This window comes from Paenibacillus plantiphilus (assembly GCF_927798095.1).
Classification (GTDB): domain Bacteria; phylum Bacillota; class Bacilli; order Paenibacillales; family Paenibacillaceae; genus Paenibacillus_Z; species Paenibacillus_Z plantiphilus.
The window spans coordinates 209,626-267,296 of the sequence record NZ_CAKMMF010000003.1; the positions used below are offsets into that span (position 1 = coordinate 209,626).

Genomic DNA, 57,671 nt, shown 5'->3' on the forward strand with positions numbered 1-57,671 from the left:
TCACCGCGCAGGTGAAGCGTCAACTGCTCCACATACTGCGCACTATCGGGCTCGGTCAAATAATGGAAGAGCAATCCTTCCTGCATATGGGATAGACCGATAATATCTTCCACATTCGTCTTGTCTATTTTTTTCGGATCGGTTTTATCCATCTTGTCCATGCTCCTTTGACTGATACCACTTGAGAATTGCAGTTCTCAATCGCTTGGGATACGATTACTCAACTGTAGCAGCAGTCTCTGCGTATTTCGCTCCGGGCACAATTTGGCCGAAGTCCAATTTAATGATTTTATCCGCAAGCGAGAAGTACATGTCATCATGAGTAATTGCAATGATGCATTTGCCGCGCGCCTTCAATTCAGGCAATAGATCGTGATAGAAAAATTTGCGGAATTCCGGGTCCTGATCGGCAGCCCACTCATCGAATAAGCAGATCGGACGATCCTCCAGATAGCTAATGAGCATCGCCAGACGCTTGCGCTGTCCTGTCGATAACTCCGAGCTGTTCACGCTGCCATCCGAGAAGTTGATTTTCCCCTCTAGCTTCAACAGCTTCAGATAGTGGTCAATCTCTTCCTTCTTCTCCTCATAACGAGTTCCGTAGAGACGATCGAACAGATAGAAATCACTGAACACGGTCGTAAAATATTCGCCCAGCTCTCGCGAATCAATCGGCTCGTTATTGAGCAGAACTGCTCCTTTGTCCGGTTTATACAATCCTGAAAGCAGCTTGGCCATCGTCGACTTCCCGCTGCCATTGCCGCCTGTAATATAAACGATCTCGCCGCTTTGGAAGGTGTAGTTGAAAGGGCCTACTGAGAACAAGTTTCCGTTGTTGTTCTTGTACTCATATTCGACGTCTCGAAGCTCCAGCTTCAAGTCCTTCTGCTTGTTCACATCCACCGCCACATCTTTATCTTGAATGGCGATCTCCGAAAGCGAATTGTTCATCTCCTGAATCCGTTTCCAGCTAATCCGAACGCTCATAAACTCAGGGATTGCAGCGAAGATCAAGTTCAATGGACCCGCCATATAAATAAAGACGAAGATGTAGTCCCGCACGAAGGAGAAATTATCCTCAAACATGAGCGGGAACAAGAAAGCGACAGCTCCCATTACGAATACAAAGATGAGCTCCCCTGCAACGAATACACCTGCAAAGCTGACGTCCCCTTGCGTTCGCTTGTCCCGATACTGCTTCATACTATCTTCCATATCGGCCTGAAATTGATCCCGTTTTTTGCGGCTGATAGACAGCTCCTTGAAGCCTGCTACCAGATCATTAATATATTTGAAGAACACATTCTGAATGTCGCGCGTCTGTTCCCAGAGCTTGTTTGCAATCTGCCCGACATAAAAGTAGAGTGCTGCTGCAACTATGATGACCAAGAAGGAGACCAGGAAACCATAGAAGCTCATAATGCCCAAGTATATGAAGCAGAAGGTTAACGTGATCGTCGCAGTTAAGCCCGATACGATCAGATTGACGATACGGCTGATCATCTCAATATCATTGTTGAGACAGGCTTGAATTTTCTCTGCCCGTGTCTTCTCAATGTCCTGATAGCTCGTGGATAAGATCTTGCCAATTAACTCGGAACGTTTCTTATAGATAATCCCGTTCGTCAATCGAATCAGCCGAGGCCGCAGAATACGCTGTCCTACTACATACAGCACGATTCCCATCAGAAAATATACAAGCAGCATATTGACACTGTTGTCAATCCGATTGAATCCAATCTTCTCCGTTCGACTAACGGCATTATTGAGTGTAAATACGACCAGTGCATTGCCGAAACCGCTCAGTACGCTTAACAATGCCAGTGAAAAGTATGATGGCTTGTCCGGTTTCGGAAACAAATGGCTCAGTACAAAATAAATAAAGGCAAGCGCGCCTGCTGCTGAGACGGAATACACCGCGATCAGAATCGTCTCAGGTGCGTAAACATCGGCCATGCTCCACATATTTCCGAACAGAAAGAGGTCCGGGATAAAATAGATGCACAGATAGAAGCCAGCCATAACAGGCAGCGTAAGCAGCAGTGTAACAAACCGTTTGACCGTTGGAGCTGCAAATGTCCTTGTTCTGCGAAAAATTTGTACAATGACCAAACATGTCGCATACAGCAAAGCCGCAATCAAAGGTGCAAACGTAATCGTCACAATTGAGCTTAGCTTATCCCAACGCTGATAGGTGTCTGCGAAAGGAACGACTTCATCACGCTCAATCAGATAGTTCATAATTTCTCCCGCTATCTTCTGCGAGATATACGAGCTGGTATTGGACATAACAGCAACACCAAGCTTTTCTGCAGGACGAACAACCATGTTTGAGAAGAAACCGGGGTTGGTGCCATCGTGAAACAGCTGCCCCCCGCCAAGCTGCAGGGAATTCCAACCCATTCCGTAGGAAGAGCCGTCAATGAACGGTGGAACTGAACGGTTGGCCTCCTGCGTTTCCTTCGCCAAGCGCATATAGTTTTCATCCACATTCGCCGTACCCAGTTGGACTTTAAGCCATTGTCCCAATTCCGTGCTGTTCGTGATGACATACGCAGCGGCCTCATTACCGCCGAAATAAGGAGCGTCATAAGGCTGCGGAGAACCGAACATCCACTTGTGCCCGACTGCAATTTGATCTGCTGGCGCTTGGCCTCGGCCCATGTAGGTATGATTCATATTAAGCGGCTGAAACACCTCTTGTTTCATATAATCCGCAAACGGCTGCCCAGTGACTTCCTGTATTATAAGCGCAAGCACGTCATAGTTGATCGTTGAATAAATGAACCGATCACCTGGCGGATATTTAATTTCCTGGTCAATTAAGTTGCGGACCGTTTCCTCCAGCGCATGTTCACCTTGTATAGCGGGGATCTCGCCAATCGTTCTTGTCGGGATCTCGCTAGTGTGGTTGAGCAGCTGGCGAAGAGTAACGACGGCTTCCTCACCTTTGTAAATCAGTTTGAACCAAGGCAAATAACGATTTACGGGCGCATCGAGCTCAATCAACCCTTTATCCCGCAAGTGCAGCACTCCCAGAGCGGTAAAGGCTTTGCTTGTTGACCCAATCTCGAACAGCGTTTCCGTTGTGATCGGCTTCTCGGCATCTATATCCGCATATCCAAAGCCTTGATTAAAAATAATTTTGTCATCCTTGACAACAACTACCGCTACTCCCGAAGCCCCGGTGCTGTCCAAATTATCTGTGGCGATCTCTTCAATCACCTTCAATGTCTCCGCAGCTGTTGTATCTACTTCAGCATGCGCTTGCGGAACCAGAACCCCTCCAAGGAAGAGAATGGTTGCAATTATTAGTAGGAATAAACGATAAGCTTTCGTAAAGCTCACACCTTTCATTTTTTAATTCAAGAGCATATCCAAATCGGATAGCGATAAGCCCGCCGTTTCGAAATCCGACGGTGTAAATTGCGGCTCAGTTTCGTTCAAGCAATGACGGATCAGCTCTTGAAGTGATGCTGTCAGGACGTTGACGAATGCAGTGACTGCAGCTTGCTGGAATTGCTCCTGACTGTAAGTGACCGAGAAGGTCAGCTCGCCATCGACAACAGCAGCTACGATATCCAGCAGGACATTCAAGCGATTGTCAGGTCCGATATCGCGACCTGTATCCTCATTGACCAGTTGGAACCAATGATTGTCGAAGCCGTTGTCCAGTCTGCCCAAATAGTTGAAGCGAATCGCTGCTGTATCCATGACCGGCAGGCTGCCGTGGATATAGCGATGAATGCCGTATCCGATACCTTTGTTCGGGATCGCTCTCATTTGCTCCTTCACGGATTTGATCAGCGCCCCGTTATCACCATGCGGAAGCTGCAGACGGAAGGGAAATATGCTCGTGAACCAGCCGACGGTGCGGTTAATGTCAATGCCGTCTATCAGCTCTTCTCTGCCATGTCCCTCAAGCTCCAAATAAACCTCCTCCTGCTTCGTCCTGCTTCTAACCGCCATTGCCAGCGCAGTGACGAGCAGTTCGTTCGCCTCGGTCCGATAGCTGGCATTCGCTCCGGTCAGCAGGGAGGCTGTTTCCTCTGCGCTTAAGGTGGCGCGGACTGTTCTGCAGCTGCTCATCCGGTTATCTCCAGCGGGATTGTCCGCCAGCTGAGATGCCATGCTCCAGTTGAAGCCCTTACTTGTGTTCTCCCAATAATCAAGCTCAGCGCGTCCTGATAGAACTTTTGCTGGATCATTGTGAAGCCCATCAGCCCAGACCTGATAGGAATGCGTTTTGAGTGGAAGCTTTGCCGTCGACCCCAGCTTGATTCCATCCAGCAGCAGTGCAAGATCCTCCAGCATGATCTGCCACGAAACAGCGTCCACCATGAGATGATGTGCCGTCAGCAGCAGCAGCTGATCTCCTGCATAATTTGCCGTGAACAAGCAGGCATGAAGCGGCAAGCCGTTCTCGATATCCAGCGACGATTTGATCGCTTCTCCGCGTTCAACAAGCTGCTGCCTCCATTGCTCGCCCTCATAGGCTGACAAATCTACCGTTTCTACGGGGACGGGTGCATTTAAATGCTCCGCATTATAATAAAGCCGACCGGATGAGCGGTTTAGATTCAAACGCAGCGAATCGTGATGGTTCACGAGCGCCTCCAAAGCGTTCCCGAGCTCATGTGGCGCAATGGCTTGCTTCAATGCAAGCAGTATGGATTGATTCCAATGCTGTTCCATCTCATTTCGCTGAGCGAAGAACCATTCCGTAATCGGTGTCGGCAGCACCTCGCCCGCAGCGGCATGCTGATCGGCCTGCAATCGGTCATTGTCGGTTTGAACCGCTGCGGCAAGCTCCTCCAGAACAGGGATGGACAGGATGTCCTTCACCCTGACTTTAAGACCCAATCCGCTAAGCTTCGCCGCTACTTGTATCGCTTTGATCGAGTCCCCGCCAAGCTGATAGAAATTGTGATGCCGTCCGATCCGCTCTATGCGCAATACCTCGCGCAGCGTTTCGAACACATGCCTCTCTGTCTCATTCTCATAATTGATCTCTATCTCGCCAGCCGTACCGGCTTCAAGCGGAATATCGGGCAGCGCTGCCCGATTCACCTTGCCGTTAGGCGTCAATGGAATCTCTTCAATTCTTATAAAATACGACGGGACCATATACCCCGGCATTGTCTGAAGCATATCTCTGCGCAGCTCATTCTCATCAATGTCCTCGTCGGCCAAATAATAGGCGCAGAGATAGACATCGCCCTGGGGTCTCGCCCGATCGATAACGACCGCCTCTCTTATGGCGTCTCGTTTCGTCAGATGGCTCTCGATCTCGCCTAGTTCAATCCGATAGCCTCTGATCTTCACTTGTGTATCGATCCTGCCGAAATAATCGATGATCCCGTCCGCCCGATAACGGACCAGATCACCTGTTCTGTACATTCGCTTCCCTGACAGGAACGGATTGTCCACGAAACGCTCCGCTGTCAAAGCTGCTCGATTGAGGTAGCCCCTTGCCACCCCATCTCCTGAAATAAACAGCTCGCCAACCGTTTCAGCCGGCAACAGCTGATGACCCTCATCGAGCACATACAGCTGCACATTGTCGGCCGGACGACCGATAGGGACGGATGCCCCCAGATCCAGCTCGATGTCGAAACGGTGAATCATACAGCCGACAACCGTTTCTGTCGGGCCATATTCATTGTACATATCGATCTGTCCGCCAAAGCTTGCATGAATCTCTCTGGCGAGACTGGTCTTGAAGTCCTCGCCGCCAACGATAAACCGGCGCACCGAGCTGCCCGTCAGATCGAGATCCTTGATGAGCGATAAATGGGATGGCGTCAGCTTGATAATCTGAGTCGCATTCTCGCGCAGGATCCGGTACAGCACGAATTCCGACCCGTCATCGGAGTAGATGTGGATCGGATTGCCGTTAATAAGCGGCGTAAATATCGAGGTCACTGTCAGATCGAATGAGATCGAAGAATACAGTGCGAATGCTTCCGTATCCTCGCGAATATACATTTGCTTCGCCCACCAAATATAGTTGACAAGGCCCTGATGCTCGATCATGACCCCTTTCGGATTTCCAGTCGAGCCCGATGTGTAGATGATATACGCTAGATCCTTCGGTCCACTGACCGGCTCAGGATTTCCCCAATCCCCTTCATATATGGCATGGCTGCGAAGATCGATGGCATCGCCGTCGTATGATCGCAATGCATCGATATCTACATTCCTCAGAAGCACGCTTGCCCCGGAATCATTCAGCAAGTAATGAATGCGCTCCTCCGGATAATCCGGATCAATCGGGACGTACGCCCCTCCAGCCTTGAGCACGGCAAGAATCCCGATCACAACCTCCTGCGAGTGCGTAGCCATAATAGCGACCATGCTATCGCGAACAATTCCCCTATCCCTCAGCACATGGGCCAGCGCGTTCGCCTTCCGGTTCAACTCTCCATAGGACATCGACTGGTCGTTCCAACGCAGTGCAGGACGATCAGGATTACGGGCTGCTTGCTCCTCGAAGAGCTGCTGGACCGACTGTTCATGCGGATACCCAGCACTTGTGTCGTTCCATTCCGACAGCAGCTTCGCCTTCTCTTCGCCATCGACGATTTCCAGCTCGCCGATTCGCTGCCCCGGATTCGTCAAAATTTGTTGCAGCAGAATCCGCATGCGATTCCACATAAGCGTAATCTCAGCCTCCGAATAGAGGCTTTCCTTGTAATCGAATTCGATGTTCAAGGAACCGTCCGCAAGCCAGTCCTTAATGACAATCTGCAACGAATAAAGCTGATTGCCGCTGTAAAGCTCAGTCGTTTCAACGGCGTCGCCGTTAACCTCTGTAGGCATTCTGGTGTTATAGTAGTTGACGCTCAAATCAAACAGATTGTCATGCCCCAACTGCTTCAATCCGATATCCTTCATCAGCAGCTCGTAGGGATACTTCTGATGGAAATAGCATTTCATCAGATCTTCATTGACGGTCTCCATCCAATCGAGAATGGCGGCTTCATCGTTCACAATCGTGCGGAAAGGCATTGTAGAGGTGAACATTCCGAACATCTCTTTCTCTTTCCTGCCCGATCGGTTAAGAACCGGCGTTCCAAGCACGATATCGCTGCGCTGCGTTATTTTGCGGGTATATAACGCTGACAGCATGACGAAAAAGGTGTTTAACGAACAGCTCTGCGCTTTGACCAACTGTCGAATTGCAGAGCTGGTTTGCGGATCGATAAGAAAGTTCGCTCTCTTGCCTGCCGTTTCAAGCGAGCTGCGGACCGCGAATTGCTCCGGCAACTGCTTAAACTTGTCGTTCCAGAACGATTGGTTTTTCACAAAACGGCTTGAGCTCAAGTAGGCTTGCTCGGACGCGATATAGTCCAAATACGATTCCTTCCCGCTGCTGGCGATCTCCTCACCTTTTGCAAGCGAAGCATACATCTCCCAAATTCTGTTTATCATCGTGCAAATGGACCAGCCATCTGAAATTAAATGATGGTAGATGAATAAGAAGCCCGCATGATCCTTATCCGTTCGAATGATTGCGTAATTGAATAAATACTCATGCTCAAGCTCGAATGTTTTGTGCAAACGTTTGTACAGCCAGCTGTCATAAGCCGCTTGCGGGTCCCCCTCAATGCTGAAATCTATCCGGTCGATTTGAAAGGGCTCATAAGGGTGAATATATTGCTGTACGACCTGCTCTCTCTCTATAAAGCGCAATCTGGTACAATCATTCTGCCTGACAAATGTCCCAATAGCCTGCTCCAGCGCATTAATATCGATATCTCCCTGCTTCAGCGATTGTGCTGACAGGTGATGCAATGATGTATCTGGATAAATCTTCTCAACAAGCCACACTCTCTGCTGAGGGTGAGTTAATTGATAAGCCTCAATGGCCGTCTGATTTCCGAACATGATCGTCTCCCTCCAATAATGAAAACGTTTGCGCAATGACATTATGAGAAGGGATGTGCTGTGCTGGCGTAGAGCTCCTCAACAATTCTGTCTACCAGATCACCGATGGAATCAAAGCCATTCAGCCACAGCTCATTGTCTCTGAAATAAATGTCGTACCGATGCTCAATTTCTACGATCAATTGAATGAAAATTTTTGAGGTCATGCCAAAATCAAGCATTCTATCCGTCAAAGTCAGAAGATGCTTTAATTCAGGCTTTCTTGTCAGATCTGAAATTTTTTCACTAACAAAATTCGTCACGTTAGTCTGCGTAACGACTAAATTCATAACTTCCCTCCTTCCTGTCCGATTCGCAATCTATCAATTCTTTAAGTAGTCCCCCCAAATAACCGCAGTTGATAATGCAGTTTGTACTATCAATAATAAGTTTATATAAAATATAAAAACAATGTCTTATTACTCATTTTTTATTTAGATATTAAGTTGTTCACGTATTTTCATTGCATCAAGCAACCGATTAAGCTGTTCAGACTCATCTTGCCTGATCTTCTCCAGATTCTGGATGATCGATTGAAGAAATGATTTATTTTTGGAATAGTAGTACTTAATAAGTGTGTCTCTTGTCAGACGGCTTTCCTTTTCAATGCGAATAAACGAATCTTGCAGCTCCGTTAAATCCCCCCTTAAATAACCTTTCTCGGCCATATACTTCACTCTGAGCGCCATGCAATTTTTATGCTCCCATAATAAATGAAGCAATCGGATGTCGATATATTCATCATCCTTTATCAAATGCTCATGATAAGCCGCCAGAACAGGATACGTATTCATCCCAAAAACCAAATCTCGCTCCGGCTCTGCCAAACCAGCAAATTTGCGGGCCGTATTGCGCGATAGCAAATAATCCTCAATGCCTTCCGCAACAAGCGCAGGGTTAAATGAATACGCCCCTTCCTTGTTAAATTCATAGAGATAGATTTGATGACAATCGTTCTCAATATGATCCAAGCTTGCGTAAGCCGTTTCAAAATCGGCAAAAGATACCGTTGATTTGTCAAACACATTTTCATTCGTATACCCGATAATGGAGAAGCTCTTTTGCTCCGTGTCGAAGCCATGGATCAGCACATCATGTGTCATATGGTAGTTTTGATAGGCGCTGCGGCTAGGCACGTAGTATTCATCGAGATTCAAATAGAGATAGACTCCTTTAGACAGGCAGTTTATCGCAAAATCTGTCAGTGAGGTTCGAAGCAGGGGAAATATCGACCGGTCCAATCGGTTCACCTTTAACCAAGGGTTGAGTGAATAATCAAATTCGTAAAATTTAAAAGGGACTGGCGCAGTCAAAAAATTCTCATGAATGCAGGTTTGAATGTAATTCGTAAATACCCATCCCCAGCTCCTGTCGTCTGTTGTAATAATAGAGAGCGGGTAAGCCGAGAATTGATAGCATTTATTAATCGGTATTTGTATCGGAAGATCTTTTTTCATCATTTCATGCTCCTTTATAAAAGATTGACCCCAATACCAAGTAATTCAATTGTATTTATACTTCCTTCCATGTCGCAATACCTGTTTTCTAATATTATTACGAAATATTAAGTTTATTTTACATTCTTGACTACGCCACTGTAAGAATATACGATGGGTCTCAAAGAATAGAATAGGAATGATAGCGGGGGATATAAAAAATGTTCAATGCGCATCTGACTGATTTTTTGCCGGTTCGATTGGTCCATCGTTGCCATCCAGAACAGCATGAATGGTTGACGGAAAGCTACGAGCTGCTTCTGTGGAATGGAAATGCCCATTCCAGCTCGTTTGCGATTTCGGGGGCGCATTTTTCATCCTCCCTCCCTAGCATTATGCTCGTCCATCCGCAACAGCGCATTGTCTACAGCGGCAGCTTGAACGCAGTCCGAGTATTGACGTTCAACTCCATATTTCTGGATGCGTTTTTTGCTGAGCATCGTACAACCAGTGCTGTCATTATGCCGCTGCTCTCCTCTATTGCAAAATATGCGGATACGATATGGGATACGCCGCTTTCCGGACAGGACATTGCTGAAGAAATGCGGATGTCTCGACATTTGTATACACTGCTTACAGAATTATTTATCAATTGGGATGAGAATGCCCATGTGAACGATTCCAGCCCGTCGGACCTGAAGTACCACAGCGGTCGAATGATCGTATATGCGACGCGTTATATCAAAAAGAACATCAGCAATGCTGATCTATCACTCGAAGAGATCGCGCATGTAATCGGCTATCATCCCAACTATTTCTGTCAGGAGTTCAAACGGATTATGAATATATCTCCATTCAAATTCGTAGCCCGCGTACGCATTGATATCGCGCTGCACCTTCTTCGCACAACAGATGAATCGATGCAATCGATTTGCAAAAAGACAGGCATCAAAAAGCCGGCCAGCCTAAGTGCAATTATCAAAAAGCAAGTCGGAATGCCGCCTCTCCAATATCGCAGAACCTACAAGCTAAGACAACTTTTCCCCGAATAATTGATTGCAAGGATTTCTGCCCTGGATGCTTACTCCGTGCAGAGGACCGAAATTATAGAAGACAATGGCAAGCGCTTGAAGACAAACCACCCTTATATGCGGTATGCTTACACTCTGTTATCGTGTAGAATTGAATAATGTGCACATAATAAAAATGGTAAATTAAATTAGGAGTTGTAGCGATGTCGCAAAATGAAATTATTTTAACCCGTGAGGGATTGGCTAAGTTAGAGGCGGAACTGGAAGACCTGAAGATCGTCAAGCGCAGAGAAATCGCAGATCGAATCAAATTGGCGCTCAGCTACGGCGATTTGAAGGAAAATAGCGAATATCATTCCGCCAAGAATGATCAGGCTTTTATGGAGACCAGAATACTGATCGTAGAGAAGATGCTTCGCAAAGCTAAAGTTGCTGAAACGGATGACATCGATATGAGCAAGGTGTTCGTCGGCTCTGTCGTCAAGCTGCATGATCTGGAATTCGCTGAGACTATCGAGTATATGCTCGTTGGACCGTCTGAAGCAGATGTTTTCGACAACAAAATATCTTACGAAAGTCCTCTCGGCAGCTCGCTTGTAGGCAAATCAGTTGGTGATATCATTAGCGTTGCCGCACCTGATGGCGTAATTAAGTATGAATTGCTTGAAATTAAAGCCCAGCCATAAGGATGGACGAGATGGACCTGCACGTCAACGGCAGGCCCGCACCTAACATCTGCGATTATCTTCCCTATCATAGTTAATTGGCGGTGCGTCTAGCGATGGAATTATCGAAACGTAAAGCTGCAGAAGCAGACTTGCAGCATCTCGCTCTGATGAATCAAAATTTGATCCGGGATGAAGGCAGCCGCAATCCAATGTCAATCGAGCAGCTTCAGGACAGAATGGCTGAATGGATGGCCGGTGAATGGGAGATCGAGATCGTACAAACGGCTGATGCAATTATCGGATATGCTGTTTATCAGACTAGAACAGATGACCTGCATCCTCATGAATCCTATATTCATCTAAGACAGTTTTATATTGGGAGAGAGTATCGCAGCAATGGTTATGGTGCCAAGGCATTACACCTCCTTCTCAACCACTCTTTTCCTCTCGGGGCCAAAGTGACGATTGATGTGTTGGCATCGAACCCTCGCGGCTATCAATTCTGGAGCAAGGTTGGATTCGAGCCCGATTATACACATATGAAGCTAACCACATAAATGTGGTCGAGATCGACCGTCGTCATGATGTGATACACCATGCGCTAGTAGCTGCACGAAGTCAGTCCCAAAAGATGCCTCCGAAACCACTATAAAAAGTGGGGCTGGAAGCATCTTTTTTCATCCGAAAGGGTATACCCGAGTGATGCATTCCCATAAAATGCACGAAAGAACCTCCATACCACTATAAAAGTGGAGCTGAAGGTTCTTCCGTTATTTATACTTTGTCAGCTCTTCTTGTCAGAACTAGCAAATGCTCGTGCGGCAGTCATCATATTAAATTGGCTGCAGCTCATGCATTAGCTGTTCCTCGAATTGCTGTGTGATCATCTTGGCGAGTGCCGCAATGGAATAGCCGCTAAGCAAATCGCCCACCATCGGCGCATTGCCGAACTCATTTTGCATGCGAATGCGCAGCTTGATGGCCATCATGGAATCCAGCCCGATTTCGGGCAACGTTTTTGTCGTATCTAGCGATTCACTGTCGAAATGGAGAAGCTCCGCCACAAGCGCCGCGAATTGCTTCAGGATGAATGGGCCTCGCTCCGACGCGTCCAACGCTTTAATGGCATCAACACTGCTCGTTTCGTCTGTCCCATCCCCCTGCTGTCCAGCCTGCTTATCCAGCACATTAAGGAGCGCTACACCGGGATACAGCTTTCTAACAGAACGCCATTCCGCAGACAATACAGCAACTTGCGCACAATTCTGACCGATCAGATGCTCCAGAAGCCGCATGCCTTCTCCTGCCTTTATGCAATCAATGCCGTTCTCTTGAAAGTGAGCGGCCAAATTAAGCTTCTCTACCATCCCTACCAACCATGGACCCCAATTAATGCTTAATGCCGGAAGTCCCTGCTCCAAGCGATAAGCGGCGAGCGCATCCATGAAAGCATTGCCAGCCGCGTAATTCCCTTGTCCAGCTGGCGGCAGGATGGATGCCAAGGAGGAGAAAAGAATAAAAAATTCAAGCGGCTGACCACTCGTTGCAAGATGAAGATTCCAAGCTCCCTTAACTTTGGGCTCATAGGCGGCATCGAACATTTCCTCTGTCATCTGCTCAAGAAGAACATCCTTGACTGTTCCTGCACTATGCACAACGCCACAGATCGCAGGCAACCCATTACGCTCATATTCTGCCATGAAAGCTCTAAGCGCTGCGCCATCTGTTATATCCAGACTGACAATTTGGACATGTACACCGGCTGCTTCCAATTCAAGCACATAGTCTATTCGAGCTGCTTCACTGCTGCCGGACGCAGCATTTCTCCATTCGCTTCGCTCAGGCAGCTGGCTGCGGCCAAGAAGCAAGAGCCTTCTTGCGCCCCGTTTCACGAGCAGTCTTCCCACCTCTTGTCCGATCGCTCCAAAAGCTCCAGTTATGAGGTAAGCGCCATCCTCCCGACAGCGCATTGGCAAGGAAAGGCCGGGAATTTGCGCCGCATGATTCATCCGCAGCAAATATCGCTGATGTCCACGATACGCAATTTGATCCTCGATCCCCGCATCCTCGCTCACAAGCTCATGGATGAGCAGCCCAGCTGATTCCGCCTCTGACGACGCAGGATCAAGATCCACTATGCCGCCCCATTGCTCGCGAAGCTCTTGCTGGCCCAGCGTCCGTCCCAATCCCCAGGCAGCGGCTTGAAATACGGAGAGGGGGTGATCGGGCAACTTGCCAGCATCCTTGTCAATCGATTGTGCGCCGCGTGTTACGAGCCATATGCGCACGTCCGCACGGCTTTTGGCGGCGCTTTGCGCCGCATACAGCAGCGAGTGCCCGCTTATTGCCTTCACCTGCGACCAGGGCTCGCTTCCCTCTATCTCTGCCATCTGCCCTGCAGTCGGCAGATCAAGATTCCAGCAATGTACGATTCCCCGCAACCGGCCCCCATACGCCAGCAGCGCATCCTTTATGAGCTGGTCGTAATGCTCCCGATTCGTTGGATTTATCTTATTGTCCACGGAGCCGAATGCCGGTGTGAACGAATACGCTTCGTCAGAGGAAGCTTTGACAATGACAGCGTCGAAGTCCTGATTATGCAGAAGCGAGGCAGCAGTAGCGGCAAAATCCCCTTCATCCCCGAGGAACAGCCATGCATCCCGCCTCGTAACCCGCTTCGCTGGTGCAAGCATTTTCGAATCAGGCTGCCATTGCAATTCATAGAACCAACGTTTGAGCTGCGTGCTGCTAATTTTACCGACACCTGCATCAAGCGCTTGTTTGACAAAATCAAGAAACTCAGCCACCAGGCGGCCTTGTTCGTCATAAATGTGCAAATCGCCCTTCGTTATCATGCTGTTTCGTTCACTCAATCGGCTATGTGCCCACAATCGGCCCTCTGCCTTGCGGTGAAAGCGTATTTGGCCAATCCGCACCGGAATGCGGAATTCAAGTCTGGATTCCTTAGGCGTCTCGCCCTCCAACGGGAATTCAGCGGCCAGCAGCGCCTGGAAGCAGGCATCCATCAATCGCGGATGGAAGCCATAGCCCTCTGCATCGTTATGATCGATGTTCATTTCGATTTCAACCCAAGCCTCGTCAATACCTACATTTGCTCCAATGATTCCTTGGAAGCAAGGTCCGTAGTCGAAGCCCATGTTGTTCAAAATGCGATAAGCTTTTTCCCTGTCTATGTAATAGGGAGTCGCCAGCAGCTCCTGCTCCAGATCAGCTATCGAAGCCATGCTCCTCTGCTGCAGCTGTCTGACGCGACCCGATGCATGCAGCGTGAACGGACTGTTCGGCGCATCCGAAGCTCCATAAATTTGGAAGGTGCCATTCTCTACATCGAGGTAATGCTGGGTCAGCAGAACTGACGAGGGCTGCGATAAAGTCAAGCTTCTATGCAGCTCCAATTGTTCCAGCACATAGCTGCCCTTGCCGAGCGTATGCTGCAGAGCGCCCATAATGGCTTCGATATAGCCTGCTGCCGGGAACACAATCTGATCGAGCACCCGATGATCCTGCAAATAAGGGAAACGCTCCAGCGACACCTCGCCCTCCCAGCCCGTCGCTGCGCCGAGCAGCGGTCGTCCTAGCAAGGGATGATCGCGATGGCCAAGTCGAATGAGACGAATAACATCCGGCTCATGCCAATACATGCCCGAATGCCACGGATACCGCGGCAGCTTCACACGTTGACCTTGCGGATACAATGCCATCCAGTCCGGCTCAATTCCCCATGTATAGAGCTCAGCCAAAGCATGCATCATCGCAGCATGCTCATCCTCCTTGCGGCGAATCGAGGCGATTGCAAGCGCGCTGCGCTCCCCAAAGCATTCTGTCAAAGAGCCGGATAACACAGGATGCGCGCCGATTTCCAGAAAAGCAGAATAGCCGAGACCAACAAGCTTCTCGATGACTGGAGCGAAACGAACGGTTTCCCTTACATTCAGCCACCAATAATAGGAATCCGTTGCTGCTCCTTCTACCTCATCCGCCGTCACGGTGGAGTAAAGTGGAATCGAATTCGCGCGTGCAGGAACATGCTGCAAGCTCGTAATTAATTCGTCCTTGATTGCGTCCATATAATGACTGTGGAATGGCGACTGCACCTTAAGCTTGCGGCAAAATATGGACTGCTCACCCGCTAATCGCAGCACATGCTCCAACGCGTCCGAATCACCCGCCAATGTGACAGAGGACGGACTATTAATCGCGGCAATATCAACCTTATTCTTCACTTCTTCCAGCAAGACTGCCGCTTCAGCTTCCGTCGCGCCAACAGCTGCCATACCGCCAATTCCGCTAAGACGCTGAAGCAGGCGGCTGCGATTGTATATAATGACCAGCGCGTCCTCCAGCGTATAAACCCCTGCCTCATAAAATGCGGCAACCTCTCCCGCGCTATGACCGACGATGGCGTCAGGAATAATTCCCCATGAGCGCCAGAGGCCGGCAAGTGATACCTGCAGCGCGAAGCTGAGCGGCATTGCAACCTCTGTCTCATCCATACGGCTTTCCGCTTCATCCTTGCCCAATTCAGCCAGCATGGACCATCCGGATAGCACAGAGAACAAGCGATCGCAGCGAGCCATTATTTCGTAGAAAACCGGCTCCTGATCCAGCAGCTGCCGTCCCATACCATACCATTGCGGGCCCATGCCCGAGAACGTCCAGACAAGCTTGGGCGCTTCGCCAGAAGCTCTCTTTCCTGCAATAATGCCTTTGCCACCCTGCCCCGATACCGATAGATCCAACAGCTTCTTCAGATCATCCCCATTCTGAAAAACGAATGCCTGACGATGCTGATGATGCTCGCGGCGAACACCTGCGCTCCAGCAAATATCCGTCAGGTGTCTGTGATCAGACGCCGATTCAACGGATGCAGCCTCAGCCTCTTGAAGCAGAAGCTGCCTGTAGGACGCGCTCAGAGCGGCCAGCCCTTCCGGCTTCCGCGCCGACAGGGGCAGAAGATATGAGCGTCCCGCTGCAGATTGTTCGAATTGGCTCGGCGTTTGATTGCCTATACCGACTCCCTCACGGACGATAACATGAGCATTCGTTCCACCGAAGCCGAACGAGTTAACAGCTGCAATAGCTGGTCCTTCATGCTGGGGCCACGGTTCAAGCTCCAGAGGCACTCGTATGTTCCATTCCTCAAACGGAATCGCCGGATTCGGATGATTGAAATGCAAATTCGGAGGAATTTGCTTATGCTTCAAACATAGCACCGTCTTGATCAAACCGGCGATACCAGCAGCAGATTCCGTGTGGCCGATGTTCGTCTTGCAGGAGCCGATAATGAGCTTCCCATCTCCAGGGCGCTCGTCACTGTAGGCTGCAGATATCGCCCTGGCTTCGATGGGATCGCCGACAGGCGTGCCTGTACCGTGGGCTTCGACATATTGGACGGCGGAAGGCTGCAAGCCGGCCTTGCGCAGCGTCTCTCGAATCAGGCGCTCCTGCGCATCTGTGCTCGGAACAGTAATGCCCACAGTATGGCCATCCTGATTCACGCTGCTGGCCATAATAACGGCTTGAATCTCATCGCCGTCTGCGACAGCGTCAGCGTACCGTTTCAACACAACCAGCCCGACGCCTTCGCCCCGAACATAGCCGTTAGCCGAGGCGTCGAAGGTTTTGCATCGTCCATCAGGCGACAGAAATCCGCCCCTGCTCTCCACCAATGTATATTGCGGGGTGAAAATAAGGACGACACCGCCCGCTACTGCAAGCTTGCTCTCGCCCCTCCGCAAGCTCTCACAAGCGAGGTGCAGCGAAACGAGTGAAGACGAGCAAGCCGTGTCAATCGTCATCGATGGACCTTGAAAATCATAGATGTACGAAATCCGGTTCGAAATCATCGTCGTCATGCTGCTGGCTGCGGTATATGGACCGGCATCGCGCTGGAAGGGATCGCCGAATTGAAGCGCATGATAATCCAGCGCAAAAGCGCCGACAAACACGCCAACCTCTTGACCCCGCAGCTTATCTGGCTGCAGTCCTCCATCCTCCAGCGCTTCCCATGTGACCTCCAGCAGATGTCTCTGCTGAGGGTCCATATGATGCGCTTCGTGAGGGGATATGCCGAAGAACTCCGGATCGAAGCGGTCAATTCCGTCAATAAATCCACCGTGCTTCGTCACCATTTTACCCGGCTTATCACGATCGGGATGATAGAAATCGGTCTTGTTCCAGCGCTCGGGAGGAACCTCGACGATAGCATCCTTGCCGCTTCTGAGCAGCTCCCAGAAGTCGTCTGGTCCCTTCACTCCTCCGGGAAAGCGGCAGCCCATCCCGATAATCGCGATGGCCTCCCCATCCGATAGCGCAGGCCTAAGTGGTTCATTCTTTGACATGCGTTCGAACCTTCCTTTCTTCTATGTAGTCGTAGGTGCCCACACTCGAATGACAGGACTCCAGTCGCCTCCGGCTCCTTGCAGCAGGCTGTAATCCAGCGCATAAATGTTGCGCCATGAATCGACTGCGATCTTCGCTGCATTCACGCCCGGAGATGTTGACAGGAGCGTCCCGCTGGAATTATAAATATCCAGCTGATATTGGCTGGCCGCTGCGCCGTTTCCTTGATAAGACAGCACGTATATATTGCCGTCCCCATCGATGTCCATATCCAAATAATTAACGCTTGAATCCCGCCGCAGCTGCAAGAATGGCGACGAGGCAAAATAGAGGACGCTATTGCCGAACACATCAAACGCCTGCAGCCTCTTATTGCCGTCCTCCAGCACAAGAATGAAGCCATCCGGCGTGACCGCGGCGGCAACAGGACGCTGAAGCAGACCGGCCCGCGTGCCCGTTCCGCCAACGGAAGAAGGCACTGGAGCAGCAGCAGCATCGACTGGAATGTCGCTGAGCTGCACAATTTGCAGCATGTTGGCCGAAGCGCTGACAGCAGCGGCAAAGCCCGCCGGATGCACAACAAGGTCATCAACCGCATTCAAGGTCAAATACCCTCGGCTCTGCCCCGTCGGAAATTGGAAGGGTCCAGCATCCCCCAAAGCAATATCACGCAATGCATTGGGCTTGCTGCGTGTATCGAAGAACAGATTATTCGACTCCCCGCTTCCGCTTGCTATCGTTGTCATCGTATTGAATCCGCAGGAAGCAGGCTTCAATGATGCCTCAACAGAGGCCGACACCGAAATCGCCTGCAAGCGGTACATTTGCTGACCGTTGGAAGTTCCGCCGCCACATGGGACAGCTTGAATGCCAGAGGCTCTCCAGCCGTATACGAGTGTGGCAGCAGCGGCGTTATAGGATACCCCTGTCAATTGACAGAGATGGGTTCCGACATTGCTGCAATCCAGATTCGCCACCGTTGACTTGTCAGTTGTGGACGCTGGCTTCCAGCTATATCCGGCTGTACTGTCATAGGACAAATCCATTATCGCTTGGTAAACAGTCTTCGGACTGAGAGCCGACTCTTGAATTGCGATCTCTAGCAGAGATGACGCCACTCCTGCCGCCTCACCCGCTCCGACGACAACGCCCGCTGAATTATAAAGGGACACTTGAGCGGATACAGCCGCATCGCGCGGCACATCAGCAAAGCTGGCAGATAGCGAATCATCCGTCCAAATGCCGTTCATTGCTCCCTCTGCCGTCTTCGTCGTTCCATTCATCTCCCATTGGATGACATAACGCGACGCTGTCAGCGGCCATGCGCCATGGGCGGGATCAGGCCGAACTACTACGCTCGACGACGTAATCATATCCAGCGTATACAGCTGTGTAAACGTGGCAGGAACAGAGAGTGTCTCCACAATCCCGCTTACGACGCCTGTTTGCAGAGAGGACAACAGCCCAGCCAGCGGCCAGTTGAGACCTTGCGCAGCGGCAACCAATTCAGCGTCTTCATACTCGCTGCGAAGCTTGGACAGCAGCTTCGGCAGCGAGCCGCCGAACAGGAGCGAGCCGATCGAGCCGCTAAGCAGTCCGAGTGCAGCCTCGGTTGAGACCGCTGAAGACAGGCTTCCCGCTGCTTTCATAATTTCAGTAATAATATCAGAATTTGCAAGCAGTCCGTTGTACCAATCAGGCGTTGTGTAGCCGCCCGCGCTCTTCATGATCCAAGGCACTGCATAGCCTAGAATGCCAGATACCATCAATGGCAGCGGGTTCACAATTCCGTCCCAGCCAAGCGCCCCCAAGGTGCCGAAGGTTAACTGAATAGCAGCGGTCCCCTGTGGAGCTGAACATGTGAGCACTGCCTGCTGGACATCCATGGGGATGCCTTCAATCGTCAGGGTCGGCGGAACAAGGCCAAGAAACTTCATTGCCGCTGTCTCGAATGGCGATCCTTTTGGAAGTCTTGAAGTCCAATTCGCAGGTGCTATAGGCGTCCCGGAACGATCCAGAAACTCAGCATACACACTGTAAAAAGCCGGGTACACATTAGCTGCCGTAAGCTGAAACTGCAGTGTGGACGGGTCCCCGCTAACAGTCCCAAATGCAATACCGAATTGCGGCTGAAAGCCATTCGCTGTCCATGCATACGGCGCAATCGCGGGAAGAACCGGCTCATAAGAGCCGGCTGTGCCCTGCTGAACAGTCCACAGCTCGTTCTGCAGACTGCTGTCCCCTTTAACTGCGATTAGCGTATCTTGAATAATAGGACCAGCAGCCGTAGCCGTTGCTGCCGAAATATTATATTGGTACACGGGCGTTTCCCCCAGCTTGCCAATACTGACAACAGTGGCCCACCCGCCCTGAGGCGTAGCGGCTCCCTGCTTGCTGATGGCTGTCCCAAGATTGTACAGCTCATTCGTCTGGCTGTTGATATGCGCGGTCACCGATGCTTGAATCGCCGGAACAGGCGAGGACAGCTCGGGATGCGCACCGGCTAGTTGAAGCGCATAGTCCATTGGCGATAATCCGGCCTGACTTGTCATTACATAACCTCCTGTTCTCGCATTAGCGCCTGAAGCGCAGGACATATGAATCCGATCAGCACCAATGCCATGGATCCGGGATGCAAGAAGGCGGCTTCGGCGGCGAAGCAGCTGTCATCATGTTCTCCCAGGTCAGATGCTGTGGAGGCTTCTGATTCAAGTACTGCTGCAGCTTCTGCCCATTAGGGCAGGTTGTCGTACCGTCCATAACATCCTGCGTCAGCTGAGTAGTGGCCAGTACAACCCTTACCTGCTCCAGTGTATGTGTACTGTCAGGACGGATGACCATCAATACGGAGCCGTAGACATGCAGCGTACCATCGGCATTGCTAATAACATAAAACTCCACATAGCCCTGCTGCAGCTGCGTAGTATCCGTACTAATATTCGTCATATGCCACTTGCTGCCCGGAATAATAACCATATCGATTTTTGCCGAAGACAGCAGCGGATAGCCGTTCGTAGTGAAGGCAGTCTGTATGTCCGATGCTAAATTCTGCGCATCAAACTCTGCGCTCATCGATTGCGGAAGCTGGAACAGAGGCACACCAATAGGACCGCCGGATACATACAGCGTCGTGCTGATCTTAATGATGGAGTAGATGGGGTATAACGTATTGGTGCCGTTCTTAATCGTCCAACTGATGCCCAGTGTATTCACAACGACGGTCGCATTCGCATCCAGCGGATAATTGGCCGTCTGGAATTGCCCCCTTAACGCCGAAGAAATCGTTGCGTTATCCAGATCGCTGGAATAGGAAGAAGGCAATGTAAAGAAAGGCCCTTCATTCAGGGACACCGCTGCATTCGTCAGAACCGCGTTCTGAAGCTGCGCTTGCTGAAAGGTTGTTCCTTGCATGTTGGCAAAAGCGAGCGAGGTTTGCTTTTTATTAATGGATGGGGTCAGAAATGTTCCGTTCATCGTCGTCCCGATCAGGTTGGCAGAGTCCAGATTGGCGCCATACATGCGCGCCTGCGAGAAATCCATGCTGGCCAGATTGGCGTTCGCAAGATCCGCTTCCTCAAGATCTGCATTATCCGCCTTGGCCAGATTGCCGTACCAGTTGACGCCGGACATATTGACCGCATACAAATTAGCGTCGGTGAAAATCGCATTCGGCATATAAGCTCCTGCCAGTACAGCAGCGTCATTGCTGGATACATAAAGCCATACATACAGAACCGAGCCGGCATTCGTTATCGTGTAGACCGTATTGTTATCCGTAATGACCCAATTCTGGCTAGGTATGCGTACCGTTAATGTTGCGGCGTTCGACAACGGATAGCCTGCTGCTTGAAACGCCTGACTAATAGACGATGTAATCGCTCCGCCGTTCAGATCGTTAATAAGCGAGGTGCTGAGCGTGAAGGCTTCCTGCTTTGCGCCGAGCTGAGCGCCCGTCAAATTCGCTCCAGTAAGCGTTGCATTCGACATGCTCGCGCTGAACAGCTTCACGCCGTTCTTCATCGATGCGTTCGTCAGATTGGCGAAGCTAAAGTCTGTCCCCGTCAGATCACAGCCATCCAATAGACCGCCCGTCAAATCCGCATGGGTAAAGGTTACGCCTGGCAGCGCGCAATTCAAGAAACGCACATTCTGCAGGCTCGTACCGGTAAAGTTCGTATGCGCATCAATTTCTGCAGTCGTCAGATCCGCATTATTCATATTGGCTCCGCTCAGCGTTGCCCCAGGAATATGGATGCTGTTCACGTTCGCAAGAAGCAGATTCGCTCCAGTCAAATCAGCATCCGCCAATACGGTTCCGATTAGTATCGCCCCATACAGATTGGCATTGGCCATCGCTGAACCTGTCAGGTCGGCGCCATCAATTGAAGCATCGGTAAGATTCGCGCCTGTGAAATTGCAATTCTTCATCGTCGCATCGGACAGCACCGCAAATTTCATACTGGCGTTTGAGAAATCGGCGCCTGCTACTGTACATTTGGGCATGATGACATAATTCATTTTCGCGCCGGATAAGACGGCATTCGACAGAATCGTATCCGGACCTTGAAAGGTTCCCTCGAATAATGTCGCGTTCGCAAAATTCGCATTCGTCATATTGCAGCCCGAGAAATCCACATAGCTGAGATCCGCGCTCGCCATATAAGCCCATGTCAAATCGGCGTCATGAATAACTGAGGCTTGCTGAATTTGCGCAAGGCCCGTCGTTATAATTTGTTGAGTGAGCTGCGCCGTTGCCGGCGGATTGCTTGCAGCGACACGGGTTACCGTGCTTCCGCTCATATTAACCGCATACTGTACGCCACCTGAGGCTTGCTCAATCAGATAGACATTAGTGCCTGCTGTTTGCAGAATGAACAGCGCCGGAGAGCCGTCTCGCCCTGCCGTCGCTGTATAGGCGCTGCCTCCGTATACCAAATAGCTCCCATTAGCCGCTTGCAGCCAAAATCCGCTCGCGCTGTCGCCATACGCATTAAAGCGCTGGTCGGCAGCGGCGGAAGAAGCCTGGACGGCTACCACTGTTGCGGTAGACTCGTCCAGGCTCAAAAAGGAGCTGCCTGCGGGAGTGCTGAATGCCCACTTGCCAATAAATGTCATCGAATCCGAGGACATCTCCATTCCTCCTGCCACTACTTAATTTTGATGAACTAATTTTGATGAACTAATTTTGTTTAACAGGTTCTACTGTAACGGATCCATTGATGCCGTTGGAGCCCGAGTTGCCGGGTGCGCCAGACTCTCCGCCAACACCGTCGTTCGCACTTGACGGGTTCTGCCCGGGAGCCGAGCCGTTCTTGCCGCCGAAGCCGCCAAGACCACCGAAGCCAGCTGCACCGCCCACGCCGCCGATTCCGCCGGTAGATTGCCCAAGCGCAGGAATGTTGATCGAAGCGGTTACGTATTGTACGAGAATCATGCCGCCGTTGCCGCCATTGCCGCCGCTCCCGCCGTTGCCGCCATTGCTTCCACTGCCGCCGACTCCGCCAAGAGCCGGAGGAAGCGAGCTTGAGCATTTGGATGCCTGTTCTCCGGCGTTGCCGCCATTCGTACCATTGCCGCCATTGCCGCCATTGCCGCCCGCTCCCCCATTGCCGCCCAAGCTGGAAATGGTTATTGGTGATTGCGTAACAATGGTTTGGCATTTCAGTACAAAATCAGGGGGAATCGCTCCCGCTCCGCCATGATCGCCTATCCCGCCTGAAGAAACTGCATTCATGCCCACTTGTCCGTTCGTTGCGGATGTGCAATTCGGTTTATCTTTCTTGTCATAGCTGCCTGCCGCGCCGTTAGCGCCATTACTTGCGCCATTTTGTCCGGCCAGGCCATTAGCCCCGTTTGCTCCATTAGCACCTTGAATGAGAATATCGCAATTTGCGCTCATCGGTTTTCCCTCCTTCTATGAGTTCATCTAGCCTTGCGGTACGTTATTGATATATACCGTTCCGAGCGTGCCATTCTTGCCGTTCGCTCCCGGAGTTCCTGCCGAAGCTCCATTTCCGTTAGGATTACCGGTGCCGCCGTTGCCGCCGTTGCCTGCCGCTCCGCCTTGACCGCCTTGCCCTTTAGTTGGCGTGCCGAGAGAAATCGAGCCGTTCGTCCCCAGTGTTTGGTACGTGCAGTAGATGTTCTGTCCGTTGCCGGAATCGCCGCCCGCTCCTCCGCTGCCGCCCGTGCCGCCTTGTCCGCCTTTACCTTGAGCGCCTGTACCACAATACGTGGATGAGCTTCCTCCAGGTCCGCCCTGACCGCCATTGCCGCCGTTGCCGCCTACGCCGCCTGCACCGCCATTGCCGCCGCAGGACATCAAAATAACAGGACCTTCCACTGTCGTGAACGTCGCTCTTACGACCTGAGCGTCAGTACCGCGCGAGCCGTTGCCGCCCCCGGTTCCGTTGTAGCCCGTGCCGCCCGTATCCCCTTGACCCGCTCCTGTGGAACAAGAGCTCTTGCCATCGGAGCCCGCGCTGCCTTGGTTACCCGTATTGCCGTTGCCGCCATTGCCGCCCGCTGCTCCGCTTTGTCCATCCGGACCGACGCTAATAAAGTTGTTGGTCGGCTGCGTAGTATTGTCGGTCTGTTGAATCAGGTTGTCCGCGAGCAATGTTGCATTCGCCTGATTGATGATTTGCCCCCCTGGCTGGATCGTCACCGTACCAAAGCTGAATGAGGCAGGCTGATCGCCGTTGCCGCTCAGAATAAGCGGATTGTCCTTCGTGACAACTACGTCCTGTGCAGCAAACACAGCCAGCTGCGCCGGGAAAAAGTGCTTCTGAAGAGCATCCTTATAGGACTGGACATTCTGTGAGTTGCCATAAATATACGTTTGGTACGCTTGGCACAGGTCCGACTTCTGCGTCACCGACAAATCGGAATAGGGAAGGCTGGTCAAAGCGGCATCACAGGCAGCAAGCGGAGCATGATGCTCTGCCATCAGGTTGTTATGATAGACTTCATCCGGATTGCCTCCGAATTGCTTGAACTCATCAATGTTTTGAATCGTCACATAGGTTGGCTTGATAACCGAATCATGATCAGGATGCGCCGAAATATAAGTCGGTCCCGGTGTATCTCCTGTATTGATCGTAGTTGTGTGGACAATAGCATCTGTAAGATTGAATTGGCTCATAAATTGAGTACGGATTGTTTGTGCATTCATTAATAAACGCCTCCTGAAATTTTAATTTATTGTTTAGTAAACGTATTGACTGTCATAATGACTGGAGCTTCGCAAATAATTTGACCGCCCTGCTCTAGCGTAACCGAATTGAATGTGACAATAACCGGGTCATGGCCATCAGGCTCAATGATCAATGGATTGTCAGCGGTTACAACGATATCCTCACCCGCATATGCAGTTGCATTCAGCGGAAAATATCGCGCATTTACGATACCCGTATAGCTATTCACCGCATCACTCTGTCCAAGTACAATCGCCCGGAGCGCCGCATAGATATCCAACTCATCGGATTCCGTTAGCTCATGCTTCTCCAAGCCGTTTTTGTCTTGCGGCCAAGGAGCAGGCAATGCGCTTAATTGGCCGCTGCCGCTGCTGGTCCCGTGAGCGCCTACGATCTCCTTCAATTCTTCCACGCTGTTAACAACAATTGTTTTCGCCGGAATGGCAGACGAAAACTTCGGATTGCTTGACAAATAAGTCGGTCCTGCCGTTCCTCCGGTTTTCAGCGTACCCTTCTGAACATCAGCATCGGTTAGGCCGATCTGCTGCAGCGCTTGGCTGACTAAGTCTCCCACTATGCTTACCTCCCCTTCATAAATCGGGATTCCCTGCCCGCAGCGGTTCAACAATCACCTTTGCGGGCTGTGGCTCCCTTAACGTTTAATTGACTGGTATTGAATACACTTCCAGGCTGGAACCGCTGCGAATGACATCAAAAGTTTGGGTCGGATCGCTAACTGTCCAATATCCGCTCTGGTTGACCGTTGTAATAACTGTCGGGTTCGCCAGCGTGATGCCGTTAGCAGCGAAATCCGCCTGAACAGCAGCTGTATCGCCATTATCGAAATCCGGCTGCTTGCTGAGATCCAGATCGAATAACGGAGGCGTCGGCACCCAATGGCTGATAGATGGCTCTGTTATCATGTTCGGGCCAATGGTCGGCTCGTAGTTGAGCGTATACACATTGCGCCATACATCGACAACGAGACGAGCAGCGCTCACATACTGCGGATTCGTTGGCTGCAAGCGGGAATCTGGCGTTCTCACCAGGAATGAGCCGTCCGGATTGTACAGATCCAGAGAGTAGTCGCTCGGATTTTTACCGCCCGCCACATAGGACAGGACGTAGATGTAACCCTTCGCTTCCACCGCCACATCCAGATACGTAATGTCCGTGCGGTTGTCCGGATTGTACAGCGCCATATACGACAGGTAGCGGTTTACATTGAGCACCGCGCTGTTGACAGGATCAGCGGCAATATAGTAGGATTGCGCCCCGTTCCAATCCTCGACAACCCAGATGCTGCCCTTCGCGCGCACATCAACGGTCACGTTGTTCAACACATCGAATACATTCAATACCGTTGCCGCTTTCGTAATGTTATAGACGGCACTTCTGCTCGGGTCTGTAATCGACCATTCTGTGCCAGCCGTCACGACCGTCACATAAGAGCTGATCGCATGATTATTCATATCATTGCTGTCATATGACAGATACACGCCTTGATTGGCGAAAGCGTTAATGAGGTTTGTCGTGAGCGTCGCGCTGTCCAAATCAGCTGACAGAGACGAATTCAAATCGAAAATATGCGTCAAGCCGTGATTCTGGAACTGCAGTTGCAGAGCCTCAGAGAAAACGCCATTGTCCAGATCAGCCGCATAATCCGCAGCGCTCAGCGTGAATAGCGACTCACCCATGAAGCTGGCTACCGGATTGCCCTTCGTATCGAAGGATTGAATACGCTGGTTAAGCGTTTCGAGAATGAGGACGCGACCGTCCGGAGTTACCGCAAGCGCTTTTGGTCCTTGCAGCAGCCCTTGTCTGACCCCTTCCCCGGATACCATCTGTGCATCCTGCGCATGCGCATCATCGGATGGCTCGCTCGGAATTTGCAGAATTTCCATTTTGCTGTCCTTCCAGCTCACGCCGATAACCGATCCCTGCGGATGGACAACCATCGCATCCATGCTCGACAGGTTGAATCGGCCCCAGCTCTTCAGATTCGGATCGTTCAAGCCGAAGCCGCTCTCTCCGTCCATCAGATTGACCTGACGCAGGTTGAACTGATTGTTCCGCGTATCAAGAACGAAGTTGTTCGTGCTGATCTGCTGATCTGCTCCGCCATCTGGCTGCAGGCCGAATTGGTCATAGGCAATGTATGGCTGTACAGTAAATTGCACCTCGGATGTTTTGAAGCGGGATTGCGGATCAGCAAGCACCGAAAGGTTCTGCGCCCGATAATTCTGTCCCGAAGCGCTCCACACATAGCCGACCTCGAATGCCTGGCCGTTCAGCGTAATATCTACAGGCTTGCAAATATAGTTGCCGCCACTGCTGCAATCAAGACTTGCGACGGTAGCTGTCGGCAAATCGCCGGCATGCCAGATATGCTTATCCGAAGCAGCATCGTAAATAATTTTTTCTTTATAGTCATACTGGGTGTCCTGCGTGAGCGGAACGAGTATTTCGGTAATGTTCTCCGAAAGCGTCAAGGAAGTGGAGCCGCTATCCGGGAAGGCCGGAATCCAATCGCTCTGATACTTGCCGCACAGCCAGCCGCTGCTGGAGTAGATGCCGGCAATAATTTGAATGTTGCCGCCAACCGGAAGATTCGAGAAGGTCAGATTCAAAGGCGTGTTTGAAGTTACCTCCGGCATCTTGCCGCGAAGCACGAAGTTCGTGCCGCCCTGATATTGAACCGTTACCTGATAATGATCCGATACTGCAGGCCATACTGCCGTTTCCGGATGTCCTGCCTCCCCATGCGCAGGGTCTGGATGCAGATTGAACTGCAAATCCATCGCACGCGAAATGTCCACAGACAGCGTAGCTGGAGAAGACAGAATCTCGCCAGTCGATACCGCCATCTCGGCAAAGTTAATCGCCATGTTCGCAGCGCGCAATGCCCAGCCGACGAACGGAACATTGTCCTCAAGCTCAGCAACCGTGATTTGCTCGGTTACATAGAGCGCCAGCTTCTCAAGACCTTTGGCAAGCAGGATGCCTGCCATCGCGTCCGCGAAGGCGAACAGCACGGACTTGGCATTCGTCAGTGCAGCCGCTGTCGCTACGCCTCCCCCTACAATCGGGAACGCTACAGCAAGTGCAGCTACCACATTGTCAATATCCGCTACGAAATCGCTGAACCACTTCGAGTTAGTAATAGCCGCTCCAGCAATAAGGAATATGGTTGGAATGCCATATTGGAATATGCCTGTCAATATCGCGCCGGACGGATCGACATCGCCATCCCACTTCGACGTGCCAAGGCAGCCGAACAGCAGCTTCAAATGAGTCGCGTCATCCGGGAATACGAATGAAAGCTTCGTCGGATCTGTCGGCATCGGAATACCGAGAATCGTATTGACGGCCGAGACGCTGGAGATGAATTTCTTCTGGTCCGTCTCAAACCAGCTCTGAATAGCCGATGGAAGACGCTCCTGCCAGCCTGCCGGATTTGAGATCGGATCGCCCTTCTCGTTAAAAAATTGCGCATAGGCGGTAAGCGACCGCAGGAATATATTTTTTACTTCAATCGAAAAGGTTTTGTCGCTGTTAAATGATAATGTATCTGCATATACGTTCAAGCCATGGTTCGGCGTCTCTTCCTTAACCGTCCACTTGTAAGTAGGACCTGCTTCCGCCAATGTCGTTCTCTTCGCTGCGAACGACTTGTACAGCGCATTGCTCGAAGTGGAAGTGACATCATCCTGTTGGTATGCGGTCTTCCCTTGATTCACTGACCATGTTTGATTCTGCAGCGATGTATCATTGCTTGCCGACTGCATCGCGCTGGTCATCGGCGTAGTTGCATTCTGCTCGGTCAAGTCCGACCAGCTGTAGATAAAGATCGGATCTCCGGCTTTGCGCGATCCCATATCGTATCCGTAAGTCAACGGATTGCCGTACTGATCGACGGAATTTTTAATGATTGCCCATCCGCCTGTGGAGGTAGCCGGGCCTTGCTTGCTTATGATAGTCGCTAAATTATACACTGCGTTATATTGGGCTGGATTAACATTCTGTGGGGGTGCAATGTGGTCATTCATAACAACATTAGCGGTATACGGCTTGTTGGAGGACAACTCAGGATAATGGAATAGTATTGCCGTAGCGATATCCCATGGGCTTTGCAGGTTATCGGCATCCACATTCGCCTGAAGCGCATGCGCATCATTAAGGCTTGTTAAGCCAAAATGGGATAGCTTTGGATGAAGATGTCCGTCGCCGCTATTGCTCGCCAACTTTTTTTGAAGATGAGCTTCTCGGTGCTGCCTTGGAATATGTATGGACATATGATGCAGTTTCGGAAGATAAACATTTGGATCGTCATCAGGAGAAGTTACGCGAATGCGAAGCAAACGATCGGTTGGGAAATGTGCTTCAGCAGCTTCAACGTAATGAGTGAATCGCTGGCGATGTTCCTCGGGAATAAGCGCCAATGCCCTGTTGCTTTTTGTCGCATCTAACAAGGTTTGTGTCGAGTGTGGCTGCAACTCATACTTGTGTGTACCAAGATGCAGGGTAAACTTCTCATTCGTAGAGCTGTCGGGCGCAAGCTCAAAATGCAACGTTCTAGTCATTTCTCAATCTCCTTTTCAAATTGTTTTCCTTCCTCTTGAGGCCATGTTGCTGTTCTGCAACTAATAGGAAACGGATCTTGTGCAATAAAAAAAAGAAAAATTATAGAACCGCATTGCACAATTTCACTTTTGTTTCCATAGTTACAATTCGTATTCTATCAATAACAATCAAATTATGGAAGAATTTTTTTGTAAGGTTAGATGTCATCGCATTGCGTATTATTTAATAGATTTAACTACATTAATAGCATTATATTACATTTAATATGTTCAAAAAAACTATTAATAGATATTTATAGCAATTATTTTAAAATGATAATGAATGACATGACACCTCACTTCCAAGCCAAGTACAGTTACGTATCGGTCATCGTGTCGCCTCCTCTTTCCAAACTTTTTATCGTGCTATTGCCTGCCTCCTGTATTCGTGTTGCTTGCAAACTATATGCCTCTGCATAAATGAATATGCTTCCAATTCATCTGCTATTAGATAATAGCCGGTATGCTCCCAAGCACAAAGCGGAACTTTAGGAAATCTAAAAACATAGCATTTATTTACATATTAATACGCAATTCGACATTTTTTTCATTCCTAATAAAGCCATTTAATCTTTTCAATAAGAATGCTAAATGTGCGACTGCGGCCTCATTCGGAACGTTTTGACATTCAGAATTCCATTGGCGGTAACTCGCCATCTATCCTGTTCGTGTGATCCTGCGTGATCCTTTTGATCTCACTAGCCTATCGGCAGTATGATAGAATCCGAGGTGTAGATATGTTGACAGATAATCGTACTGGTCAGCGTGTTTCCGTCATCATTGCGCCTATGCAGATTAGTGATGTCCGGTACATGCGGCCAGGATGGACGCCAGGATTTAACTGGCGTCAGTATTTTAGAATGAAAAACGTGGAGGTGTACAAAATCTGTGTTGCCGGATCTACTCGTCTTGAGGGCGCCATTGCATTGGAGCACAGAGGCGATCATGTTTGGATTCATTTGATTGAAAAAGCCCCTTATAATCGTGGCTTATTGGAGCAATATAAGCATGTAGCCCATCATTTGTTTGCTTTTGCGACGCAGCGGCACTTAGATCATAATGGCGATGGCTTTGTTGCCTTTGAGATCAAGACCGGTTTGGCTAATCATTACATACGGGAATATGGCGCTGTGCCCATGAGCGGTAGCCGAATGTTTATTCCCGACGTTGCTGGGTTACGCTTAATTGAGGTATACTTAACATAAAGGTGGTGCATTTCAAATGAATAGAAACAAATATGTGAGATATTCTGGCCGACGACGTTTTGGGGGCAACGATCATCGTTTCGATGTCTATGAGGTCGCACCAACCGTACCCGGACCGAACGACAAACTGCGTGATCAAGAAGTGAGCAACGCCATATCTAAATGGAAAATTACAAATCCTCTTACTGCAAAGGCTCGCCAATAGGCGGGTCTTTTGTTTGCCTGGATGGGGAGCAGTTTTTTTTGCGGGGGATCAACTATGTCTGTTAATGAACAAAAGCAAAAAAAAGGAATTCCGCATCCTAAAAAGGAACTCCCTGGCCTTAAACAATGACTTGCTTGACGACAGGGCCTCTGCGGTATGTTGCTGCAGTGATCAGGCCAGAATACATAGCAAGAACATAAGAACCGAGGCGTACCTCATGAGAATATTGTCGATTTTTATACTATTGCTGACCTTTAGCCTCACGCTAAGTGTCATACTTGATCTTGTTATTGGCATGCCACTTGCCCAATCCATGCGGAACTTGATAAATTTTTGGCGGTTTATGGGGATTCCAGCCTATTTGCTGCTTGCAATATTTATAGGTGTGCCACTAATAAATGAAATTGCCGCTGCTGCGCATGCAAAGCAAAAGACAAAAAAACCGAATTAACGCTCTATCGGTTTCCTTTGCCGGCATATTTGCGGATTAGATGCACCGCTGCAAGCAGCAGTGGAATGCCAATGACAACGAGCACCTGATAGTTGCTGATCGACAGCTTTCCTTCCAATAGATGCTCATTGAAGCTTCCAGAGATCGACATCGAGGCAATCATAATGACGGCGCCCACGGGCATCACCAGCCTGCGGTGCGGTTTTACATGGAACAATTCTGCCGTCCCGATTACCGCAGCATAATACAGCAGAGCAATCTTGAAGAAATCGACGATCAACATCGTAAAAAGAGCGACCGGGTCCAGACGCTGCAGGAAGTCCGCAATATTCACTTTGCTCACCATCGTCAATAGCGCAAATATCGAGCGGGAAGAAATGTCGGCTCCAAGCACTGCAATATCGATTGCAATCGTATAGCTCAGCACAACGCCGCTGATGATAATCGCAATCAGGCCTGTTTTCATTTGCAGCTTCGGATTGTTCAAGTGAGGAAACAGCATGCAGAAGCAGATCATTTCACCGAAGGGGAAAATAAACGTGTTGGGGTAAGTTGTTGTCAGAATCGGCTTCCAGCCAAATTCCAGCACTGGCAGCAGGTTATTGAGATCGATGATGTTGGATGCAAACACAAGAATGCTTCCCACAATTCCAAATCCGACAATTACTACAATGAAAATCTCGCTAAGGCGAGCCAATACCTCAATCCCTTTATAAAGAACATATGCAATTGCAAGAAGCATGACCGCATTAAGCACGAAGATGGGCGTCGTATCAAATACCGAAGTGACTAATAATTCACCTGCATCCCGTACATCCCTGGCAGCATCATAGATAAAATAAAGAACAAGCACGAGCCCAAGCACCCAGCCGATGGGCCTCCCCATAATTCGCTGTGCATAACTGGTTAGTGTAAGCGTGGGATACTGCCGGTACAAATAGCTGTACAGAGAGAACAGCAGACAGCCGCTAAATGTGCCCAGCAGAATAGCCAGCCAAGCATCCTTCTTGGCATCCAATCCGTAATTAACTGCAATAGATGTACCGAATACAAACAGGATGATCAAGGCAAACAGCTGGCCTATGCTGATTTTGGGAGTATCCATGACCCTGTTCACCCCGATTCAAAGCTGTAGTTATGTGCTAGGATTGCTGCAAAAAAGATTTGATGCGCATGCCCGAGTTTCGTATATAGGAATCGACTACGACGCGAATCTCGCCTTTGGCAAACAACGTATTCCAATCATTCTGGACCCGCTTCCATTCCAGCTTGTTTGTGCGGTTCAACGCTTCCCCGAAGCCGAAAATATCGCTTTTTTGCTTTTGGGCAGCTTCTATGGATGCTGTAACTACTTCTGCCGACCTCTTGCTCCACCGCTGTTCCAGCATTGCAAGCTCGTCCATACGTGCAAGGTCGAGCGCGCATTTCGTATCCACTAGCCCGCCTTCTTCAATGATGGAGATTTCCAGCAGCGGCTTGCCATTATGCATGCTGGTTTTGATTCTCGTTTTTGATTTAGTCAACTCAACTGTCACCGCATCCTTTTTAGATCCACAATCCAGCTCTTCTACACTGCTTTTTATTTTGCCCAGAAGCTTTATTACGCCCCTGGCCTTATCACCATCCAGCCACTGCACCATTTTGCCGTCCTTAAACATGGCAAGCCCGCGTACCATTATGAGAGCATCGGGACGGCTCATTTCCACATTCGATTTTTTTCTGCCTCTTTCTATTTCGCCTTGAACGATAACCCCTGATATGACTGGCTCTCTCCCCTTGCTTACCAACGCCCTAATAATGTCATCAATCGTGTATTCCAAATTTTCCGACCAAAGATTGGAAGAAAACTCAAGTTTGCCTTCGATTGCATCGGCTGGAATTTTTTCCATCGGTGTAATAACGCCAAGTATTTCTTCTGCTGATGTATTCCTTGCAATGACGACCTTCGTCGTCAGCCGGGTTTGATGCAGCCGTTCAAAGGTATCGAACAGGTCATTGATTCCATCCCGTGCCAATGCCTCTCCGATGACCAATACTTTGACATGCGAGAATAACAGTTCACGCGGCACTTTGCGCGTTATTTTGCGTATAACCTCAAACAACGTCGATCCATTGTCTGCAAACACCGTGACAGCTGTTGTTCTCCCCCCTCCTCCGCCTTGAATGCCTGAGGATATTTCCGAAGGATTAATGACCTGAAAAGATATCCGGTACTCCGATCCGCCTGGCAATTTATCCATACCGATGGCAGAAACGATAGCAAGGTGGGACAACTCCTTACTGTTCCAACAGCCCGACAATACGACAATACTTAGCAGCAGCCACGACAACAGGATCGGTTTCGGTTTCATGGACAGCTTGGCTACTCTCCTTTTGAGTCAGATGAGTCCTTCGAGCTAGCATTCATTGCTCTCCCCCATGACTCGGCTGCCTCCTCCTGATGAATCAAGCGCGAGCGCTTGATGAACGACCAACGCGGCATGCGAAGAATGTTGTCCTTCTGATCAAAGAGGCGAAATGGGGCAAACGGGGCCATATACGGAATTCCAAACGATTTCAGACTGCACATATGGGCCAATAGAACAATGCATCCCAGTAGAATGCCGTAGAAGCCTAAAGTGGCTGCCAATATCATAATGAACAATCGGATTAAGCGTGCAGAAATGGCTACGTTGTAAGCAGGTGTGGAGAAGCTGGCAATACCAGTAATAGAGACGACAATGACCATCGCAGTGGATACGATACCAGCCTGAACAGCTGCTTGGCCCAGCACGAGCGCACCAACAATGGATACTGCTTGCCCCATAGCACGGGGCATTCGCACACCTGCTTCGCGAAGCACCTCGAACGAAAGCTCCATGAGCATCGCTTCTATGAAAGCAGGAAAAGGAATGCCGTCTCTAGCGGATGCAATGCTGATTAGAAGCGTTGTTGGTATCATGTCCTGGTGAAAAGTAATCGCTGCGATATAAACCGAGGGCAATAGCAGGGAGATTAAATAGCAGATGTATCTGAGCATTCGCAGAAATATGCCGACATCGAAACGGTTGTAATAATCATCAGGCGATTGGAAAAATTGGGCGAATACAGTTGGCACAAGCAGAGCGAACGGGGTCCCATCAACCAGAATGGCAACGCGCCCCTCCAGCAAATTTGCCGCAATTACATCAGGCCGCTCTGAATTATATATGGTGGGAAAGAATGTAGCGGTCTGGTCCTGAATCATCTCTTCAATGGCGCCGGATTCGAGTACCGCGCTAAGATTCGCCTTCTGCAAACGGTGCTTGACCTCTTGAACGAGCTCATCATCAACCGTGTTTTTCATATACATAATAGCAACCTCGGTCTGGGTCTTCTTACCGAGCTTCATCTTCTCCAGCCACAAATCCGGGTTCCGGATTCTTCGGCGAACCAAGGAGATGTTTGTCGCTAATGTTTCATTGAAGCTGTCCTTGGGCCCGCGGATAACAACCTGAGTCGTAGGCTCATCTACGCCTCTGCTCTCTCCGCCTTTCGTGCCGCAGCAAATAGCTTCGGCGATTCCATCAATAAGAAGAACCGTATCTCCTGATAATATCGATGCAAGGACACCGTCCAGAGTACGGGTAGTGCTGACCTCGCAGAGAGCAGATGCATGGTTGTACAAGAGCGAATAGACTCCCTCCTGTATTGTGCTGCCATGCGTTGTCAGGTCACTGCCGCTCCCTGCCAGATTCGAGCATAGCCCAGAATCGTTCATCATTTGTTTATCAATCAAGCCGTCGATATGCAGGGCTGTTACATGTGTCGTCGGACTGCTCGGAATTCGAATGCTGCGCATAATCAAATCAGGACTGTTGCCAAGTCGCTGCTGGAGCTGTGCCAGTATGACCGAAAGCTCTTCTTGAAGGGATGATTCCTCTGTACTGGTTCTCATGGCTGGAAAACCTCTTTACCTTTACTTGTTACTTGAGATTATTTACTAATTTAATTTAATTATTCCATCGATGAAGAGGAAGGTTACCTGCACCGCACCAAGCACAACAGTCCTGTGTCCATTATTGTCTCTTGGGCCTATTGCCCAACCACTTGTTCATAATAAATATCGCCAAGCCTATAAGAGCAAGCGAAATGTACACTTGCAGCATCTGATAGAGCGGGCTCGTCAAATCCCACAGTTTGAACAGCATTTGAGGTCCAAAATAAAGAATAGGGAAAAGATTCATAAACCAGCTCTTCAAATACACGCTGATAGAAGTAAACATCAGAGCAGCAGCAACGCCTGTGACGACCGTTCCAGTCCCTCCCAATTGAACGACAGGCACTCCCCAATACATGTCCGCCACCAGGACAATGACAAATCCGGCAAAGCCGAGAATGGCATACAGATAGATTATGCTGAAGCCCTTCCACCTCGACCGAAAGGAAGAGAGTCGGATAGAGTTAACCATTAGCGCAAGTCCAAGCAATAGAGCTGCTGGGTATCCAAAAATAACAATCCATGAGAACGACACATCCCCTTTCAACGCTTCGCCAAGCAGCCAAAATGCCGTAGCTCCCAACAGAAAACAGATCACATTGCTGACAATCTCTTTCTTGGATACAGTCATCTCAGCAGCCAACTCATCCGCATATGTCCGACAGTTTTTACCGAAAATCTGAACGACTGTTTTACCTGCAGCTTCCCCCTCCAGTAAATGTGCCTCTGCCTCTTCAATAAAGCTCTTGATTTCCTTCTCATTCACGCCCTTAGTCATCAGATAGGCGTTCAAGTCAATAAGAAAACGCTGACCTTCTTTGGAAATTCCATTCATCTCAGCCGCCTCTCTTCCCATCATTACTTTTGAATCTTTTATTGTGCAGCAAACGGTCCACACTGTAAGACAATTCATTCCAGCGTTGAATAAATTCGTCCAGTGCCTTCAAGCCTTCTTCTGTTAACCGATAATACTTGCGCTTTGGTCCTAAATCAGATTCCTTCAGCACACTCGCTACCAGCCTATCCTTCTGCATGCGTATAAGAACAGGGTATATGCTGCCTTCACTTACCATTGTAAATCCATATCGGGCCAGCTTCTCCGTCATTTCGTAGCCATAGGTCTCCCCTTCCGAAATAACGGCAAGCAAGCAGCCCTCTAATATGCCCTTAAGCATCTGGCTAGACGACACGTTGCTTATCCTCCTCCCCAACTAACTTGTTATACAAGCTAGTTATGCGCAAAAGCGCTGCTATATTGCTATGCAAGTTACCTGAAGAATAACATGCTGCCTCTTAGAACGCAAGCGGCAAACCGCCAATATGTGGTGTGCACTGTGTGCTGTATTCCTTTTGGCGGGATCACTTGGGCTGCTAACAAACGAGGGCTGTCCCAATCGCATAATGCACGTTCGGGACAGCCCTGACTGTTCTAAATCGTAGACTCCAACGGCTTTTCTTTGTATTTCTCAATCCAGTATTCATAGTAAGGATTGGTCCATGTCGTGTCATCATAGAAGACAACCTCTTTTACACATGCAAGCACTTTTTTGATGCCGTGGTCGGTATCCAGCGACCATCCGCTATTATCTCCGAACGTACCTTCAGGTACAATATTGACATTCTCCCCTTGACCAATAAATTCAATGGCGCCATCAGAGAAATCAAATTGCCCTCTCACTCGTACTGGCAAACCGTTCGCATCGAATCCAAGCATAGATACGACGATATCCTTGATTTTTTTATCTGAATTATTTTTAACTTTTACTTGAATCATATCCGGGTACAAGGCCTTGAATTCATCGCTTTGTATGGCAATGCCGGCGCTCAGTATCGTTGCGAGCTGACTCGTTCTGGCTTCTTCCATCTTCTTCTTCCGTTCTGCCTCCAGCAATATTGCATGTTCCTTCTCATAATCAGCTTTCTTCTCTATAACACCAGTATCACCCGGTACAACATTCAGCGCTTCATCAAGCATATCGATGGCTCCTGCAAAATCCTGAGCCTTAGCCAGACTCGCGGCATTCGCTGCGATTTCATTCTTATAATCCTCAGAGGATTGCTTGACTAGGTCCTGTGCCTTGTCATAGTTGCGATCTGCTATGATAACAGCCTTCAGTTTAAGAAGACCCTCCTTGTACTTTTTCGCTTGAACCAGCTCTTCACCTTCTTTGAAGGCCGTTCGTGATCGGTCCAGCTCCTTCACATCTTTCAAAGCGGCGTTCGCTTCCAGCGCCATAATCTCAACTTTCACAATCGTTTCAAGGTCAGCAGACGCATCCTCAAACGTACTCTTATTATCAATGAACGCTTGCTTTATCCGTTCGATTTCCGCTACGATGAAATCTTCTGCTTCCTGCTCCTTTTCCAAATTGCCATTGATGCCGTCGTTGTAAATTTCACTCGCTTCCGTATAGTTTTGATCCAGAATGGCAGCTTCGAATTTTTTGACCGGATTATTCAGGAACATATATACGAAAACCGAAGCAGCAGCGATCAGAATTACACTGCCGCCGATGATCCAAAATTTCTTCTTTCCGGCAGATGATGCTGATGCAACTGGTCCGGATGGTCCTAGTGATGCAGATCCTACTGCTTGTGCTGATGATTCTGATGATGCAGATCCTGATGATGCAGATCCTGATGATGCAGATTCTGATGATTGTACTGATGCTCCTAGTGATGCAGATTCTACTGCTTGTGCTGATGATTCTGATGATGCAGATTCTGCTGGTTTTGCCAGTTTCGGCTTGCCGCAGTTCCCGCAAAATGCGCCGCTCTCTTGAAGCTCGTTCCCACAATGACTGCAATAATTCATGTACATTCCCCCTGATTGTATTCATCATGCTCTCTCTAAATCTACCTCTGCCATCCTTGAACTTATTCTACAGCCAGCAATACGCGGGTTATTAATAGGTATAATTGCCCACATCAGTACTAGTGTACCATTTTTCCCGCAACTATTTATAGTATAATTTCTCAAAACGGCAGCAACAAAACATGCACCGCCACAAGCTGACAGCAATGGCGACTACCCGTCCATTGGATCAGTATGCGAGGTGCATGTATGGATTTCCTCCTATCTTACTCAACTAATTTATGCCTGATGGTCTTAAGTTGATTTTTAATTGTAAATGAGGATTTATGCAATGCTGCGGCTATTTGACTCTTATTCAAGCCCGCTTCGTTCAGAATATAAACTTCACGCTCCACCTGTGATAGATTAGAAAGCCTTTTCTTATTCTTCAATTCGTTTCTTATCACCTCTGCGCAGTCTGAGTGTATCGACGCCTTGTTCATGTGGGATTCGCGAATAGCCGATACGATATCCTTCACATTCATTTTATGGATGAGATTCATGGCACCGCAAGCAATGGATTCGAGGATGATCCCTTTGTTCGTTGCATTCGTCAGTACGATAATCTTGATTCCGCTCATGCTGGATATGAGTTTGATCGTCTCCATCCCCTCATTGTATGATCCTGCCAGATCAATATCCATGAGTACAATATCAACAGGCTGGTTCTGTGCTGACTCTATGGCAGACTCCTTCGAAAATACCGTATCTACAAGCGCGATATCCTTCTCTCGCTTAAAAGCCTCATGCAGCGTGTTGATCCAGAATTTATCCTTCTCCACAAGTAAAACTTTAATTGATTCCATCGAATATCGGATCTCCTTCAGAACGTCTACTGCTAGGGATGCCTGCTGCTGCTCTTAGCAGGTCCATATCTTTACATATTACACACAATTACAGCTTCCCTACAACCATTACCAGTCAAACTTTCTCCTTGACCTCCCCTATAATAAAATAAGCGCCCTCTCCGGACGCTTTGCTTCATGCAGCTAGTTTGCGATTGCAGCGAACCATTCCATCACCTTCCAACCCATGAGTCCGACGGTTGCTCCAAACCTATTTTTTCAGTAGAAATGTATTTCCACACTTGACAATGATACACTTTGTATCATAAATTACTAGTAGTAGAGAATTACAGATTTTATAACACTAGGTCTAGATAATTAGTATGACGTAAGGAGTTTATATCTATGACGATGGGAGACCGCTTGCGAGAGCTTCGTCTGAGAATGAATATTTCTCAAGAAGAAGTGTCCAAACAGATTGGTATTACACGCTCTGCTTACAGTCATTACGAAATTAACAACCGGCAGCCTGTCTATGAAACATTGAAGAAATTGGCTGTTTTGTTTAACGTGTCGCTGGACTACATTATCGGCGGTGAGGCTCCAATTCCAGATACGCAGGTGCTGCCCGAGACCGCCGAGATTATGCGAATATTGAATAGTATGGACTATGACAAACGTAAACGATCCATCGAGAAGGTGATGATCATCCTTCGCCAAGCTGAGTAGACATCCTTACACTTGCAGCGAAGCAGGCAATGAGATCCAAATAACTGTGCCCTCTGCGGGGACGCTTTCCGCTTCAATCTTTCCCTTGTGCGCTTCGACAATTTCTTTGGCGATTGCCAGTCCAAGCCCACTGCCCCCGTCTGCTGAATTGCGCGACATTTCTTTCTTATAGAACCGATCGAAAATATGCGGCAAATGTTCGGCTTCGATTCCGCTGCCCGTATCTCTCACCCGCACGATTACACGACTGGATTCAAGCTCGTACGAATAGGTCAGTTTAATTTTGCCGCCCTCCCCCGTATGCTTGATAGCATTATAAATAATATTCGCAATGACCTGATCCATTCGGAACAAGTCCATCCGCAGCATTACGCCCGCTACATCCACCTGCTGCTTTCCTGAGGGGTCCTGTTCATACTCACTTTCGAATCGCAAGCCTTTAGCGCGCACATCCATCTCGAATTGCTCGCGATGCCGCTCCATCCAATCCTTCAATTGGACATGGATATAATCAAACATTAATTGCCCAGCCTCCAGCTTCGACAGCTCGAACAGGTCGCGGATAAGCCGATTGACTCCGCCTACTTTACCGAGCATCATACGGACATATTTATTGCGCTGCTCATCGGTTGTCACCATTCCGTCCTTCATCGCCTCCAAATAACCTTGCAACAGCGTCATTGGCGTTCCCAGATCATGCGAGATGTTCGTCATTAATTGTCTTCGTGAATTTTCCATCTTCGCCAGCTCACTGTTGGCCCGCTCCAACGTCTCATTCGCCCCTCGAAGCGCTTCCGTACGTTCTTCTATTCGATCCTCCAGATGAGTGTTCAGTTCACGGAGCTCATGAGATACCTGCTCAACACGGTGCAGCGCGCTGGAGAAGCGCGATGAAATAATAAACGACTGCATCAGAATGAAGAAAAATAATCCAAGCGGCACAAGCTGCTGATTGTTGAATTTGCTCCATTCATTATAGAATAGCATGTCGTTCAGCACGGCCAATACAAACACCGTAAGTCCTGCCAGTACGTAAGGAGCTCCCTCCCGTTTGCGCACAACTGCAAGAATGAGTACAACAAGCAGATAGATGCCGACAAGCATGACAAACAACTGATAAGCGATCAGCATTTTGGAGTACACAATGGCAGGAAAGGCCAGCACATACAGTGACAGCAGACTGCCCACCCCTATTACAAGCCGCTTCAAGATCTTAGGCATGTCATACGGGAACAATCTGTACACATACAAATATCCGGTAACCGCGCTGAAAGCAAACGATATGTATTCGATCTTAAGTCCGGCCTCCCACGAAATGAATGGAAAGGACTGCAGCAAATACCCTTCGCCTGTAACCCCGATCCGGGTCGCAACGAGCAGACATAGCAGGCCAAAATAAAGGGTGAACTGCTCCCGCCGCCGGAACGCATACAAGCCGATATGATAAATCCCGATGATGAACAGGCTGCCGAGAATAATCATATCCTGAGCCGATGAGCGCAGCTGTGAACCAACAATATCACTGCTGTCCCCCAGCTTGATATCGAGCCAAATACCGCCTTTGCGGTGCTGGAAATTGGATACTTGCACAACGATTTCCAAGCGATCGGTTCTTCCATCGAACGAGACAATTCGCGGGAACTGCTCGGCGCTCGCTGTCTCTGAACTCGTACCGACTAAACCGACAGTTGCTAATGGATTGCCGTTAATCCAAAGCTTATACGAGCTTGATATATTGGGCATGCGTAGCGCCAATACATTTGCTGTCGGTTCGATCCACACCGTAAGCCGATAGGTAGCATAGCCTTGTCCGCTCTTCACGCCGAAGCTCTCCGGATAGCTGTTCCATGATCCTGGGACATTCGCATAACGGATATTCTGCTCCCTGAATGCCTCATTGGCATTGAGCAGCTCCTGACCATAGAAGGCCCATTCTCCGGTCAAATTAATCGCCCCGTCTTGTTGAAAAGACCAGTTGCTAAGGTCCAGCTCCCCCTTGACAGCTTTCGGCTTCACCTGGGTGGAAGACACTGTGCAGCTGCTGCATAAAGCGATCATAAACATAACGATGCACATGGTTGAAATGAGATGACGAATTGCGATTACCTCCTATAAAAAAACGTCGATTGCCCATCCCTCCCTCTATTCGATATAATAGTCGGGGAAGACTGCAGAATATGCCGAAGCAATGAAGCGAAACTTCAGTGCAATAGGGGGGCTAGAGATGACTACAAATAAAATATTGGTCGTAGATGATGAACCAGACATAACCGAATTGATCACACTCTATCTGGAGCGTGATGGCTTCGACGTTCATTCCACGGATAACGGCGAAGATGCGATCCTGCTTGCTGAGGAGCTCAAGCCAGACTTGATTATACTGGACATACAGCTTAAAAATCTTGACGGGATCGAAGTATGCAAAAAAATACGAACGGACTCCGGGGTCCCAATCCTGTTCATTAGCTGCATGAATGATGATACCGACATTATACACGGTCTGACAGTCGGCGGCGATGATTATATGACCAAGCCGTTCAGTCCGAGCCAGCTCGTTGCCCGCGTCAAGGCGCATCTGCGCAGGCAAGCCGTAATCGATCAAAGCAAAACCGTGATCGTAGTGGAGGAAGTGCTTACCTTTGACGGCCTCGTCATCGACATTCCAGCACGGACTGTGCTTGTACGGGAGAATGAGATTTCCTTGTCCACCAAGGAATTCGAGCTGCTTGTACAGCTTGCCCTAGCTCCTAACCGGGCATTTCCACTGGATGATTTGTATACCCTCGTATGGGGCCATGACAGCATGGGCGATACGAGGACGCTGATGGTTCATATCAGCAACCTGCGCAAAAAAATCGAGATCGATCCGACGAATCCGCTCTACATCACAACGGTTCGCGGTGTCGGCTATAAATTCAGCCTCAAGGAAGGAAATACTCATGTACATCGCTAATCAATGGAAAGACTATGAATTGCTGGATACAGGCAACGGAGAGAAGCTGGAGCGTTGGGGCTCATACATATTAAGAAGACCTGACCCGCAAGTCATCTGGCCGATATCGAATGAAACCGGACATTGGACAACCGCCGACGGTCACTATCACAGGAGCTCCTCAGGCGGTGGCGACTGGCAGTTCCGCACGAAAATGCCGGAGCGCTGGACGGTCTCCTACGGCGAGTTAAAGTTTCATATCAAGCCTACAAGCTTTAAACATACCGGACTATTCCCCGAGCAGGCAGTGAACTGGAGCTGGATGATGGACAAAATCCGCAGCGCCGGACGGCCGATTCGGGTTTTGAATTTATTCGCCTATACAGGCGGAGCTACAATCGCAGCAGCAGCAGCAGGGGCCGAAGTTTGCCATGTCGATGCCGCCAAGGGAATGGTGCAATGGGCGAAGGAGAACGCGCAGCTGTCCGGACTAGAGAATCGCCCTATACGGTACATAACCGATGATGTATTCAAGTTCGTACAGCGTGAGCAGCGACGCGGACGTCAATATGACGCCATTATTATGGACCCTCCCTCCTACGGTCGCGGCCCTAACGGAGAGATGTGGAAGCTGGAGCAGGACTTATATCCCTTCCTTGCCTTCTGCTCCACGATTCTGTCACCTGACCCGCTGTTCATGCTTATCAACTCCTACACAACAGGGTTGTCTCCCTCTGTCTTGCACAATCTGCTGCATATGACAGTCGGGCAAAAGCATGGCGGCGAGATACACTGCGGGGAGATCGGACTCCCCATTACAGCATCCGGCTTGACATTGCCTTGCGGCATATTGGGTCGCTGGGAGGCTAAGTAGAATGGCCAATGATGAGCGCTCGACAACCAACATGAAGCTGAATATCCTGTATGAGGACAATCATCTGCTCGCGGTCGTCAAGCCTCCGGGCATATTGTCACAAGCTGATGATACGCTAGAGCCTGATATGGTCACACTGCTGAAGGCGGACATTAAAGAGCGCTACTCCAAACCCGGCAATGTATTCGTAGGGCTTGTCCATCGTCTGGACAGGCCTGTCGGGGGGGCGATGCTGTTCGCCAAAACCTCCAAGGCTGCCTCGCGGCTCTCGGAATCAGTCCGCAGCCGCTCATTTGACAAAAGATATCTGGCTATCGTCCACGGCTCTCCAGCGCAGGCACAAGGCCGTTTGCGGCACTATCTGCGCAAGGATGCTGCTCGCAATATCGTTACCGTACATCATAAGCCCGTTGAGGGCGCCAAAGAAGCTTTGCTGCACTATGCAGTCGCAGCTGTCCAAGGACAATACTCACTCGTTGCAGTCGAGCTGCTGACAGGACGCCCCCATCAGATTCGAGCACAGATGGCGGCTATCGGCTGCCCGCTGCTATATGACCGCAAATACGGCGCTCCTCCTATAGAGGGACAGCTTGACATCGCCTTATGGTCTGCTTCAATCGGAGTTGCGCATCCCGTATCGAAGGATTGGTTGACCATTCAATCCGCACCTCCATCTGCATCGCCATGGTCACGCTTCAGCGATGAAGACTATGCCCTTGCATTGCAAATTTTACCGTCAGGTAGTACAGAATGATGCGAGCGATGCGATTGCTAGTCGCAGCATTACTAATAACCGTATTATTGACGGGGTGTGTAGACGCACAGTCCCGGACATCTGAGAAACCTTCCGACAAACCGGATATCGCAGCCGACCAACTCAGTCAAGAGCATGGGACAGAAGCGGAACCCGGATCAGAGTCTGTTTCAGACAAGCAGCCTATTGATCTCGGATCAAAGCCTGAACCTGACAAGAAGCCTGGGAAGACTGGCTCCTCTGATGCGCTTTGGGTAGCTGTTGGCGATATAATGATGCACATGCCTCAGCTCCCGGCTTATTATAACAAGACCACCAAGCGATATAACTTTAATCCGTTCTTTGAAAAAGTAAAGCCAATATTGGAGCAAGGGGATTGGTCGCTGGCAAATCTCGAAACCCCTATCTCCACCAAAGATTTGGGCTACTCAGGCTACCCCCGCTTCAATGCCCCAAGCGAGCTGGCTGAAGCGCTTAAATACGCCGGGTTCAACGTCGTAACGAATGCGAATAACCATTCCCTGGATCGTGGAGCGGAAGGCATCAAGCGAACACTTCAGCATTTGGAGAAGCAAGGATTCACGACTAAAGGGACCGCCCGTTCCAAAGCCGAAGCAGACAAGCTGACTATCGTTGAGCGTCAAGGCATCAAGATGGGACTGCTTGCATATACCTATGGCACGAATGGCATTGCACTGCCCAAAGGCAAGCCCTATTCTGTCGCGTTAATCGATGAAAAGGCAATCATACGAGATATTAAACGGCTCCGTGAAGCAGGGGCGGACTTTATTACAGTTGCACTTCATTTTGGCGTCGAATATCAATTGACTCCCAATGATACACAGAAGAAGCTCGCCCGCAAGCTGATCGCAGCAGGTGCAGATATTATCGCAGGCGCTCATACACATGTCGTTCAGCCTTATGAAACGGTAGAGGTAACCGAAGCTGACGGCTCCGTCAGACGCGGACTTATTATCTATTCCATGGGCAATTTCATTTCCAATCAGCGGGGAGATACGAAGGACTGCGGAGTTATCTTCAAGGTCCATATTCATAAGGACCATGCGGCCAATCATACAACAATTGGCGATATCGAAGCGGTCCCAACATGGGTTCACCGAGTAAAGAAGAACAAGGCCAACCACTATCAAATTCTCCCGATGGAGCAGTCGCTTGAGAAGGGTCATACGAAAGGATTAACAGCTGCCGATTACAAGGAAATCAAACGCAATCTATCCATTCTGACCAAACGGCTCCAAAGTATGGCTATCAAGCCTGTTGCCATGAACGCAACAGAATCCTAATGGGATTAAAGGGCTGTGTCAACGTAGTTCGCTACTTTGACACAGCCCTTTCGCAATTAAATCTGCATTTGTTCGCACAAAGCGCTACAGCTCGGGAACGTGGAGCAAGGCGTGCTGTAACGTGAAGAAAATCAAGGAACGCTGAAACCTTCTCTTCTTGCAGATGGCAAGACCTCGCAGATTGCTCTTCAGCCATCTCCATAAGGCGGAAAAACCGCTTTACAGCTCGGAAACTTGGAGCGAAGAACGCTGTAACGCTGAAAAACCCTCTTACAGAGGGCAAGACCTCGCAGATTGCTCTTCAGCCATCTCCATAAGGCGGAAAAACCGCTTTACAGCTCGGAAACTTGGAGCGAGGAACGCTGTAACGCTGAAAAACCTTCTTTCAGATGGCAAGACCTCGCAGATTGCTCTTCAACCATCTCCATAAGGCGGAAAAACCGCTTTACAGCTCGGAAACTTGGAGCGAGAACCGCTGTAACACTGAAAAACCTTCTTACAGATGGCAAGACCTCGCAGATTGCTCTTCAACCATCTCCATAAGGCGGAAAAACCGCTTTACAGCTCGGAAACTTGGAGCGAGGACCGCTGTAACACTGAAAAACCTTCTTACAGATGTGAAATCGTCCTAGCCCTTCTTTCGACTATTGCCGCAAGGAGAAATATTCTGGGAACGGAGCTGTCCGCAAAGCTCCAATATTCAATGAGTCGGAGTCGGTCCCAAATGATATGAAAAGATGCCTCCAAAACCACTATATTAGTGGGTCTGTAAGCATCTTTTCATCATATATAGGGGGGCTTAGTGGAGACTCTGATATCATTAAACGACTTTCTAGACAGCCCCTTATACGGGGACAAATAAGCGATCCAGCGAGCTGCAACTATGAATTAGCAACCTTGCCCAGCAAATATACGAGCAGCTGTTGATTATGGACAGAGATACGATCGAGCGCTTCGCCTATATACGCATCACGAATTTCCATACCGCGAATAGCTTCCGTGTTCCCTTTCTCCGTGACCGTCACCCATACGATTCTGCGATCATTATCATCACGATTGCGGGACACTAGACCTCCCCGCTCCATGCGATCAAGCAGTGTTGTTATCGCTGCAGGCGTCGTTGACAAGAACACCAGTAAATCAGATGGCTTCATTGGCTGATGCACCAGCAGAAGCTCCAGTACATTCAACTGCCCCTCCGTAAGTCCCGGTGCCAATGAATCCTCCAAATGCATCTTCCAGTCCTTCGTTAGCTTGGACCATAATCGGCCAAATTCCACCGCTACCATCACGACATCCGCTCCCCGTCAACTTATCACTTTCTTTCCATTATACCACTCTGCAATGTCGAATTAAAGGTTAATACAGTTAATATTATGCGCCATTAAATGATACAAAATCGAACCCTTTGACATCGTTAGACATAAACTGCTCCTATAGGCGGCAGCACATGACGAAAAAGAAGACGGGAGAGTGAATGCTATGGATACTAACAGGATGGAGCTCGTTCAGAAGCTTGTTGATGCCGGCGTACTAAAAGACCCACAGCGGCTGAACCGTCTGGATGAGTCGGTTCCACTGTGGGTCGTGCTTGAAATGATGGTGAACATGCTGGAGCGGATTGACCCGCCCCATCAGCCTTTCGATTAACGATTATATGTCCGTTCTTGCAAAAGCCGTTACGATAACATCTTTCTTATCGACTGCCGCAATCGCTTTGCCCGTTGATTTGTGGTCTTCAATCGGCGCTTTTTCCGTTGATGCAGTCATATGCGTACCAGAACCGGTAATGAACATTAATTCACGTTCTTCCTTGCAGTAGAATGCGCCGATCAACCTCTCGCCATTGGAACGGACTCGTTTCCCCTCTTTGAATCCGAAGGAGGCTACACCTTTGCCGCCCCGTCCCTGCACAGGGTATTCCAGCAGGAGCGTTCGTTTTGCATACCCGAGCTCAGTAAGGACAAGCAATTCTCCCTCGTCCCCATAAACCCATTCAGCAGCAACAAGTTCATCCTCTGCCTTCAACATAATACCTCTCACACCAGCGGCAACGCGTCCCATCGGATTCACTTCATTCTCAGCGAAACGAATACACATGCCGTTCGAGCTGACAAGAATAAGCTCCTTGCTATTGTCGCTGACTCCTACACGAATGACTTCATCGCCATCGACGAGCTTCACAGCGGCAATTGCAGTGGAGCGCGAAGACTTGTACTCTTTCATCTCTGTTCGCTTCACCTGACCGCGTTTCGTAATAAAAACGATGGAGCGAGTCGCATCTTCAAAATCCTTGACCGGAATAATGCTGACGATGCTGTCATCCTTAGGAATAGGAACAACATTAACGACTGCGGTCCCAGTATCCTTCCACTTGAATTCAGGAATAAGATGAACAGGCAGCTGATAATATTGTCCTTTGCGGGTAAACAGCAGAAGCTGGTCTATCGTATTCACATCCAGAAGATCGCGAATGACATCGCCTTCCTTCACGCCAGCGCTGCCAAGCTCTCCTCCTGAACGCACGAACGATAGCTTCGATGTACGCTTAATATACCCCTCTTGACTAAGAGTCACGAATACATCCTCTGCTGGCACGATTACTTCAAGATTTACCTTGAGTTCCTCAACCTCGCCTTGAATATCCGAGCGGCGGTCGATGCCGTATTTCTCCCGGATTTCAGCAAGCTCATCCTTGATGACGCCAAGAAGCTTCTTCTCACTGTCGAGAATAGAACGCAAATATGCGATCCGCTTCATAATATCTTTTAATTCCTTCTCCAGCGACGTTATTTCGAGATTCGTCAATCGATACAATTGGAGAGTTAGTATGGCATCCGCTTGCCGTTCGGTGAAGGTGAATTTCTCCACCAAATTATTTTGCGCATCCTGACGATTCTTCGAAGCCTTAATCGTTGCGATGATCTCATCCAGCAGATTAAGCGCTTTGACAAGCCCTTCTACAACATGAGCGCGGTCCTCTGCCTTCTCCAGCTCGAATTGCGTACGGAAGGTGACGACTTCCTTCTGATGGTTAATATAGGCTTCCAGAATGTCCTTCAGTCCCAGCTGCTTCGGTGTTTTGTTAACGATCGCCACCATATTGAAATTATAAGCAACCTGCAAATCCGTCTTCTTCAACAGATAGGCGAGTATGCCCTGCGCATCGGCATCTTTCTTCAGCTCGACAACAATTCGGAGCCCATTGCGTCCGCTCTCGTCGCGAACCTCGGCAATTCCTTCGACGCGCTTCTCCAGCCGGATATTTTCCATCGCAGTAACAAGCCGCGATTTTACAACCTGATAAGGAATCTCCGTAATGACAATTTGCTGACGGCCGCCCTTGAGATCATCAATAAATGATTTTGAACGGATATAAATGCGTCCCTTGCCCGTAGCATATGCATCTCGAATGCCTTCTCCGCCCATAATGAGGCCGCCGGTTGGGAAGTCTGGTCCCCTTACAATCGTCATCAGCTGATCAAGCTCTAGCTCAGGCTTATCCATTAAAGCGACACAAGCATCAATGACTTCTCGCAGGTTGTGAGACGGGATTTCCGTTGCAAAGCCAGCCGAAATACCGCTTACCCCATTGACGAGAAGATTCGGGTAACGGGCAGGCAGAACGACTGGTTCTTTGGTTGAATTATCGAAATTGTCTTTGAATAAGACCGTTCGTTTCTCAATATCTCGCAGCAGCTCCATCGCAATGCTTGATAGCCGCGCTTCCGTATAACGCATCGCAGCAGCGGGATCATCATCTAGCGATCCCCAGTTGCCATGACCGTCAACAAGTACATGTCCCATCTTCCATGGCTGCGCCATCCGAACCATCCCCTCATAGATCGAGGAATCGCCGTGCGGATGGTAATTACCCATAACGTCGCCGACCGTTTTGGCCGATTTGCGATATTGCTTATCAGGCGTATTGCCTGCATCATACATAGCGTACAAAATACGCCGCTGTACCGGCTTTAATCCGTCGCGAACGTCGGGAATGGCGCGGTCCTGAATGATGTATTTGGAGTAGCGTCCGAATCGGTCACCAACAACCTCCTCCAGAAACGCTGGCAAAAACTGTTCCAGGATGCTCATACCGCTTATCTCTCCTAAAAGTTTTCTGCTTATTATCTACATGAGTAATCTGCTCTGCAAGCAGAAAACTGCTTCGAAAGCATACTCTATTCAGCATATTCCGTAAAGTCAACATTTTCGACAATCCATCGTTTGCGAGGATCAACCTTGTCGCCCATGAGCGTCGATACACGGCGCTCCGCTTTAGCGGCATCCTCAATCCCAACCTGCAGCAGCGTTCTGGATTCAGGATTCATCGTCGTCTCCCACAGCTGGTCAGGATTCATCTCTCCCAATCCTTTATAACGCTGCAGCTCGAATTGCTTGCCAAATTCCTTCAAATAATTTTGCAATTGATCATCTGTCCAGGCATAACGAACCGTGACCAGCTTGCCGGACTTGCGAGAAATTTTATAAAGCGGCGGCTGTGCGATAAAGACACGCCCCGAATCTATAAGCGGCTTCATATATCTGTAGAAAAAGGTCAGCAGCAGCACTTGAATATGCGCGCCATCTGTATCAGCGTCTGTCATAATAATAATTTTGCTATAGTTACACGATTCCGCATCGAATTCCGGTCCAATTCCAGCGCCGATCGCTGCGATTATCGCCTTATATTCATCGTTTTTGAGAATATCAATAAGCTTTGCCTTCTCGGGGTTCATCGGTTTTCCTTTGAGCGGCAATATAGCCTGATACTTGGAATCTCGTCCTTGCTTCGCCGAACCTCCAGCAGAGTCGCCTTCGACGATGAACAGCTCTGTTCGTGTTACATCCTTGGATTGCGCTGGCGTCAGCTTGCCGCCAAGATTGGAGCTTTCGCTCTTCTTCTTCCCGCTGCGGATCTCCTCCCGCGCCTTACGGGCTGCTTCCCGCGCTTTGGAGGCTTGAATGGACTTCTTAAGCAGCATTTGCGCGACCTGAGGATTCTCCTCAAGAAAAACCTGCATTTTATCCGATACGATAGCATCAACAACACTTCTAGCTGAGGCGCTGCCGAGCTGGTCCTTCGTTTGCCCGACAAACTCTACTTCTGACATCTTAATATTAATGACAGCCATCATGCCTTCACGCAAATCATTGCCTTCAAGGTTCTTTTCTTTCTCCTTGAGCAGGTTGTTCTTGCGCGCATAATCGTTCATTACCCGGGTATAAGCCGTTCTAAAGCCAGTCTCATGCGTACCGCCTCCGCGAGTCGGAATCGAGTTAACGAAGGAAGCAATCGTCTCCGTATAACCGTCATTGTACTGCATGGCAACCTCAACCTCGATCTCATCCCGTTCAGCGGTGAAATGAATAACATCATGCAGCACCGTTTTCTCTTCATTTAGAAACTGAACGAATTGCCTGGCCCCGCCCTCGTAATGAAAAACATCCTGTTTGCCGCTTCGTTCGTCCTTCACCATAACCTTCAAGCCTGAATTCAGAAAAGCAATCTCCTGAAGCCGTTCGGACAAGGTATCGTAATTGATCGAGACATTGCCGTGAAAAACACGAGAATCCGGCTTGAACGTTACCTTCGTGCCTGTCCGGTTCGTATTGCCTGTAATCTCAAGACCGGTCGTAGGCTCTCCGACATGCTCCTTGCCATTCGCATCGACCCAATATTCGAATCGCTGCTTATGGATTTTGCCATCACGGAAAATTTCGACTTCCAGCCATTCGGACAGGGCATTGGTTACAGAAGCGCCGACACCATGAAGACCGCCCGACTTCTTATATCCGCTGCCGCCGAACTTGCCGCCAGCATGCAGGATCGTAAACACAACTTGTGGTGTTGGAATACCGGTCTTGTGAATGCCAGTAGGAATGCCGCGTCCATTATCTCGAACCATCACCGAGCCGTCATTGTGGATAACAACTTCAATTGCCGAGCAGAATTTAGCCAAGTGCTCGTCAACCGCATTGTCGACAATTTCCCATACGAGGTGATGCAATCCTGAGGTGCTCGTGCTGCCGATATACATCCCGGGTCGTTTGCGGACAGCGGTAAGTCCCTCCAGCACTTGAATGTCATCGGCTTCATAATTACGATCAATGGCCGAAGTAGACTTCCCCGCAAACAAATCCAACTGCTCTGACATACTGGTCCTCCTAAAAGTTTTCTGCGCAACTTCTTGATTAAGCTACTTGCAAGCAGAAAACTCGCTTCGTAAGCATTCGCTAAGTTTTCTGCGCAACTTCTTTGATTATACTACTGTGCAAGCAGAAAACTCGCTTCGTAAGCATACGCTTAGTTTTCTGCGCAACTTCTTGATTATACTACTGTGCAAGCAGAAAACTTGCATCGTAAGCGCTAAGTTTTCTGTGCAACAGCCATCCCAACAAGCTTATAGTACTTTATTCGAATGGTAAAGGATGTAGTGATGATGGGGCAACTGTTCGTAAGATCAGCTTGCCCCACTTGGATCATTATCTATATTCACCTTAATCGATCACATTCAGTGCTTCAATCGCTACCCAGCCTATTTTAATTCAAGATGTCCTGTTTCGTAAAGACTCTGAACGAAACGATCAGTGCGCCGATTGCCCAAACCGCAAGCGTAAGGAGTGAGAACGTCAGTGTCATCCCTTCTATCGGCGGCGGCGAGCCTCGCAAATAATCGGTCAATTGCAGGTTTACTGCAAACACATATTTGGCGCTTTCCCAGGACGAGGACATGCTCGACAGAATCGTTCCGGCGATAACTGCAGCCATCATCGTTACGATGCTTGCAGCCGTACTTCTCACCAGTACGGAAACCATTAGAGCTAATATAGCAACAGTCATGGAGGAAAACCAGATTAGTCCTGATTGCATGAGCATGTACAGCCATTGTGGAACCGCATGGACATAAGTATTGTCAACTGTAGCCCCGTTAATGACAAATCCGGTGAAAATCGGCATATTCCAGCCGCCGTAGCCGAATAATGCGCCTGATATTAAATAACATAATATGCCGCTGGTGAGTACAATTAAGGATACATACAGCGTCAATGCGACAAGCTTGCTAAATAATATTTTCCACCTCCTGACAGGTCTCGTAAGAAGCATCTTGATCGTTCCAGTGGAACGCTCGCCCGATACAAGATCCGATGCAATTGCTAGAACAAGAAGCGGATAAAACAGCGTTACCGAGCTCGCCATAAATGAACGGGTAAAGGTAACCCCATCCGGTGAATTCGGATTTACATTCTGGTCCAAATAATATTGCAGCTGCTGGACCGCGATGCGGCGGAATCTCTTCCATTCTTCCGGTATCCGGTCGCTAGAAAGCGCATTCTGCATATCATTAATCTGCTGAACCAGCTGATTGCGCCAGTCTTTGAAGTTTTTGGCGTTGTTCTCCGAAATTTTCATCTGAGCATAGGTAAAAATCGGTATCAATACAAGCAGTACGAGGATGACGACATAAAACCGTTTTTTCTTCCATATTTTCAAAGTCTCATTCTGTATGAGTGGCAGTAATCTATCCAATGCTCTCCCCCTCTGTCATTTTCAAGAATAGCTCTTCCAAGGTTGGCGCAATGCGCTGTACCGAAAGGACGCCAAGGCCTGCTCCAACTGCTTTCTCAACTACTGCAGGAATGCGCTCAACATCCATAGTCGTAATGATCGCGCCCTTCATTCCCGCTAATATTCCCTCATCAATAACATGCTCATTGTCGTCAATAAACTGGAGGCCCTTTTCACTTTCAAGAAAACGTCGGCCAGCTGCTGGCTGATCAAATTGCCACACAACATATTCGCCAGCCTGACTCACCAGCTCTTCAACAGTTCCTACAGCCAATACCTTGCCGTGGCTAATAATAGCTACCCGGTCGCACATAAGCTGAATCTCGCTCAATAGATGGCTGGAAATAAACAGGCTCATCCCTTGATTGGCGAGCATGCGTACGAACTCGCGCAATTCCTTGATTCCTTTAGGGTCCAGTCCATTCGTCGGCTCATCCAGAATTAGCAGCTTCGGGCGTCCAAGAAGCGCCTGCGCGATGCCAAGGCGTTGACGCATCCCAAGCGAGTACGTCTTCACCTTGTCATGAATGCGCTGCTCCATTCCCACGATCTCAACTACCTCTTGAATGCGAGCAGTATCAATACCGCGCTGCATGCGGGCAAAATGCTCCAGGTTCTCCCATCCGGTCATATACGAATAAACTTCAGGGTTCTCAACAATACAGCCAATATGCTTTAGCGCTTGCTCAGGATCCCTTTGAATATTGTCGCCGCAAATAAGGATCTCGCCCTGTGTTGGCTTAATAAGTCCTACGAGCATGCGGATTGTCGTTGTTTTGCCGGAGCCGTTCGGTCCAAGAAATCCGAATATTTCCCCTGCTCGCACATCGAAGGAAACATCGTGTATGATCATCTTTTTGCCGATCTTCTTCTTGACATCCTTCACGGACAGAACAGTTTCAACTGCTGCCGGCTCATTCGGAGCTGTCGTCTGCCGCTGCTTGGCTTCGGTTACAGATAGGGTCGTACTCATGACTGGCAGCCTCCTATTCCAATGACTGAACAATGCGGGCTGCGATTTGTGCATAACCCTCATTATTCGGATGAAAATGATCCGAGGACAAATAACGCTCAATCGATTTTTCAAACAGATCGAAGGTAGGGACCATCATCATGTTCGGATACTGATGAATCATCTCATAGGCCTGCTGGTTCCACTTCTGGACCTCCAGACTGCCATCCTTCAAATCCTTCAAATCGTAGAAAGGGTTGTACATCCCCACATAGACGATCGTCGCGTTCGGGTTAATCTCATTCAACGCTTTAATGACTCGTTCCAGCCTCTCCAAACCTTTGGGCAGCTCCTTCTGAAGCTTGTCCATATTAAGCTCGCCTGTCGCTTCACTGGCGCTCTGGCCTGTCGCAATCTGAAACAAATCATTCCCGCCGATTGTGAAGAGTATCAGGTTCGCTTGTGAGAGTGAATATCGAACGCCTTTATCCTTCGCCAATTTGTCAGCCAATTGATCCGCACGCTGTCCATTCAGAGCCAGATTGTTATTGAGCTTGACAGGAACCTTAAGCTTCTCGGAAAGAAGGGGAATGACCTGCTTCACGTAACCCTCGCCAGTAGCATCTCCAGTACCTTTCGTAAGAGAATCGCCTATGGCTGTAACGAGGATTTCTTTTCTTTCTGCCAGCTTGGCGCTTGCGGGCGGTTTTGCGCTCAGATCTTCCCCAATATAAGTGCTTTCGCTAGGCCACAGCATATCTTTAACCGAATAGCCGAACCCAAACAAGAGGAGCAGGGTTGATAGCAGCGCGGTTATACTGACCGTTCTCCATAATCCGCTGGATGGAATGCTCCGCATTTTTCTTTCTCTCTCTCCTTTCACGACATAGCTGCTGTCAGGCTTTACGCCGCATGTTAATTTTATGTAATAACAAGTTCTCTTATAAAAATAATGGTTTCTCATCGTATTTGCAAATATTTGGAACGAAAAGGTAATAGAAATGGATTTTCATTTGCATTATTCGTAGACAATCCTGAGAGATTCTGCACCTCGTCTGGCCAGCTCGCGCGCTTGCTCTGTGTCGTCTCCAGTGCTTAGAGCAACTGCCATGCGGCGACCCGGCTTCGTGACCGGCTTGCCAAAAACACGCACCTGTGTGTTCGGAAGCACCAAAGCCTCTTCCACCCCTGCAATCTGGAAATTGTCCGCTTCGCGGTCAGCCTTCAGCGTGTGGGAAGCACCTGGCGAAAGCAGGCGGATCGTCGGAATCGGATAGCCGAGAATCGCACGAACATGAAGGGCGAATTCCGATAAATCCTGCGTGACCATCGTTACCATTCCTGTATCATGAGGTCGCGGTGAAACCTCGCTGAACAGCACACCCTCCTGTGTTAGAAACAATTCGACACCATAAATGCCATAACCGCCGAGCTCTTCCGTAATTTTACGTGCAATCTCTTCCGCTTCCTGGATTTGCTGCTCGCTCATTGCATGCGGCTGCCACGATTCAATATAATCCCCCTCCTTCTGAACGTGTCCGATTGGAGCGCAAAAGGAAGTGCCAGATACCGAGCGGACAGTAAGCAGCGTGATCTCCGACTCAAAATGTACGAAGCCCTCCACGATAACCCGCTGTTTCTTTGCGCGTCCGCCATCCATGGCGTATTGCCAGCAGCTCTCAATTTCCGCTTGGGAGCGGCATACGCTTTGGCCTTTGCCTGACGAGCTCATAATAGGTTTAATGACACAAGGCGTTCCCAGCGTTTGAACAGCCTGCTGCAGCTCCTGCAAGGAATCAGCGAATAAATAAGGTGCAGTAGGAAGGCCCAGCGTTTCTGACGCCAGACGGCGAATGCCCTCCCTGTCCATCGTAAGACGGGCTGCGCGGGCAGTTGGAATGACCCGAAAGCCTTCACTCTCCAGCTCAACCAGTGCATCTGTTGCAATCGCCTCGATTTCCGGCACGATCAGATCAGGCTGCTCCTTCTCGATTAATTCGCGGAGCGCGGCGCCATCGAGCATGTCAACAACATATGAACGATGTGCAACCTGCATGGCAGGGGCAAGCGCATAACGATCAACGGCAATCGTCTCGACGCCGAGCCGCTGCGCTTCAATAATAACCTCCTTGCCTAGCTCGCCGGAGCCGAGCAGCATCATTTTTCGAGCATGAGTAGATAACGGTGATCCGTGGGACATAGGTGGACGAGAACCTCCTGGAAATGGCGGTTGGCTGACAATGAGGCTGACTCTTGCTTCCCCTTCTTGTTGACCAAGCGATTTCGTTTTTTCTTTCATTGTGGAGGTTCTGGATCGAAAAATCAAGAAAGCTGCGATCCCGAATGCTGTTTAGACCACAGCTGGCAGTGCCAACGTCCCGAAAAAACGATAAAAAGCGCGAAAAAAGACTGTCTCATTCATCCTAAGATGATCCCAGAGACAGCCTATCTCAATAGAACTTTCATTCTGACTTTTGAAACGTACATTTCCACTTTGTCATGCGGGAATTCCCGCTATAAGCCTGCTTGCCGCTAAATATCGGCAAGAGCAGCGCTTAGATGACGAAGCTCGGCTACATCGGCATCTCCGCTCAACGATGACAGCTTGCCTTCTGTAAAGGCGTTAATCTCCTGAAGCAGATTCGCGTTAGAATTTGCGACCGCCTGATTCCACAATTGCTCGTAGCGGCTGCTCCATTCCTCCTGTATCGATGTCACCCAGCTTTGGATCGGCCCGGCCAGCTCAGCTTCCAATGCACCGCGCAGAGCGATCTTGCCATCCCCTTCAAAGAAATGTCGAGGCGACTTGAAGCGGCTCCACAGCCATTTGGACTCCACGGTGTCAGCATGCCACGGCTCCCCTTGCTCCGGTGTCGCAATGTCCAATGGATGGTAGGAGGACGGTCTGAAGCCCTCCAATACATTCGCAAGCTCCTCGCTCGTATCACCCAATCTTTTCGCTGCCAGCCGGTTCAGCGTATGATCCAGACGAAGGGAGGTAGCCTCCAGCTCTTGCGCCAGCTCAATTTGAAGAAGCCGCTGCAGCTCCAGCCATGAGGTCCAGAGCGCCTTCTTCAGATCACGCCCGTCATCCTGCAGGGACGAGGGATTGAAGGCGAAATTATAGTGATCGCCAAAACGGAATTGAACACGCTGCACAACATAGAATAATAGCTCCTTAAGCTCTTGCTCAAGCTGCGGGTTCCCCGGCTGCACACCCTCTGCAATCATACGCGCTCTGTCTGCATCAGCGACCAGCCTCGTTCGTTCCGCTTCACGAGTAGCTGCATCGCCTGATGCGGCCTCCAGCCATCCTTCTATCGTACGACGAGCTCTTTCAAGCTCTTGCTCTGCTGAGGCAACAGCGAGTTTCCCGAGATCGTTGCGGGCAAACCCGATAAATGAGGATTCAAATGCCGGCAAGCCAGATTCATGAAGCATCGCCTCGTCGCCGATTCGTTTGCCATCCAACGCCTGCAGGCTGGATATAGGGAACATCCTTGGGAAACGAATGCCATGCTGCTGCAGATTGCGTTCCACATGATCGAGAACGCCCTGCCTCTCTTCTTCGCTCGAAGCAAGATCTGCGGCGTTGACGATAAAGAACATTTTATCGAGCTCGAACTGATCCTTAACACGACCAAGCTGCAGCAGAAACTGACGGTCAGCCTGTGAGAACGCATGGTTGTAATAGGTGACGAAAAGAATCGCATCCGCATTCTTAATATAATTAAAGGCAACGCCGGTATGCCGCGCATTAACAGAATCTGCGCCCGGCGTATCGACAAGCACAATTCCTTGCGCCGTCAACGCATTGTAATGATAAAGCTCAATCTCGCTGACAAAGCAGGAA

At 49.4% G+C, this 57,671-nt stretch carries 41 protein-coding genes (2 of these 41 only partly in view); 13 read left to right on the forward strand and 28 right to left on the reverse strand.

What is annotated here, in order from left to right; all coding sequences use genetic code 11:
• From L6H65_RS03600 to L6H65_RS03620, 5 genes are all read right to left on the reverse strand, one after another.
• Positions 1 to 152 carry the 5' portion of a non-ribosomal peptide synthetase gene (locus tag L6H65_RS03600; protein ID WP_236339036.1) on the reverse strand. The gene continues 3,661 nt to the left of window position 1, outside the view, so 152 of the gene's 3,813 nt are visible here — the first part of the coding sequence; the start codon lies at positions 150 to 152; its stop codon lies off the left edge, out of view.
• A gap of 64 nt (positions 153 to 216) precedes the next feature.
• On the reverse strand, positions 217 to 3,348 hold the full coding sequence (locus L6H65_RS03605) for a cyclic peptide export ABC transporter (RefSeq protein ID WP_236339037.1): 3,132 nt from the start codon (positions 3,346 to 3,348) through the stop codon (positions 217 to 219).
• Positions 3,349 to 3,360: 12 nt separating this feature from the next.
• The gene (locus tag L6H65_RS03610; RefSeq protein WP_236339038.1) at positions 3,361 to 7,890 is read right to left on the reverse strand and encodes a non-ribosomal peptide synthetase; all 4,530 of its coding nucleotides are present in this window, start codon (positions 7,888 to 7,890) and stop codon (positions 3,361 to 3,363) included.
• A gap of 41 nt (positions 7,891 to 7,931) precedes the next feature.
• Positions 7,932 to 8,219 (reverse strand): acyl carrier protein, encoded by a 288-nt coding sequence (locus L6H65_RS03615; RefSeq protein WP_236339039.1) that lies wholly within the window; start codon positions 8,217 to 8,219, stop codon positions 7,932 to 7,934.
• A gap of 144 nt (positions 8,220 to 8,363) precedes the next feature.
• Positions 8,364 to 9,389, reverse strand: a complete 1,026-nt coding sequence (locus L6H65_RS03620) for a hypothetical protein (RefSeq protein ID WP_236339040.1) — start codon at positions 9,387 to 9,389, stop codon at positions 8,364 to 8,366.
• Between the two features lie 197 nt (positions 9,390 to 9,586).
• Between L6H65_RS03620 and L6H65_RS03625 the strand changes: the two genes are divergently transcribed.
• The 3 genes from L6H65_RS03625 (at position 9,587) to L6H65_RS03635 (ending at position 11,621) form a co-directional block, all read left to right on the forward strand.
• Positions 9,587 to 10,417 carry a helix-turn-helix transcriptional regulator gene (locus tag L6H65_RS03625; protein WP_236339042.1) on the forward strand — a complete coding sequence of 277 codons (831 nt, stop codon included), beginning with the start codon at positions 9,587 to 9,589 and terminating at the stop codon, positions 10,415 to 10,417.
• A 182-nt stretch (positions 10,418 to 10,599) separates the two neighbouring features.
• Positions 10,600 to 11,082 carry a transcription elongation factor GreA gene (gene greA, locus L6H65_RS03630; RefSeq protein WP_236339044.1) on the forward strand — a complete coding sequence of 161 codons (483 nt, stop codon included), beginning with the start codon at positions 10,600 to 10,602 and terminating at the stop codon, positions 11,080 to 11,082.
• Between the two features lie 95 nt (positions 11,083 to 11,177).
• Positions 11,178 to 11,621, forward strand: coding sequence for a GNAT family N-acetyltransferase (locus tag L6H65_RS03635; protein WP_236339046.1), 444 nt, complete (start codon positions 11,178 to 11,180; stop codon positions 11,619 to 11,621).
• Positions 11,622 to 11,897: 276 nt separating this feature from the next.
• On the opposite strand, the gene L6H65_RS03640 is transcribed toward L6H65_RS03635, so the two are convergent.
• From L6H65_RS03640 to L6H65_RS03670, 7 genes are all read right to left on the reverse strand, one after another.
• Positions 11,898 to 17,426: a type I polyketide synthase gene (locus L6H65_RS03640; protein WP_236339048.1), complete on the reverse strand. Its 5,529-nt coding sequence runs from the start codon at positions 17,424 to 17,426 to the stop codon at positions 11,898 to 11,900.
• A 21-nt stretch (positions 17,427 to 17,447) separates the two neighbouring features.
• Positions 17,448 to 19,979: an NHL repeat-containing protein gene (locus tag L6H65_RS03645; protein ID WP_236339049.1), complete on the reverse strand. Its 2,532-nt coding sequence runs from the start codon at positions 19,977 to 19,979 to the stop codon at positions 17,448 to 17,450.
• Between the two features lie 55 nt (positions 19,980 to 20,034).
• Positions 20,035 to 22,557, reverse strand: a complete 2,523-nt coding sequence (locus L6H65_RS03650) for a pentapeptide repeat-containing protein (RefSeq protein WP_236339050.1) — start codon at positions 22,555 to 22,557, stop codon at positions 20,035 to 20,037.
• 49 nt (positions 22,558 to 22,606) lie between these two features.
• Entirely contained in the window at positions 22,607 to 23,326 is a 720-nt protein-coding gene (locus L6H65_RS26530) for a hypothetical protein (protein ID WP_290370299.1), read from the reverse strand.
• A 27-nt stretch (positions 23,327 to 23,353) separates the two neighbouring features.
• Positions 23,354 to 24,601: a hypothetical protein gene (locus L6H65_RS03660; protein ID WP_236339125.1), complete on the reverse strand. Its 1,248-nt coding sequence runs from the start codon at positions 24,599 to 24,601 to the stop codon at positions 23,354 to 23,356.
• 26 nt (positions 24,602 to 24,627) lie between these two features.
• A complete protein-coding gene (locus L6H65_RS03665) occupies positions 24,628 to 25,197 on the reverse strand; it encodes a hypothetical protein (RefSeq protein ID WP_236339051.1) in 570 nt (189 codons plus the stop codon).
• Positions 25,198 to 25,282: 85 nt separating this feature from the next.
• Positions 25,283 to 29,206 (reverse strand): hypothetical protein, encoded by a 3,924-nt coding sequence (locus tag L6H65_RS03670; RefSeq protein ID WP_236339052.1) that lies wholly within the window; start codon positions 29,204 to 29,206, stop codon positions 25,283 to 25,285.
• A 776-nt stretch (positions 29,207 to 29,982) separates the two neighbouring features.
• Between L6H65_RS03670 and L6H65_RS03675 the strand changes: the two genes are divergently transcribed.
• The 3 genes from L6H65_RS03675 (at position 29,983) to L6H65_RS03685 (ending at position 31,106) form a co-directional block, all read left to right on the forward strand.
• Positions 29,983 to 30,450 carry a hypothetical protein gene (locus L6H65_RS03675; RefSeq protein ID WP_236339053.1) on the forward strand — a complete coding sequence of 156 codons (468 nt, stop codon included), beginning with the start codon at positions 29,983 to 29,985 and terminating at the stop codon, positions 30,448 to 30,450.
• Positions 30,451 to 30,466: 16 nt separating this feature from the next.
• Positions 30,467 to 30,655, forward strand: coding sequence for a hypothetical protein (locus L6H65_RS03680; RefSeq protein WP_236339054.1), 189 nt, complete (start codon positions 30,467 to 30,469; stop codon positions 30,653 to 30,655).
• Positions 30,656 to 30,872: 217 nt separating this feature from the next.
• Complete coding sequence (locus L6H65_RS03685; protein ID WP_236339055.1) at positions 30,873 to 31,106, forward strand: YczF family membrane protein; 234 nt, start codon at positions 30,873 to 30,875, stop codon at positions 31,104 to 31,106.
• A 4-nt stretch (positions 31,107 to 31,110) separates the two neighbouring features.
• Here L6H65_RS03685 and L6H65_RS03690 read toward each other — a convergent pair whose 3' ends face one another.
• The 6 genes from L6H65_RS03690 to L6H65_RS03715 all read right to left on the reverse strand — a co-directional run bounded on the left by L6H65_RS03690 (position 31,111) and on the right by L6H65_RS03715 (position 37,531).
• Positions 31,111 to 32,211 carry a GerAB/ArcD/ProY family transporter gene (locus tag L6H65_RS03690; protein ID WP_236339057.1) on the reverse strand — a complete coding sequence of 367 codons (1,101 nt, stop codon included), beginning with the start codon at positions 32,209 to 32,211 and terminating at the stop codon, positions 31,111 to 31,113.
• A 37-nt stretch (positions 32,212 to 32,248) separates the two neighbouring features.
• Positions 32,249 to 33,457, reverse strand: a complete 1,209-nt coding sequence (locus tag L6H65_RS03695) for a Ger(x)C family spore germination protein (RefSeq protein WP_236339058.1) — start codon at positions 33,455 to 33,457, stop codon at positions 32,249 to 32,251.
• Between the two features lie 11 nt (positions 33,458 to 33,468).
• Positions 33,469 to 35,022, reverse strand: coding sequence for a spore germination protein (locus tag L6H65_RS03700; protein WP_236339059.1), 1,554 nt, complete (start codon positions 35,020 to 35,022; stop codon positions 33,469 to 33,471).
• Positions 35,023 to 35,143: 121 nt separating this feature from the next.
• Complete coding sequence (locus L6H65_RS03705; RefSeq protein ID WP_236339060.1) at positions 35,144 to 35,899, reverse strand: HAAS domain-containing protein; 756 nt, start codon at positions 35,897 to 35,899, stop codon at positions 35,144 to 35,146.
• Position 35,900: 1 nt separating this feature from the next.
• On the reverse strand, positions 35,901 to 36,254 hold the full coding sequence (locus L6H65_RS03710) for a PadR family transcriptional regulator (RefSeq protein ID WP_236339061.1): 354 nt from the start codon (positions 36,252 to 36,254) through the stop codon (positions 35,901 to 35,903).
• A 239-nt stretch (positions 36,255 to 36,493) separates the two neighbouring features.
• Positions 36,494 to 37,531 carry a DUF5780 domain-containing protein gene (locus L6H65_RS03715; protein ID WP_236339062.1) on the reverse strand — a complete coding sequence of 346 codons (1,038 nt, stop codon included), beginning with the start codon at positions 37,529 to 37,531 and terminating at the stop codon, positions 36,494 to 36,496.
• Here L6H65_RS03715 and L6H65_RS03720 point away from each other — a divergent pair.
• Positions 37,509 to 37,847 (forward strand): hypothetical protein, encoded by a 339-nt coding sequence (locus L6H65_RS03720; RefSeq protein ID WP_236339063.1) that lies wholly within the window; start codon positions 37,509 to 37,511, stop codon positions 37,845 to 37,847. The two genes, L6H65_RS03715 and L6H65_RS03720, sit on opposite strands and share 23 nt — an antisense overlap.
• A gap of 298 nt (positions 37,848 to 38,145) precedes the next feature.
• On the opposite strand, the gene L6H65_RS03725 is transcribed toward L6H65_RS03720, so the two are convergent.
• Positions 38,146 to 38,724: a response regulator gene (locus tag L6H65_RS03725; RefSeq protein WP_236339064.1), complete on the reverse strand. Its 579-nt coding sequence runs from the start codon at positions 38,722 to 38,724 to the stop codon at positions 38,146 to 38,148.
• 384 nt (positions 38,725 to 39,108) lie between these two features.
• Between L6H65_RS03725 and L6H65_RS03730 the strand changes: the two genes are divergently transcribed.
• On the forward strand, positions 39,109 to 39,432 hold the full coding sequence (locus L6H65_RS03730) for a helix-turn-helix domain-containing protein (protein WP_236339065.1): 324 nt from the start codon (positions 39,109 to 39,111) through the stop codon (positions 39,430 to 39,432).
• A gap of 6 nt (positions 39,433 to 39,438) precedes the next feature.
• On the opposite strand, the gene L6H65_RS03735 is transcribed toward L6H65_RS03730, so the two are convergent.
• Positions 39,439 to 41,463 carry an ATP-binding protein gene (locus L6H65_RS03735; RefSeq protein WP_236339067.1) on the reverse strand — a complete coding sequence of 675 codons (2,025 nt, stop codon included), beginning with the start codon at positions 41,461 to 41,463 and terminating at the stop codon, positions 39,439 to 39,441.
• Positions 41,464 to 41,656: 193 nt separating this feature from the next.
• Between L6H65_RS03735 and L6H65_RS03740 the strand changes: the two genes are divergently transcribed.
• From L6H65_RS03740 to L6H65_RS03755, 4 genes are read left to right on the forward strand one after another with little or no spacing between them, the layout of a single operon-like run.
• Positions 41,657 to 42,385, forward strand: a complete 729-nt coding sequence (locus tag L6H65_RS03740; RefSeq protein WP_236339068.1) for a response regulator — start codon at positions 41,657 to 41,659, stop codon at positions 42,383 to 42,385.
• Positions 42,372 to 43,238 (forward strand): class I SAM-dependent methyltransferase, encoded by an 867-nt coding sequence (locus L6H65_RS03745; RefSeq protein ID WP_236339069.1) that lies wholly within the window; start codon positions 42,372 to 42,374, stop codon positions 43,236 to 43,238. The genes L6H65_RS03740 and L6H65_RS03745 overlap by 14 nt, the downstream gene beginning before the upstream one ends.
• Position 43,239: 1 nt before the next feature.
• Entirely contained in the window at positions 43,240 to 43,992 is a 753-nt protein-coding gene (locus L6H65_RS03750; protein ID WP_236339070.1) for an RluA family pseudouridine synthase, read from the forward strand.
• Positions 43,989 to 45,296: a CapA family protein gene (locus L6H65_RS03755; RefSeq protein WP_236339071.1), complete on the forward strand. Its 1,308-nt coding sequence runs from the start codon at positions 43,989 to 43,991 to the stop codon at positions 45,294 to 45,296. Before L6H65_RS03750 ends, L6H65_RS03755 begins: the two co-directional genes overlap by 4 nt.
• Positions 45,297 to 46,177: 881 nt before the next feature.
• Here L6H65_RS03755 and L6H65_RS03760 read toward each other — a convergent pair.
• Positions 46,178 to 46,585 carry a MarR family winged helix-turn-helix transcriptional regulator gene (locus tag L6H65_RS03760; RefSeq protein WP_236339120.1) on the reverse strand — a complete coding sequence of 136 codons (408 nt, stop codon included), beginning with the start codon at positions 46,583 to 46,585 and terminating at the stop codon, positions 46,178 to 46,180.
• Between the two features lie 193 nt (positions 46,586 to 46,778).
• Here L6H65_RS03760 and L6H65_RS03765 point away from each other — a divergent pair, with 193 nt between their 5' ends.
• Positions 46,779 to 46,946 (forward strand): hypothetical protein, encoded by a 168-nt coding sequence (locus L6H65_RS03765; protein WP_236339072.1) that lies wholly within the window; start codon positions 46,779 to 46,781, stop codon positions 46,944 to 46,946.
• Between the two features lie 3 nt (positions 46,947 to 46,949).
• Here the strand turns inward: L6H65_RS03765 and gyrA are convergent, their stop codons facing one another.
• The 7 genes from gyrA to L6H65_RS03800 all read right to left on the reverse strand — a co-directional run.
• Positions 46,950 to 49,391: a DNA gyrase subunit A gene (gyrA, locus tag L6H65_RS03770; RefSeq protein ID WP_236339073.1), complete on the reverse strand. Its 2,442-nt coding sequence runs from the start codon at positions 49,389 to 49,391 to the stop codon at positions 46,950 to 46,952.
• An 86-nt stretch (positions 49,392 to 49,477) separates the two neighbouring features.
• Entirely contained in the window at positions 49,478 to 51,454 is a 1,977-nt protein-coding gene (gene parE, locus L6H65_RS03775; RefSeq protein WP_236339074.1) for a DNA topoisomerase IV subunit B, read from the reverse strand.
• Positions 51,455 to 51,840: 386 nt separating this feature from the next.
• Entirely contained in the window at positions 51,841 to 52,827 is a 987-nt protein-coding gene (locus tag L6H65_RS03780) for an ABC transporter permease (RefSeq protein WP_236339076.1), read from the reverse strand.
• The gene (locus L6H65_RS03785) at positions 52,820 to 53,719 is read right to left on the reverse strand and encodes an ABC transporter ATP-binding protein (RefSeq protein WP_236339121.1); all 900 of its coding nucleotides are present in this window, start codon (positions 53,717 to 53,719) and stop codon (positions 52,820 to 52,822) included. Before L6H65_RS03785 ends, L6H65_RS03780 begins: the two co-directional genes overlap by 8 nt.
• 133 nt (positions 53,720 to 53,852) lie before the next feature.
• Positions 53,853 to 54,677, reverse strand: coding sequence for a GDSL-type esterase/lipase family protein (locus L6H65_RS03790; protein WP_236339078.1), 825 nt, complete (start codon positions 54,675 to 54,677; stop codon positions 53,853 to 53,855).
• Positions 54,678 to 54,836: 159 nt separating this feature from the next.
• The gene (gene purT, locus L6H65_RS03795; protein WP_236339079.1) at positions 54,837 to 56,018 is read right to left on the reverse strand and encodes a formate-dependent phosphoribosylglycinamide formyltransferase; all 1,182 of its coding nucleotides are present in this window, start codon (positions 56,016 to 56,018) and stop codon (positions 54,837 to 54,839) included.
• Positions 56,019 to 56,350: 332 nt separating this feature from the next.
• A protein-coding gene (locus L6H65_RS03800) for a dynamin family protein (RefSeq protein WP_236339080.1) crosses the window boundary here: on the reverse strand, positions 56,351 to 57,671 show its end. Its footprint extends 2,342 nt past the window's final position; the window shows 1,321 of its 3,663 coding nt (coding positions 2,343-3,663); its start codon lies off the right edge, out of view — the gene reads right to left on this strand; the stop codon is at positions 56,351 to 56,353.

What these genes read in the sequence shown, in the direction of transcription:
- L6H65_RS03610 (WP_236339038.1), bottom strand. Translation starts at nt 7,890, where the DNA reads ATGTTCGGAAATCAGACGGCCATTGAGGCTTATCAATTAACTCACCCT.
- L6H65_RS03615 (WP_236339039.1), bottom strand. Translation starts at nt 8,219, where the DNA reads ATGAATTTAGTCGTTACGCAGACTAACGTGACGAATTTTGTTAGTGAA.
- L6H65_RS03620 (WP_236339040.1), bottom strand. Translation starts at nt 9,389, where the DNA reads ATGATGAAAAAAGATCTTCCGATACAAATACCGATTAATAAATGCTAT.
- L6H65_RS03625 (WP_236339042.1), top strand. Translation starts at nt 9,587, where the DNA reads ATGTTCAATGCGCATCTGACTGATTTTTTGCCGGTTCGATTGGTCCAT.
- greA (WP_236339044.1), top strand. Translation starts at nt 10,600, where the DNA reads ATGTCGCAAAATGAAATTATTTTAACCCGTGAGGGATTGGCTAAGTTA.
- L6H65_RS03635 (WP_236339046.1), top strand. Translation starts at nt 11,178, where the DNA reads ATGGAATTATCGAAACGTAAAGCTGCAGAAGCAGACTTGCAGCATCTC.
- L6H65_RS03640 (WP_236339048.1), bottom strand. Translation starts at nt 17,426, where the DNA reads ATGTCAAAGAATGAACCACTTAGGCCTGCGCTATCGGATGGGGAGGCC.
- L6H65_RS03645 (WP_236339049.1), bottom strand. Translation starts at nt 19,979, where the DNA reads ATGACAAGTCAGGCCGGATTATCGCCAATGGACTATGCGCTTCAACTA.
- L6H65_RS03650 (WP_236339050.1), bottom strand. Translation starts at nt 22,557, where the DNA reads ATGTCCTCGGATTCGATGACATTTATTGGCAAGTGGGCATTCAGCACT.
- L6H65_RS26530 (WP_290370299.1), bottom strand. Translation starts at nt 23,326, where the DNA reads ATGAGCGCAAATTGCGATATTCTCATTCAAGGTGCTAATGGAGCAAAC.
- L6H65_RS03660 (WP_236339125.1), bottom strand. Translation starts at nt 24,601, where the DNA reads ATGAATGCACAAACAATCCGTACTCAATTTATGAGCCAATTCAATCTT.
- L6H65_RS03670 (WP_236339052.1), bottom strand. Translation starts at nt 29,206, where the DNA reads ATGACTAGAACGTTGCATTTTGAGCTTGCGCCCGACAGCTCTACGAAT.
- L6H65_RS03675 (WP_236339053.1), top strand. Translation starts at nt 29,983, where the DNA reads ATGTTGACAGATAATCGTACTGGTCAGCGTGTTTCCGTCATCATTGCG.
- L6H65_RS03680 (WP_236339054.1), top strand. Translation starts at nt 30,467, where the DNA reads ATGAATAGAAACAAATATGTGAGATATTCTGGCCGACGACGTTTTGGG.
- L6H65_RS03685 (WP_236339055.1), top strand. Translation starts at nt 30,873, where the DNA reads ATGAGAATATTGTCGATTTTTATACTATTGCTGACCTTTAGCCTCACG.
- L6H65_RS03690 (WP_236339057.1), bottom strand. Translation starts at nt 32,211, where the DNA reads ATGGATACTCCCAAAATCAGCATAGGCCAGCTGTTTGCCTTGATCATC.
- L6H65_RS03695 (WP_236339058.1), bottom strand. Translation starts at nt 33,457, where the DNA reads ATGAAACCGAAACCGATCCTGTTGTCGTGGCTGCTGCTAAGTATTGTC.
- L6H65_RS03700 (WP_236339059.1), bottom strand. Translation starts at nt 35,022, where the DNA reads ATGAGAACCAGTACAGAGGAATCATCCCTTCAAGAAGAGCTTTCGGTC.
- L6H65_RS03705 (WP_236339060.1), bottom strand. Translation starts at nt 35,899, where the DNA reads ATGAATGGAATTTCCAAAGAAGGTCAGCGTTTTCTTATTGACTTGAAC.
- L6H65_RS03715 (WP_236339062.1), bottom strand. Translation starts at nt 37,531, where the DNA reads ATGTTCCTGAATAATCCGGTCAAAAAATTCGAAGCTGCCATTCTGGAT.
- L6H65_RS03725 (WP_236339064.1), bottom strand. Translation starts at nt 38,724, where the DNA reads ATGGAATCAATTAAAGTTTTACTTGTGGAGAAGGATAAATTCTGGATC.
- L6H65_RS03730 (WP_236339065.1), top strand. Translation starts at nt 39,109, where the DNA reads ATGACGATGGGAGACCGCTTGCGAGAGCTTCGTCTGAGAATGAATATT.
- L6H65_RS03740 (WP_236339068.1), top strand. Translation starts at nt 41,657, where the DNA reads ATGACTACAAATAAAATATTGGTCGTAGATGATGAACCAGACATAACC.
- L6H65_RS03745 (WP_236339069.1), top strand. Translation starts at nt 42,372, where the DNA reads ATGTACATCGCTAATCAATGGAAAGACTATGAATTGCTGGATACAGGC.
- L6H65_RS03750 (WP_236339070.1), top strand. Translation starts at nt 43,240, where the DNA reads ATGGCCAATGATGAGCGCTCGACAACCAACATGAAGCTGAATATCCTG.
- L6H65_RS03755 (WP_236339071.1), top strand. Translation starts at nt 43,989, where the DNA reads ATGATGCGAGCGATGCGATTGCTAGTCGCAGCATTACTAATAACCGTA.
- L6H65_RS03760 (WP_236339120.1), bottom strand. Translation starts at nt 46,585, where the DNA reads ATGGTAGCGGTGGAATTTGGCCGATTATGGTCCAAGCTAACGAAGGAC.
- L6H65_RS03765 (WP_236339072.1), top strand. Translation starts at nt 46,779, where the DNA reads ATGGATACTAACAGGATGGAGCTCGTTCAGAAGCTTGTTGATGCCGGC.
- gyrA (WP_236339073.1), bottom strand. Translation starts at nt 49,391, where the DNA reads ATGAGCATCCTGGAACAGTTTTTGCCAGCGTTTCTGGAGGAGGTTGTT.
- parE (WP_236339074.1), bottom strand. Translation starts at nt 51,454, where the DNA reads ATGTCAGAGCAGTTGGATTTGTTTGCGGGGAAGTCTACTTCGGCCATT.
- L6H65_RS03785 (WP_236339121.1), bottom strand. Translation starts at nt 53,719, where the DNA reads ATGATCATACACGATGTTTCCTTCGATGTGCGAGCAGGGGAAATATTC.
- L6H65_RS03790 (WP_236339078.1), bottom strand. Translation starts at nt 54,677, where the DNA reads ATGCGGAGCATTCCATCCAGCGGATTATGGAGAACGGTCAGTATAACC.
- purT (WP_236339079.1), bottom strand. Translation starts at nt 56,018, where the DNA reads ATGTCCCACGGATCACCGTTATCTACTCATGCTCGAAAAATGATGCTG.